This window comes from Streptomyces sp. NPDC048353 (assembly GCF_055587165.1).
This window is the reverse complement of record NZ_JBVJGU010000002.1, coordinates 159969-215371: the sequence shown is the minus strand read 5'-3', so window position 1 is coordinate 215371 and position 55403 is coordinate 159969. Positions and strand designations below refer to the sequence as shown.

Genomic DNA, 55403 nt, shown 5'->3' with positions numbered 1-55403 from the left:
CGCCCAGGACCGGCTCACCAGGCCGGAACGGCTCCCCTAGACCGGCACTTGGTCCACCGTCGCGAACGGCGCCCCGTGGCCCGGCACGATCACGTCCGACGCCGCCATGACCCGCAGGCGCGAGGTGCGCAGCACGTCGCGGTCCGGGGCCACCGGGTCGTCCGCCGGGCCGTCCGGGCGCCACCACAGGTCTCCGACGAAGGCCACCACCCCGTCCGCCGTGCCCGCGAGGAGGGTGATGTCCTCGGCGCTGTGGCCGGGGGTGCGGATCAGGCGCAGGGAGCCGGTGAGTTCGTGGCCCTCCGCGTCCCGGTCGGTCCACTGGTCGTCGAGGTACTCCGCCTTGTGGTCGTGGACGCGGGCCCGGCCGAAGAGGCCGACGTTCATGGTGTTGTCGGGGTGGTGGTGGCTGAGCACGACGTCGGTGATGTCGTCCGGTCCCAGCCCCAGTCCGGCGAGCGGACCGAGGATGCGGTCCCGGTGCGCCACCATGCCCGGATCGACGATCACGTGCCGGTCGCCGTCCCGGACGTACGACACGGTGGCGGCGACGCCGGGGCCGGTGGAGGTGGTGTAACCGGTGGTCAGAACGGTGTAGCGGGCGCTGGTGCCGAGCGGGTTCTCTGTCATGCCCCCTACTCTCGTCGGCCCCCCGGACCGCCACGAGTGGCCGTACTGCCACCGATCGCGGGATTCCTGCCACGAGGGGCGCCCCGCGTGCCACACTCGCCGCATGAAGGTCACCGCGTGAAGGTCGCCGCCTACGCCCCGCCGCGCGTCGGCATGCTCGCCGCCGGTCTCGTCGCCGAGGTGTTCGCCGCCCGGGCCCCGGGCCTGCCTCTCTTCGACTTCGCGCTCTGCGCCGAACGGCCCGGGCAGGTCCCCACCGACGTCGGGGTGCCGCTCGCCGTGACGCACGGCCTCGACCGGATCGCCTCCGCCGATCTCGTACTCGCCCTGCCCTGGGCCGACTTCCGCACCCCGCCGCCCGATGCCGTGCTCGACGCGCTGCGGGCCGCCCACGCGCGCGGCGCGCTGGTCGGGGCGCACTGCGTGGGGACGTTCGCGCTGGCCGCCGCGGGGCTGCTCGACGGCCTGCGGGCCACCACGCACTGGCGGTTCGCCGAACTCCTCGCCCGCCGCCACCCGTCGCTCACCGTCGAGCCGGATGCCCTCTACGTCGACGAGGGCCGGATCCTCACCGGCGCGGGGGCCGCCGCCGGATTCGACCTCTGCCTGCACCTGCTGCGCCGCGAGTACGGCGCCGCCGCCGCCAACGCCGTCGCCCGCGACCTCGTCCTGCCGCCGCACCGCGACGGCGGTCAGGCGCAGTACCTGGCCGCGCCCGTCCCCGAGGACGGCGAGGACGAGCGGCTCGCCGACGTGCTGGCCTGGGCCCGCGCGCACCTCCACGAGCCGCTGCCGGTGGCGGAGTTGGCCCGGCGCGCGCTGATGAGCCGTCGCTCCTTCGCCCGCCGCTTCACGGCCGCGACGGGCACCACCCCGCACGCGTGGGTGCTGGGCCTGCGGCTGGCGCGGGCCGAGGAGCTGCTGGAGACCACGGAGCTGCCGGTCGAGGAGATCGCCCGGCGCGTCGGCTACGGCAGCGCGGCGGTCCTGCGCGAACAGTTCGTCCGCCGCCGCGGCGTCCCGCCCCGCAGCTACCGCCGTACGTTCAGCAGGATGGAGGCGGCCGGGCTCCCCGGCGGCGGCGCCTGAGCCGGCCGGCACGGCGGCGCGCGAGGCCCCGGAGCGGGCGGGCGAACGGGGTGTCGAGCAGGCGCGGGGCGGGGCACCCGGGGGGACGGGCAGGCGCCGCGAGGCGGCGACGGGCGCCCTGAGGGCGTGATTCGGCGGTCCCGGCCTGGTCAGGCCTCCCCCGCCCTGGGCTGGGTCCGAGCCCAACCGGCCGGCTCAGGCCTCCCCCGCCCTGGGCTGGGTCCGAGCCCAACCGGCCGGCTCAAGCATCCCCCGCCCTGGGCTGGGTCCGAGCCCAACCGGCCGGTTCAAGCCTCCCGGCCCTGGGCTGGGTCCGAGCCCAACCGGCCGGCTCAAGCATCCCGGCCCCGGGCCGAGTCCGTAAGGCCCCGGCCGGCCGACAAGGTCCGACCCCGGCCGGCTCAGGCCTCCCGGCCGTGGATCGCCTCCGCGAGGACCTCCGCCAGGTGCCGCCCCCGGCGCTCCGTCAGGTGCTCGATCTGCGTGCGGCAGGAGAAGCCGTCGGCGAGGACGACCGCCTCCTCGCCCGCCGCGCCGAGCGCGGGCAGGAGCTGGTCCTGCGCACAGGCCACCGACACGTCGTAGTGCCCGGGTTCAAAACCGAAGTTGCCCGCCAGGCCGCAGCAGCCGCCGCTCAGCGGGCCGCGCAGACCCGCGCGTTCCCGCAGCCGGCGCTCGGCCGCGTCGCCGAGGACGGCGTGCTGGTGGCAGTGCGTCTGCCCCACCGTCTCGCGGTCCAGGCGCGGCGGTCGCCATCCGGGCGCCAGCTCCTCCAGGCCCTGGGCGAAGGTCCGTACGGAGGAGGCCAGGCGGCGGGCCCGGGGGTCGTCGGGCAGGAGCTCCGGCAGATCGGTCGTCAGGGTGGCCGCGCAGGACGGTTCGAGGACCACGACCGGGCCCGTCGCGGCCTCCATGACGTCGAGCGTCCGGCGCATGACCGTGCGCGCCCGGTCGAGCTGGCCCGTGGAGACGTAGGTGAGCCCGCAGCACACCCGGCCCGGGGGCAGCCCGACGCGGACGCCCGCCGCCTCCAGGACCCGTACCGCCGCGCGTCCCACCTGGGGGGCGAGGTGGTTGGTGAAGGTGTCCGGCCACAACAGGGCGTCGGAGGGGGTCTCCAGGCGCGTGCCGAACCAGGAGACGAACGTCCGGGACGCGACGCGCGGGAAGGCGCGCTCCGGGGTGGTGCCGGCGAGACGGGCGGCGAAGGGCAGCGCGGCGCCGAGGTTCAGGGCCGGACCGAACCAGCGCAGCCACTGCGGAAGCCGGCCCATCGTGACGTGCGACCACGGCCGCCGCCTGCCCTCGTAGTGACGGTGGAGGAACTCCGCCTTGTACGCCGCCATGTCGATGCCCACCGGGCAGTCGCTCCGGCACCCCTTGCACGACAGGCACAGGTCGAGGGCCTCCAGGACCTCCTCCGAACGCCAGCCGTCCGTGACCACCTCGCCGAGGGCCATCTCGTGCAGCAGCCTCGCCCGGCCCCGGGTCGAGTGCCGCTCCTCCCCCGTCGCGCGGTACGACGGACACATCACGCCCGGCCCGGCGCTCGGCCCCGCCACCCGGCACTTGGCGACGCCGACGCACCGGACCGCCTCCGGGACGACCACCGGCAGCCCGGTGAAGCGCAGGTTCTCGTCCAGCCGGGCCGGCCGCACCAGCGTGCCCGGGTTCAGGCCGCCGTCCGGATCCCACAGGTCCTTGACCTCGCCGAAGAGGCGGACCAGACCGGGGCCGTACATCCTCGGCAGCAGTTCGGCCCGCGCCTGCCCGTCCCCGTGCTCCCCCGACAGCGAGCCGCCGTGCCCGACCACGAGGTCCGCCACCGCCTCCGAGAACTCCCGGAACCGCCCCACACCCCGCTCCGTCCACAGGTCGAAGTCGATGCGGACGTGGACGCAGCCGTCGCCGAAGTGCCCGTACGGCGTCCCGCGCAGCCCGTACTCCGCGAGCAGCGCCCGGAACGCGCGCAGATACGAGCCGAGGCGCGCGGGCGGCACCGCGCAGTCCTCCCACCCCGGCCAGGCCTCCGTCCCGTCGGGCATCCGGGTCGCCGTCCCGGCCGCGTCCTCGCGGATCCGCCACAGCGCCCGCCGGCCGGCCGGATCGGTCACCACCGCCGCGTCCAGGGCGTCCGCCGCCCGGACCAGCGCCCGCGCCGCCGGCTCCCCGTCCATCTCGACGAACAGCCACGCACCGCCGCGCGGCAGCCCCACCGCGCCCCGCACCAGATCGGCGGCCATCCCCTCCACCGTCAGCGGCCTGTGCGCGAGAAGCTCCACCGCCGCGTCGGCGGCCGCGCCCTCGTCCGGGTACCCGAGGACGGCGAGGACGGGCGAGGCCGGCGCCGCCACGAGCCGTACGGTCGCCTCCGTCAGCACCCCCAGCGTGCCCTCGCTCCCGCAGAACGACCGGGCCACGTCCGCGCCCCGCTCCGGCAGCAGGGCGTCGAGCGCGTAGCCGGAGATCCGGCGGGGCAGGCCGTCGGGGTACCCGGTCCGCAGCTCCGCCAGATGCCCGTCGACCAGCCTCCGCAGCCCGTCCGGCGCGCCCTGCCAGTCCCGGCCGGGGCGTAGCCGCGTCCCGCCGTAGGTGAGGACGTCGAGCCCCAGGACGTTGTCGGCGGTGGTCCCCCAGGCGACCGAGTGCGCCCCGCACGCGTTGTTGCCGATCATGCCGCCGAGCGTGCAGCGGCTGTGCGTGGACGGGTCGGGTCCGAAGGTCAGCCCGTGCGGGCGGGCAGCCTCCCGCAGCCGGTCCAGGACGAGCCCGGGCTGGACGACGGCCGTCCGCGCCTCGGGGTCCAGGGAGAGCAGCGCCCGCATGTGGCGGGTGAAGTCGAGGACGACGCCGGTGCCGGTCGCCTGCCCGGCGATCGAGGTCCCGCCGCCGCGCGCCACCACCGGCACCGCGAACTCCCGGCACACCGACAGGGCCGCCGCCACGTCCGCCGCGTCACGCGGGGCGACCACGCCGAGCGGCACCCGGCGGTAGTTGGACGCGTCCATGGTCATCAGGGCCCGTGCGGTGGTCCCGAAGTCGACGTCCCCGGCCACGGCGGCGCGGAGCGCCTCTTCCAGTCCCTCGTGTCGCTCGTCTTCTCCCACCCGGCCAGGATGGCCCACCGGGCGTCCCCTCCGCCGTCCCGGCGACCGTCCCCGCGAGCCGCCGCGACCGTCCCCACCGGCGCCTTGGCGACGTCTCACCGGCGTCCCGGCGGCCGTCTCATCCGGCGGACATCGTCTGACGCGGCCCTTCCGACCGGATACGCTCCGTCTCGTGGCTGAGATCCGGATTCCCGCTGACATCAAGCCCGCCGACGGCCGTTTCGGCGCGGGCCCCTCCAAGGTGCGTACGGAGGCGCTGGACGCCCTGGCCGCCACCGGCACCTCCCTCCTCGGCACGTCCCACCGCCAGGCCCCGGTCAAGAACCTGGTCGGCGAGGTACGTGCCGGAGTGCGTGACCTCTTCTCGCTGCCCGAGGGCTACGAGGTGATCCTGGGCAACGGCGGCTCGACCGCCTTCTGGGACATCGCGACCCACGGGCTGATCGAGTCGAAGTCGCAGCACCTCACCTTCGGCGAGTTCTCCTCCAAGTTCGCGAAGGCCGCCAAGCTGGCCCCCTGGCTGGCCGAGCCGACCGTGATCTCCTCCGACCCGGGCACCCACCCGGAGCCGCGGGCCGAGGCGGGCGTCGACGTCTACGCGTACACCCACAACGAGACCTCCACCGGTGTCGCGGCCCCGGTCAAGCGGGTCGCGGGCGCCGACGAGGGCGCGCTCGTCCTGGTCGACGCGACCTCCGGCGCGGGCGGCCTGCCGGTCGACATCACCGAGTCGGACGTCTACTACTTCGCCCCGCAGAAGTCCTTCGCCGCCGACGGCGGCCTGTGGCTGGCGGCGTTCTCCCCGGCCGCCCTGGAGCGCGCGAAGAAGATCCACGAGTCCGGCCGCCACATCCCGGAGTTCTTCTCCCTCCCGACGGCGATCGACAACTCGCTGAAGAACCAGACGTACAACACCCCGGCCCTCTCGACCCTCTTCCTGCTGAACGAGCAGCTGAAGTGGATCAACGGCCAGGGTGGCCTCGACTGGGCCGTGGCCCGTACGAAGCAGTCGTCGCAGGCGCTGTACGGCTGGGCCGAGGAGTCCAAGTACGCGACGCCGTTCGTCACGGACCCGGCCAAGCGCTCGCAGGTCATCGGCACGATCGACTTCGCCGACGACATCGACGCGGCGGCGGTCGCCAAGGCGCTGCGCGCCAACGGCATCGTGGACACCGAGCCGTACCGCAAGCTGGGCCGCAACCAGCTGCGCGTGGCGATGTTCCCGGCGGTCGACCCGGCGGACGTGCAGGCCCTGACGGCGTGCGTCGACTACGTGATCGAGAAGCTGTAGTCGTACCGAAGCAACCGAAGACGACGACGAGGGCCCGGCGGTGTGTCACCGCCGGGCCCTCGCCGTGCCCCGTCCCCCGTCGTCCCTCACCCGGTCCGCTCAGCCCGACTGGGCCTTCACGTGGTCGATCACCTCGTTGAACTCGACGGTCGGCGAGAACTCCACGACGTCGACGTCCTCCAGCGCTTCGGGCGCGTGCCCGGGACCCCAGTAGTAGGCCTGTCCCGCCTCGTAGGTCTCCTCGCCCGAGGCGGTCCGCATCCTGATCCGGCCCTTGAGCAGATAGCCCCAGTGGGGGCACTGGCAGAGGTCGTCTTCCAGCCCCTTGAGCGCCGGTCCCATGTCGGTGCCCTGGGGAAGGTGGATGAAGGCGACGGTCATGTCGCCTCCGGCCTCACGCATACGGAAGTCCAGTCCCCCGCCCTCCATGGCGACGGGGGTGTCCTCGCGAGTGAATCCGGTCATGGTTCCTCCACGCCTCTCACGACCGGCCCGGTCCCGGCGTCGGGTCCTCCGGTCTCCGACGACCGGTCTCCTTCCAGTCTCGACCCGGGGGCGCGCCGGGTCGACGCGGGCGCCTCGGCGGCTCTTCGCCGCCGGTCCTTCGGCGGTCGGCCCCGCCGTGGGCCGGGGGCGGTCAGCCCCGCCGCAGGAGGCGCTTTCCGCCGAGGACCAGGGCGGTGGCGAGACCGAGGACGATCACGCCCGTCGTGAAGTCGCCTTCCCCGCCCTCCTTGTCGTTCCCGGCGTTCCCGTCACCCCCGCCGCCCTTGCCGCCGTCCGACGGGGTCGACGGGCCCCCGGACGCCGAGGGGCTCCGGCCGCCGCCCGGCGCCTCCACCCGGACGACCCGGCTCTCCTTCCCCTCCGAGCCGAACATCAGCGCCGACCCGTCCTTCGTGTACGTGACCGACTCCGCCTGCCCCTGGAACGGCGCGCCCGCGGAGACGCCCTCCCCGGAGAGCCTGCCGTCCTTCCAGGCGTAGGCGCGGGCGGAGAAGTAGCCGCGCAGGACGAGCGTTCCGCCGTCCGGCGAGAAGGCGCCGTCCGTCACCCACGGCACCTCGCCGATCCGCCGGAAGACGTTCGTGCCGGACGACGAGAGCCGCTCGGGGCCGGCGTAGAGCCCGCCGCCGTCCTCATGCTTGCTGGCGATGTAGACCCGGCCGGTCTTCGGATGGACCATCAGCGCCTCGGCGTTGCGGGCGCCGTCGGCGTACGTCACGTCGTACTGCCTCGCCCGCACGGTCTGGTCCTCGAGGACCTTCGGCTCCGGGAAGCGGTAGATCCACACGTGGTCCCAGGAGCCGTCCAGGTTGTCGCCGATGTCGCCGACGTAGATGTCCCCGTCGGGGCCGACGGAGACGGCCTCCATGTCGCGGGGGGTGCCGACGCCCTTCATGGTGAGCGTGGCGACGGTCTCGCCGGTACGCGAGTCGATGCCGTAGATCAGCGGCGCGTCCTGGTCGTTGTGCGTCCAGTAGATCCCCGGGTGGGCCCGGCTGGCGGCCAGGCCGCTGGACTCGGCGATCCGGGCGTCCTTGATGGTGAAGTCCCGGTCGGCCTCGGCGGCCCCGGCCGGGCCGGCCGCGGCGAGCAGGAGGAGGGCCGCGGCACCGGAGGCGTACAGGAGCGAGCGCATGGACCCAAGCGTGCCACGTGCGGCCGCGGAGCCGGCCCGGTGCCGTGTCCGGGATCACGTCGCAGGCCGTCGCCACCGTCGGTGATGATGGTGACCATGCGTTTCATGTTCGTCGGTGACAGTTGCACGATCGGCAGTGCCGGCGACTGCACATGGCGCTACCGGATGTGGCAGCACCTGGAGTCCGGCCCGGGCGGTCCGTACGAGATCGTCGGACCGCGCACCGAGCTGTACGACAAGGACGCCGGCGGGCCCCTCTCGCACGCCTACGCCGACCCGGCCTTCCCCGCCGCCGCCCGGCGCCATCTGGCGGGCTGGGGCGAGGGCTGGCTGCACATGGCGCCGCTGATCGGCGAGGCGGTGACCGCCACGCGGGCGGACGTCCTGCTGGTCTTCCTCGGCCTGATAGACCTCGGCTTCTACACGAACAGCGACCAGACGGCCGACAACGTCCGCGCCTTCGTCGCCGCCGCCCGCGCGGCGAACCCGCACGTCCGGGCCGTCCTGATGCCCGTCATCCCCAACGTCCGCGCCACGTACGACGCGCCCTTCGCCGCCGAGTGCGCCCGTTTCAACGAGCTGCTCGCCAAGGCCGTCGCCGACCTGGACACGGCGGCCTCGCCGCTGCTGCTCGCCACCACCCCGGAGTCGTACGACCTCGGCACGGACACCTACGACGGCACCCACCCCGGCCCGACCGGCGAGCACAAGCTGGCGGGGGCCTTCGCGGACGCGATGCACCAGGCATGGGGGCTCGGCTCGCCGTACCGCCACGTCCACGGCCCCCGCGAGGCGACGGCCGCCGCGCTCTGAGCGGAGCCGTCCGACGGGCCGTGCGCCGGGCGTGCCGGGTTGTCAGTGGGCGGTCCAGCCACCGTCCACCGGCAGGACCGCACCGGTGAGATAGGACGCCGCCGGGCTCGCCAACAGCAGCGCGGCGCCGACGAGTTCGTCCGGTTCGGCCCAGCGCCCCATCGGGACCTGGTGGTCGAGGAAGTCCCGGACGCGCGGGTCGTCGTCGACGCCCTCGTTCAACGGTGTGCGGAAGGGGCCCGGGGCCAGCGCGTTGACGCAGACGCCGGTGCCCGCGAGTTCGACCCCGAGGCTGCGGGTGAGCTGGACCACCGCGCCCTTGGCGGCGGCGTAGCCCGCGCGGCCCGCGCCGCCGACGAGCCCCAGAGCGCTGGCGAGGGTGACGATGCGGCCGTACCCGGCCCGGCGCATCGTGGGCACGACGGCCTGGCAGGCGAGGAACGTTCCGACGACGTTGACGTCCAGACAGCGCCGCAGCGTGGCGGCGTCGAGCGTGTCGAGGGTGCCCCGGGCCTGGATCCCGGCGCTGGTGACGAGCACGTCCAGGCGGCCGTACCGGCCGACGACGTGCCGGGCGAGGTCGTGGACCGATCCGTCCTCGGTCACGTCGCAGGAGACCCCCTCGGCCGTACCGCCGGTCCGCGCGGCGATGCCGGCCGCGGCCCGCGCGCACGCCTCCGGGCGCCGGCCGGCCACCACCACCGCGGCTCCGGCGGACGCCAGACCGAGCGCGATGGCCCGGCCGAGCCCGCTCGACCCCCCGGTGACCAGCGCCACCTGCCCGGTCAGATCCGTCCCCGGGCCGGCCGGGCCCCCGGTCACGGTCCGACGGGGAGCAGGAGCCCGCCCGTGAGCCGGAGGAGTTCACCGGCGGTGGTGGGGAAGACCGTACGGGGAGTCCCGGCGGCGGCCCAGATCCGGGGGTGTTCGGTCAGGGCCGTGTCGACCACGGTGGGAAGCGTCCGGGGATGGCCGACCGGCGCCACGCCCCCGATCGCCTGCCCGGTGGCCTCGCGCACCTGTTCCGGGGTGGCGCGCCGGAGCCCGCCACGCCCCCACCGGGCGGCGAGGGCCGTGGTGTCCACCTGGTGCCGGCCGCTGGTCAGCACCAGGACGGGCTCGTCGTCGGAGAGGAAGACGAGGCTGTTGGCGATGGCGCCCACCTCGCACCCGAGAGCCGCGGCGGCCTCAGCGGCCGTGCGGGCGGACTCCGTCAGCTCGCGCACGCGGCCTTCGACGCCGGCCTCGGCGAGGGCGCGTGCCACCTCCCTGCTGCGCGCGGGGAGGGACGTGTGTTCCCGGGACTCCATGCCACTCCTTCGTACTGTGCCGACCGGCGCTACCGGCGCCCACCTGCGTTCCGTATACGGAACGTTCTGTTTGTGGAACGATAGACCTCTCGGAGGCGGGGATCAACCGGCCCCGGACGAGAAGGGGCACCATGGACCTGGCCGCCGAAGCGGGCCTGCGCGTACGGGAGTTGCGCGAGGCGCGGGGCATGTCGCTGTCCGAGCTGGCGCGCCGGTCCGGGGTCGGCAAGGGGACGCTGTCCGAGCTGGAGAGCGGGCGGCGCAATCCGACCCTGGAGACGCTCTACGCCCTGACGACGGCGCTCAAGGTGCCCCTGAGCACCGCCCTGCAGGGCCTCCCGTCCCCCGCCGAGATCTCCGGCGAGGCCGTGGACGCCGTCCTCGTCGAGCGGTTCGAGGCCGATGACTCGGTGACGGAGACCTACCGCATCCGCATCCGCTCCGGGGCGACGCAGGAGTCCGCCGCCCACTCCCCCGGCACCACGGAGCACCTCGTCGTCCTCGCCGGCATCGCGCGCGTCGGCGGGCTCGGGGACCCCGTCCTGATCGGCCCTGGGCAGCACGGCAGTTGGGCCGCCGACGTCCCTCACGTGTACCAGGCACCGGAGGGGGCCGTGGAGGCCCTGCTGATCGTGCGCCACCCGCGGTGACCGCCCGCCCGGAGGAGGTTTTCCGGTGTCGAAAACGGGGGATTGTCCCGCGGGGTTCACTCTGTCCATCGATGGGGAGTTCGCGCGTGCCCGAAGGGTCCGCGCGCGGGGGGAGGCACCATGGAGACTGTCGCGGCCTTGACCGTGCCGGCCGACGGCGACGGGCGCGGGCGATGAGCGATCCGGTGCTCGTGGGGGAGGTCCTGGCGGGGCTTGCCCCGATGGCCGGGGGCATCCCGGACCAGCGGAAGCCCGGCACCGCCGCGTGCTCCGGGTGCGGCGCGCGCGCCGCCTGGCACCGAACGACGCACGGCCGGTGGATCCTCATGGAGCCCGGCGAGTGGCCGATCGGTTCCGTCCCGGCCGGAAGGCGCTGGCGCGTCGCCGGCGACGGCACGGCCGTCGACCTGGGTCACGCCCAGCCCTCCGACACCTGCCGGATCAGCCACTTCGACGTCTGTCCGGACCGGCCGGCCCCCACCGACTCCCTCGCCCTGCTGGCCCGTCGGCGCGACCACGCCCGCCGCGCCGCCCGCTGACCGGCCGCCGCCGTCCCGTCGGCGCGGGGTGGCTCACGTCGCGCCCGTGAGGCGGTTCGCCAGCGTCGACAGGGTGTAGGCACCGATGCCGAGGACGACCTCCAGGGCGTTCTGCCGGTCGTAGCCGTGCCGGAGGAACAGGTCCAGCTCGTCGTAGCTCACCGCGCCCGACGAGGCGAGCACCGCATGGGTGAACTGCCGTATGGCCTCCAGCCGTTCGGGCTCCTCGGCCGGGCCGAGGGCGGCCAGCTTCTTCTCGTGCAGCGCGATGCAGAGGTGGCACTGGTTGCGGGTGGCGACCGTGAGGATGACCGTCTCGCGCGCGTGCGGGTCCAGGGTCGTGGACTCGAAGAGCGCGCTCAGCTTGAGGAAGCCGTCGAGAGCGTGCGGGGACTCGGCCATCCGGGCGACCGCCTGCGGAAGGTGACCCCATGCGGCGATCACGGACTCCATGGCGGGGCGGGCTGCGGCGGGGGCGGTCTCCAGGGTGTGGTCGGTGAACAAGGCGACTCCTGAGGCAGAGAGGGCGGGAGTAGAATCGACAACATGGTTGACCATGACGAGGAGAGAAACGTAAACCAGGTTGTCGAAGAGGGCAAGGGAGTTCCGGGGTTCGAGCTGCCCCTCCTCCTCTTCGCCGGCTTCCGCACGCTCATCGACCGCCTCCACGCCGAGCTGGCCCGCCAGGGCCACCCCGGCCTCCGCCCGGCGTACGGCTTCGCCCTGCAGGCCGTCGGCGCCCACGGAGCGACCGCCAGCGAGATCGGGCGGCGGCTCGGCGTCTCCAAACAGGCGGCGGGCAAGACCGTCGACCGGCTCGTCGACCTCGGCTACGCCCAGCGCACCGACGACCCCGCCGACGCCCGCCGCAAGCTCGTCCGGCTCACCCCGCGCGGCTTCGACGCCCTCGCCCGCTCGGCCGCGGTCTTCGACCGGCTGCGCACGGAATGGACCGACACCCTCGGCCCCGAGCGCGTACGGGACATGGAGACCGCCCTGCGGACCGTCGTACCGACGGAGACGGCGTACCGCCTCGATGCCACGAGCTGGCTCGGCGGCTCCTGACCGGGGACGCGCCACAGGGCACCCCGCAGGAGGTGCCCTGACGACCCCGGCAAGACACCCCCTACGCCGGACCCCTCCCGTACATCGCCGCGATCGACTGCGCCACGGCGTCACCGTTCCCGTCGCGGCCCGTCTCGTTCGCCCACAGGAACCAGGGGAACGTCTGGTGATGCAGGGTCACCTGGGACGGCTCCAGCAGGCCGCCCGTCCCCCGGTCCGTCCCGTCGCACGCCGTCGACGCGCCCGTCGCCGCGTACAGGTCGACGAAGCGGGCCTTGTGCTGCTTCGCCTTCGCCGCCATCAGCGTGTTCAGACGGGCCTGGACCGAGCCGTCGAGCAGCGGCCAGGCCGCCTCCGGGATGTCCGCCAACGGCCCGCCCGCCGCGCCCGTCAGTACTTTTTGGGGCTCGGTCCGCCTCCGGGCGCTCTGTGCGACTGTCGACGGTCGATCGTGCTCGCCCGCTCGTACCTCGCGGCCTGCGCGCGTTCTCCCTTTCGACAGCCGCGCGCCCTTCGGCTCACGGCACCGCCCGCGGTCCTCCGGGACCAGCCGCGGATAGCCCACCAGCACGACGTCGGCCGCCGGGGACTCGCTGGAGATCTCCGAGAACAGCTTGTCCAGGTCCTTGCCGGTCTCCGTGAAGCGCGCCTCCAGCCAGGCGGCGCCCGCGCCCCGCGCGAAGTACGCGGCGCAGTCGCCCGCCGGGGACGAGGCGTCCACGGGCGCGCCCGGGTGCAGCGCGCCCTCCGTGCCGCGCAGCCGCGCCGAGCACTGCTCGAGCACCTGCCCGACCCCCGCCGTCGCGGCGCCGAGCCCGACCACGACCAGCCGCGTCTCCTTCGTCAGGGCCCGCTTCTGGGGAACGGCCGCCAACCCGCCACCGAGGTCCTGCTCCTCCCAGACATGGTTCAGCCGCGCGCCCGCGCAGGACACGTCCGCCGTGATGTCGAGCAGGATCGACTGGTCGGCGAGCTGGTCCTCGATCACATCGGGCAGGTTCTCCCGGGCCCGTACGCACAGCAGCGCGCCGTCCTCGACGGGCGCGATGCCGTAGCTCCCGATCGACTCGTCCCCCAGGAAGACCGTCGGCACCCGCTCGGCGAGTCCCGGCGCCACCGCCCCCGACCCTCCGGGCCCCGGCACCCCCGGCCCGGGAGCCGCCGCACCTCCCCCCGCCGCCGCCACCAGCAACGCCACCGCCGCGCCCACCGCGCTCCTCAGCCCCATGCCCGCATTGAAGCGCCCCGGCCGGACCGACTCACCGCGCCGGGCCCCCGCCTCACCCGGAGGAGCGATACGACCGGAATCAAACCCTTGCTTCGAGCGCACTCCAACGCCTTGGCTGTACGTCCATGAAGTACACGCAGCTCGGACGCACCGGACTCAAGGTCAGCCGACTCGTCCTCGGCACGATGAACTTCGGCCCGCAGACCGACGAGGCCGACAGCCACGCGATCATGGACGCCGCGCTCGACGCGGGCATCAACTACGTCGACACCGCCAACGTCTACGGCTGGGGTGAGAACAAGGGCCGCACCGAGGAGATCATCGGGAGCTGGTTCGACCAGGGCGGCGGCCGCCGCGACCGGACCGTCCTCGCCACCAAGGTGTACGGCAACATGGCCGCCGACGGAGAGGTGTGGCCCAACCACGACCGGCTCTCCGCCGTGAACATCCGCCGCGCCGTCGAGGCCAGCCTCAGGCGGCTGCGGACCGACCACATCGACGTCTACCAGTTCCACCACATCGACCGCCGGACCCCCTTCGAGGAGATCTGGCAGGCCGTCGACGTGCTCGTCCAGCAGGGCAAGATCCTCTACGCCGGCTCCTCCAACTTCCCCGGCTACAAGATCGCCCAGGCCAACGAGGCCGCGGCCCGGCGCGGCACGCTCGGACTCGTCAGCGAGCAGTGCCTGTACAACCTCGCCGAGCGGCGCGCCGAGATGGAGGTCATCCCGGCCGCGCAGGAGTACGGCCTCGGGGTCATCCCCTGGTCGCCGCTGCACGGCGGTCTGCTCGGCGGCGTCCTCAAGAAGGAGAGCGAGGGCAGGCGGCGCGCCTCCGGGCGGTCTGCGGACGCGCTGGCCAGCACCTCCGTACGCGCGCAGGTGCAGGCGTACGAGGATCTGCTCGACAAGCACGGGATCGAGCCCGGCGAGGCGGCCCTGGCCTGGCTGCTCACCCGCCCCGGGGTGACCGGGCCGATCGTCGGCCCGCGCACGGCCGAGCAGCTCGGCAGCGCGCTGCGGGCCGTGGAGCTGGAGCTGTCGGAGGAGGTACTGGCCGGTCTCGACGAGATCTTCCCGGGGCCGGGGCCGTCCCCCGAGGCCTTCGCCTGGTGATCGGGCGCACGGGCCCCGCGCGGTGAGTCGCGGGCGTCCGTCGGGGGCGGCCGTGGCGGGCGTCCTCACGTGCGGCCGTGGCGTGCGGCCGGGTGCCTCACACGACGGACGCCACCGCGATGATCGCGAACATCAGGACAAGTACGCCGGCCATGATCCGGTTACGGGTTTTGGGGTCCACCCTTCGAGGTTAACCCGCGCCGCCCAGCGGCCAGGCGCCGACCGTCTCGTACGGCGGCCGTTCTCCCGGGACTCCGCCGCCCGGGAGGCGGCTGCGGACGAGGGCCAGCTCGGTGACCTGCCAGCGGCTGCCCTCGAAGGGGGCGAGCGCCGCGACGAACGGGCGCAGGTCCGTGTCCACGCGGGCGCGGGCGATCGTCAGATGGGCCTGGTAGCGGCGGTGCTCGTCCATCGCCACGCCCGCCCGGCGGGCGGCGGCGTCGGCGCGCTCGGCGAGCAGCCGGAGCTGGTCGAGGCCTCCCGCGGCCCCGACCCACAGGGCGCGCCGGCCGAAGCGGCCGCCGCCGTGGAGGCGGAGGGGGAAGGGCGCGGTGCGGTGGGCGGCGCGGGCGAGGCGGTCGTGGAGGTCGGGGAGCAGCTCCTCGTCGACCTCGCCCATGAAGGCGAGCGTGAAGTGCCAGCCGGGCCGGAAGGTCCAGCGCAGGTCGTCGGCGCCGGGCAGCCGGGTCAGGCGGTCGACCTCCCCGGCGAGTTCGTCGGCCTCTCTCCCGGGCGGCAGTACGGCAGCGAAGAGCCTCATGGGAGAAGTCTGGCAGTGGCGGGGGCGGGACGTCGCGACCCCGGCGGGGCCGGCCGGGCGCCCCTGTAACCTCGGCCCGATGGAGATCATCATCAGGAAGGGCGGGGCGGACGACATCCCCGCGATACTCGGGATGCTCGACAGCGCGGTCGCCTGGCTGAACGGCAAGGGGATCACCGACCAGTGGGGCACCGAGCCGTGGTCGGCGCGGCCGAAGGCGGTGCGCCAGGTCGAGGAGACCGTGATCGAGGGCAGCCCGTGGATCGCCGAGATCGACGGGGTCCCGGCGGGCACGCTCACGCTGACCCCGCATCCCGGCCCGCACGTCCCGCGGGTGGAGGAGCCGGAGCTGTACGTCCGGCTGCTGACGATCGACGGCCGCTTCCACGGCCGCGGCGTGGGCGCGGCGCTCCTGGCGCACGCGGCGGAGGAGACGCGCCGCCAGGGCCTGTCGCTGCTGCGGGTCGACTGCTTCGCGGGCAGCGGGGGCCGGCTGGTGGCGTACTACGAGGGCCAGGGCTTCACCCCGACGGACACGTTCACGGTCGGTGACTGGCGGGGGCAGATCCTGGAACGCCGGTTCTAAGGGGGTCCCCAGGCGGTGGGCCCGGGGCGCGGAGGGGGTTCCTCCGTGCCGCCGGGTCGCAGGATCCGCCCTAGGCCGCCGTGGCGAGCCGCTCGCGGCTCTCGCGGGCCACGAAGCGGACCTGCGGGTGGCCGTGGTGCCAGGCGAACGCCATCCGCAGGCCCCCGACCTTCGCGAGGACCAGGCCGATGACTCCGGCCGCCGTCAGGCTGACCAGGCCGCCGGTGGCGAAGCCGACGCGGGCGCCGTAGGTGTCGGTGATCCAGCCGAGCAGCGGGGCCCCGATGGGGGTGCCGCCGACGAAGACCATCAGGTAGAGGCTCATCACCCGGCCCCGCATGACGGGGTCGGTGGCCATCTGGACGGCCGAGTTCGCGGTGACGTTGATGGTCAGGCCGACCATGCCGATCGGGACGAGCAGCAGCGCGAAGAGCCAGAAGGAGGGCGAGAGGGCGGCCGCGATCTCCAGGAGCCCGAAGGCCACCGCCGCGACGACCACCATCCTGAGCCGTGAGCTGCCGCGCCGGGCGGCGAGCAGGGCGCCCGCGAGGGAGCCGGCCGCCATCAGCGTGTTGAGGAAGCCGTACGTCCCCGCGCCCACGTGGTAGACGTCGTCGGCGAAGGCGGTCAGCCAGATCGGGAAGTTGAAGCCGAAGGTGCCGACGAAGCCCACGAGGACGATCGGCCACATCAGGTCCGGCCGCCCGGCGACGTATCGCAGCCCTTCGCGCAGCTGTCCCTTGCCGCGGGGGACGCGCTCGACCTTGTGGAACTCGCTCGGGCGCATCAGCAGCAGGCCGGTGAGCGGGCCGAGGAAGAAGAGTCCGTTGAGCAGGAACGACCAGCCGCTGCCGACGGTGGCGATGAGCACACCGGCGACGGCGGGGCCGATCAGCCGGGCGGACTGGAAGTTGGCGGAGTTCAGCGAGACGGCGTTGCGCAGCTGGTCCGGGCCGACCATCTCGGAGACGAAGGACTGCCGGGTCGGGTTGTCGACGACGGTGACCATGCCGAGCAGGAAGGCGACGAGGTAGACGTGCCAGACCTGCACGTGGCCGGAGAGGGTCAGGGCGGCGAGCGCGAGTCCGCAGAGGCCGAGGGCGGCCTGGCTGAAGAGGAGGATGAGCCGCTTCGAGTACCGGTCGGCGATGACGCCGCCGTACAGGCCGAAGAGCAGCATCGGCAGGAACTGCAGCGCCGTGGTGATGCCGACGGCGGCGGCGGAGCCGGTGAGGCTGAGCACCAGCCAGTCCTGGGTGATCCGGGCCATCCACGTGCCGGTGTTGGAGACGATGGCGCCGGTGAAGAAGAGCCGGTAGTTCCGGATCCTGAGGGAGGAGAACGTCCCGCGGCCTCCGCGCGCGACGCGGTCGCCGTCGCGGTCGACGCTCTTGACGCCGTCGCGGGCGATGCTGTCGCGGTCACGGTCGACGCTCTCGACGCCGTCACGGTCGCGGTCGTCGCCGGCAGTGGGGCCGGCGGGGTTCCGGGGCCCCCGGGGGGTATCGGTGTGGGTGGGGTGGACGGGTGCGGAGTCTGCTCCGGGTCCCGTACTCAAAGCGCGTCGCCTCCTCGGCGTCGGTGGTGGGCGGTCGGGCGACTACCCCCGGGGAAGGGGCGTCATGTGGGCGAGCTTCTCCAGCACGGGGGCGGCGGCGCGCAGCCGGGCCCACTCGTCCTCGTCCAGGCCCTCGGCGAGGGTGGCCAGCCAGGCGTTCCGCTTGCGGCGGGACTCCTCGAGCATGGCCTCGGCCCGCTCGGTCTGGCTGACGACCTTCTGCCGACGGTCGTCGGGGTGCGGCTCGAGCCTGACCAGACCCTTGGCTTCGAGCAGCGCGACGATCCTGGTCATCGACGGCGGCTGGACGTGTTCCTTGCGGGCCAGCTCGCCGGGGGTGGCGGAGCCGCAGAGCGAGAGCGTGCCGAGCACCGACATCTCGGTCGGGCTCAGCGACTCGTCGACGCGCTGGTGCTTGAGGCGTCGGCTCAGCCGCATGACGGAGGAGCGGAGCGCGTTCACGGCCGCGACGTCGTCTGCGGTGCCGTGGGACAGGTCAGGCATGTTCTTTAGACTAACTCATTACCCTGGCTAAGTACCAATGGGAATGCCGAGTCTCACATTGCTCACCCGAACGAGTGAGATGCATCCGGAAAGTGACGCAGTGGGCCCGTCCGTGCCGCGACCCTGGCGGGCATGGGATCGACAGTGCTCAGCCTGCGCATCGACGGTGAGCTGCTCGACCGGCTCAAGGGGCATGCGGCCAAACGCGGAATGAGCGTCCAGGACTATGTGGTCCGGACGCTCATTCGCGACGACTTCGACGAGCGGTTCCAGACCGCCGTCGACGAGACGGAGAAGTTCTACGGGGTCACGCGGCCCACCTGAGGCCGCCACCGCCTGCGACCCGCGTCCCCGCGAGCCGCAGGGCGCCGGGGCCGCCGACGGTCACGTGAGGCCGAGCGCCGGCATCGCGTAGTAGAAGACGAAGACCGCCGACACGACGTACATCGCCACCGGGACCTCGCGGCCCCGACCGGCCGCGAGACGCAGCACGCTGAAGGCGATGAAGCCGATGCCGATGCCGTTCGTGATGGAGTACGTGAACGGCATCATCACCATGGCCAGGAACGCCGGGACGGCGATCGTGAAGTCGCTCCAGTCGATCTCCTTGACCGACCCGGCGAGGATCAGGAAGCCGACCGCGAGCAGCGCCGGCGTGGCCGCCTGGGACGGGACCATCGTCGCCAGCGGCGTGAGGAACAGCGCCACCGAGAACAGTCCGCCGGTGACCACCGACGCGAGACCCGTCCGGGCGCCCTCGCCGACACCGGCCGTGGACTCCACGAAGCAGGTGGTGGCGGAGGACGAGGTGGCGCCGCCGGAGGCGACCGCCAGGCCGTCCACGAGCAGCACCTTGTTGATGCCGGGGAAGTTGCCGTCCTCGTCCATCAGCTTGGCCTCGTCGCCGACGCCGAGGATGGTGCCCATGGCGTCGAAGAAGCAGGAGAGCAGGACGGTGAAGACGAAGAGGACGCCGGTCAGCATGCCGACCTTGTCGAAACCGCCGAAGAGGCTCACCTGGCCGACCAGACCGAAGTCGGGCGAGGCGACCGGGTTCCCGGGCCACGTCGGGGTGGTGAGGCCCCAGGACGGGACGGTGGCCACGGCGTTGATCACCATCGCGACGAGCGTCATGACGACGATGGAGATCAGGATGGCGCCGGGGACCTTGCGGATGATCAGCGCGAGGGTCAGCAGCGTGCCGAGGACGAAGACCAGCACCGGCCAGCCCGTGAGGTGACCGTCGCCGCCGAGCTGGAGCGGGACGGTGGTGTGGGCGGCGTCGGGGATGCGGGAGACGAAGCCCGCGTCGACGAGGCCGATCAGCATGATGAAGAGGCCGATGCCGATCGCGATGCCCTTGCGCAGACCCACCGGGACCGCGTTCATCACGCGCTCGCGCAGACCGGTCGCCACCAGCAGCATCACGACGATGCCGGCGAGGACGACCATGCCCATGGCGTCGGGCCAGGACATCCGGGGCGCGAGCTGGAGGGCGACGACCGTGTTGACGCCGAGACCGGCGGCGAGGGCGATCGGGACGTTGCCGATGACGCCCATGAGCAGGGTCGACAGGGCGGCCGTGAGGACGGTCGCGGTGACGAGCTGGCCGCCGTCGAGCTGGTGCCCGTACATGTCCTTGGCGCTGCCGAGGATGATCGGGTTCAGCACGATGATGTAGGCCATCGCGAAGAAGGTGGCCAAGCCGCCACGGATCTCGCGGGCGACGGTCGAGCCGCGCTCGGAGATCTTGAAGTAGCGGTCGAGGCCGGAGCGGGGACCCCGAGGGGTGCCGGGCTCGGGGGCGCCGGCCTGGGCGGCGGCCGTGGTGCTCATGGGGTTCCTCTACGGGGGCGATTTGGCGGTTCATACGAGAGAAACCCGCCAGAGGCAAACCGTTTCAGTATGAACACATGAGCGAGACACCGTCCATCTCCGCGCGTAGAACCTTGGGGCGGAACGGCGGAGCGGCCGAGGCACCGGCCCCGACGGGCCTCACACGGCCGCCGCCTAGACTGGCGGCATGGCGAAGTGGATCCCCAAGCACGAGGCACCCGACCCCCTGGAGGGGCCGGTCGTCGCCACCATCACCGGCGGCACGATCCTGTGGTTCGTCCTCTTCCTGGTGCAGGTCCCCTTCTACGGCTGGTTCGACGACCGGGACGCCGCCTGGTGGGTGTGGACCTGCCTGGCCGGCGCGGGGCTCGGCCTGATCGGCATCTGGTACGTCCGCAAGCGCGACGCGGCGATCAAGCGCTCGGAGGCGGCGGAGGCGGCGGCCGCCACAGGCGACCGACCGGACGAGCCGTAACCCGCAGCGGCCGACGCGTAGTACCCGTAACCCGCAGAGGCCGGCCCCGTAGTACCCCGGGACCATTCCCCTCCTCCCCCGGTCTGATCTTCGGTCGCCTCGACGGGTGAACGACCCCTTCCGGTCGTAACGTCGAAAACATGACTCAGCGGGCGAAGATCGATACGGACGGCGTCGAGAACACGGCGACCGAGCCACCCGTCGTCCACCGCATCGCCGGACTGACCTCCGCCGAGGTCGCCGAACGCGTCGCCCGCGGCGAGGTCAACGACGTACCCGTCCGCTCCAGCCGCTCCACCGCCGACATCGTCCGCGGCAACGTCTTCACCCGCTTCAACGCGATCATCGGCGTGCTGTGGGTGATCATGCTCTTCGTCGCGCCGATCCAGGACAGCCTCTTCGGCTTCGTGATCATCGCCAACACGGGCATCGGCATCATCCAGGAGCTGCGCGCCAAGAAGACCCTCGACGGGCTCGCCGTCATCGGCGAGGCGAAACCCACCGTCCGGCGCGACGGTGTCACCGGCGCCGTCTCCACCTCCGCGATCGTCCTGGGCGACCTGATCGAACTCGGGCCCGGCGACAAGGTCGTCGTCGACGGGGAGGTCGCGGAGGCCGACAGCCTGGAGATCGACGAGTCCCTGCTGACCGGCGAGGCCGACCCGGTCGTGAAGAAGCCGGGCGACCCGGTGATGTCCGGCTCGTTCGTCGTCGCGGGCGGCGGCGCGTTCACCGCCACCAAGGTGGGGCGCGAGGCGTACGCCGCCCAGCTCGCCGAGGAGGCGTCCCGCTTCACCCTCGTCCACTCCGAGCTGCGCTCCGGGATCTCCACCATCCTCAAGTACGTGACCTGGATGATGGTCCCGACCGCGATCGGGCTCGTCATCAGCCAGCTCGTCGTCAAGGACACCAACGTCAAGGACTCCGTCGCCCGGACCGTCGGCGGCATCGTCCCGATGATCCCCGAGGGGCTCGTCCTGCTCACCTCCGTCGCCTTCGCGATCGGGGTGATCCGGCTCGGCCGCAAGCAGTGCCTCGTGCAGGAACTGCCCGCCATCGAGGGCCTCGCCCGCGTCGACGTCGTCTGCCTCGACAAGACCGGCACCCTCACCGAGGGCGGCATGGACGTCACCGAGCTGCGCCCGCTGGGCGGCGCCGACGAGACGTACGTACGGAAGGTCCTCGGCGCCTTCGGCGAGTCCGACCCGCGCCCGAACGCCTCCCTCCAGGCCGTCATCGACGCCTATCCGGACACCGAGGAGTGGCGCTGCACCCAGGCGCTGCCCTTCTCCTCCGCCCGCAAGTACAGCGGAGCCGCCTTCAGCGAGGGCGACGGCGAGCACTCCGCCTGGCTGCTCGGGGCGCCCGACGTGCTCCTGCCGGCCGAGGACCCGGTGCTCGCCGACATCGACCGGCTCAACGAAGAGGGGCTGCGCGTCCTGCTCCTGGCGCGCACGGCCCGGGAGCTCGACGGACCCGACGTCGCCCGCGAGGCCCGGCCCACCGCCCTGGTCGTCCTCGAACAGCGGCTGCGGCCCGACGCGGCCGAGACCCTCGCCTACTTCGCCGACCAGGACGTCGCCGCCAAGGTCATCTCCGGCGACAACGCGGTCTCCGTCGGCGCCGTCGCCGGAAAACTCGGCCTGCCCGGCGCCGCGCACACCGTCGACGCCCGCCGGCTGCCCGCCGAGCGCGAGGAGATGGCGAAGGCCCTCGACGAGGGCGCCGTCTTCGGCCGGGTCACGCCGCAGCAGAAACGGGACATGGTCGGCGCCCTCCAGTCACACGGACACACGGTCGCCATGACCGGCGACGGCGTCAACGACGTCCTCGCGCTCAAGGACGCCGACATCGGCGTCTCCATGGGCGCGGGCTCGGAGGCGACCCGGGCCGTCGCCCAGATCGTGCTCCTGAACAACTCCTTCGCCACCCTGCCGTCGGTGGTGGCCGAGGGCCGCCGCGTCATCGGCAACATCACGCGCGTGGCGACCCTCTTCCTGACGAAGACCGTCTACTCCGTCCTCCTCGCCATCCTGGTCGTCTGCTCCCAGGTCGAGTACCCCTTCCTGCCGCGGCACCTGACCCTCCTGTCCACCCTCACCATCGGCGTCCCGGCCTTCTTCCTCGCCCTCGCCCCCAACAAGGAGCGCGCCAAGCCACACTTCGTGAAACGGGTGATGCGGTACGCGATCCCGGCCGGCATCATCGCGGCGGCGGCCACCTTCACGACGTACCTCCTCGCCCGCTCCCACTACTCCGGCCCGAACGCCCTGGACGCCGAGACGAGCGCCGCGACCCTGACCCTCTTCCTGGTCTCCATGTGGGTTCTCGCGATCATCGCCCGCCCCTACACCTGGTGGCGCCTCTGCCTGGTCGCCACGATGGGCGGCGGCTTCCTCCTGGTCCTCGTCATCCCCTGGCTCCAGGACTTCTTCGCCCTGAAACTCGTGGGCGTGACGATGCCGTGGACAGCGGTCGCGGTGGCGGCGACCGGCGCGGCGGTCCTGGAGTTCGCATGGCGCTGGGTGGACCGCAAGTTCCCGGCCTAGCCGGCTGGACCGCACGTTCCCGGCCTGGCGCCGGGGCTGTCGACGAACGAACACAAGGTCACCGACTCGCCCCGCCGGACGCGGGGCGCACAAAAGGAAAACGGGGGGTGCACGAGGTGCGCAGAGCGGGACGTTTCGGGCCGGTGGGCGGGGGGCTGGTCGCGGTGGGGGCGGTGGTCCTCGCGGCGGCGGGCTTCTGGTTCTTCGTCGCCCACTCCATGTCCGAGCAGATCGCGCCCAGCCGGGTGGGGATGCGGATCGACGGCGGCGAGGTCACCGTCAGGGCCGCCCAGTGCCCCCACGAGCGGGTGCTGCGGGTCGAGGTCCGGGACGACGCGTCCGAACGGCTCGTCTGGAACGCCGAGGGCCCGCGGACCGCACAGGGCCGCGGCGGACTGCTGGCCCTGTGGAAGGCGGACGACTACGAGAAGCCCGCCGCCGGACCGCGGCCCGCTGAGCTGCCCCGGCGACTCGACGTGCTCGTCGACTACTCCGACGGCGGCATCGGCGCCGTCTTCGACACCGCGGCCGTCCAGGCCGCCCGGATGCCCGCCGGGTCCTACTGGACCCCCGACGGCGTCCGCACGGCCCAGGAACTCGACCGCCTCGTCCCGTGCGACGGCGCGACGGCCGCCTCGCCGTAACGGCGACGAGGGGACGGGGGTGCACAAGGGGGGCGGGGGCCCCACGAGGGGGCGGGGGTCCACCACGCGGCGTTCCGGCCGCGCGCCGGGCAGAGGGGAAGCCCCCGGCGCGGCGCGCGGCCCGGAAGGCTCAGTCGAACCAGCGGTCCCGCGCCAGCTCCGCCGTGCGCGAGGGGTCCTCCAGGAGGGCCGCCACCTCGAAGCGGCGGGGCCACTGGCCCGCCGCCCAGGCGAGACCCGCGGCGACGCCCTCCAGGGTCGCGGCGTGGATGACGCCGTCCGGGGTGCGGCGCCAGTCCAGCTCCACGCCTCCGGCCAGCAGCTCCTCGTGCTCGACGTACGACTCCGGGGTCGCCGGACCGAGAAGGGCGTGCACCGACGGCGGGACGTCGTGCTCCTCGCCGACCGAGGTGACCTCCGCCTCCACCGTCTCACTCAGCCGCCGGACCTGGAACAGCTCCGCCAGGTCCGCCGCCCGCGACGGCGAGACCGGCAGCAGCGGCAGCTCCCCGACCAGCGGCAGCAGGTCGGGCGCGTCGGCGACCAGGGCCTCCGCCGCGTCCACCACCACCAGTTCGCCGTCCACCACCGCACGCAGCTCGTCCGGAAGCGTCACCTGGTCGGGGTCCAGGTCGGCGAGCGCCGTGTACAGCGCGTGCAGCTGCTCGCCCGTCACCTCCCGCTCCGGATCCGCCAGCCGCGCCAGCAGCTCCGCCGCACCGCCCGGCTCGTCCAGGAGCGCGGCGACCGACGTCCGGACCCCCAGCGCCCGCAGGACCTGCTCGTCGTCGAAGCCCGTCGCGTCGGCGGAGTCGTACAGGCCGGCGAGCAGCGGATCGGTGCCCGCCGCCCGCAGCCCGGCCGGCCGTCGGCCGTCCAGGACGGGGTGGTCGCGCAGCCACCACGCCGTGTACGACCGGACCGTCTCCGTCGTCCCGTCCGGCAGCAGCACCCGTACGGGCTGGGTGAGCGCGTCCCGCAGCGGCGGGCGCGCGAGCAGCGTCAGCGCCCGGGGCCACGCGTCGTCGTCGACCAGGTCGAGATCCCGTACGGCGACGATCTCGGTCGCCACCGGCGGCACCGGGGACTCCGGAAGCCGGTCCAGGACGTCCTCGCACCACACGTCGACCGCGTCCAGCAGCCCGGCGTCGTCCGGCTCCGCGAAATCGCCCTCGCGCGGCTCCAGTTCGTCCGGGTCCAGCACCAGGTCGGTGGCGCGGACCAGCGTGAAGTTCGCCAGCACCCCGCAGGCGGCCAGCGGCTGTTCGCCCCAGCGTTCCGCCAGCTCCGGGTCGCACAGGGCCAGTTCGTCCTCCCGCATCACCGCGGCGAACGGACTGCCCGGCAGCACCAGTTCACCGGCGGGCGACGGCTCCCCGTCCTCGTCCGGCAGCACCAGCGCGCCCAGCCACGGCTCGTCACCGGGCTCCAGCTCCGCGTCCCTGACCAGCGCGAGGACGGTCTCCGCCAACTCCTCCGCGTCCAGGGCGTCCTCGTCCCAGATCTCCCCGGCGTCCAGGGACGCGGCGACCGCCGCCCTGACCTGCGGGGTCGTCAGAATCGCCCGCGGCGTCGCGGGCAGGGCCCCCAGCTTCTCCAGAAGCGGGTGCGCCGCCTCCGGATGGGCCACCTTCAGGCCGAGCCGGGTGAGGTCGGCGGGCGTGCCGTCCTGCGGCAGCAGGACGTGCCGGGGCCCGATCGTCGTACGCGTCCGGCCCGCCGCCGCCCCCTCCGACTCGTCCTCCGGGTCACCGCCGAACGGCCCTCGACCGCCGAACGGCTCCCCGCCGCCCGATGCTCCCGCCAGCGGGACCGGGAGGCCGGTCAGCCGGTCCGGGTCCACGCCCGCGAGGGAGTCGTACAGCCGCCACCACCACGACGGCGCCCTGTCCACCCCCGCCAGCCGGTCGATCGCCTCGGTCAGCGGCACCCGGCCGACCCCGAGGGTCCGCAGCTCGGGCCGCCGCTCCAGACCGGCCGGCAGCAGCGCCGGGAAGACCTCCGCGAGCACGGCGACCGTCTCCGCCCCCGCGCCCTCCACGACCTCGGCCTCCAGCGGCCGCAGCGCGGGCAGCTCCTCCGTGGGCGCCGCGGGCGCCAGGAACGCCACGCGCGGCAGCCGCCGCAGGATCGCCGCCCGCAGCTCCCCGTCGAGGGCGCCCTTGCCGAGCGGCCCCGGCACGAGGTCGATCGCGGCGACCGTCACCGGCCGCCATGCGGCGAGGAGTTCGGCGTACGCGTCCGCCGCCCGCTCGACCAGGAAGTCGGTGAGCGGCCCGGGCGCCGGGTGGCGGCGGGCGGTGTCCAGCGGCAGCGACGCGATCAGCAGGGCGGGCAGGCCGAGCGGTTCGTCGGTGGGCGTCGGCGCGTGGACCACGGGCGCGGTACGGGGGAACCTCGGCGCCCCTTCCGCGTCCACCGGGACCGCCCAGGTCACCGACCAGTGCGGACGCAGCCGTTCCTCGACCGGCCGGCCCTTGAGGAGGGCGGGCTCCAGCGGCCCGCCGTGGCCGACGGTCCGCCAGCGACGGGTCTCCCCGGCGGCGCTGTCCTCGATGTGGACGTACCCCTCGTGCTCGGAACGCGTGAGCACCCGTACCCCCTCGGGGGTCTCCACGACGATCTCGGCGAGGCCGGGCAGGGTGAGGAGCAGGGCGTCGTCGATGGAGCCGAGGAGCCGCTCGGCGAGGTCGACGGCGGCGGAGTCGCGCAGCGGGAGCACGACGACGGTGTCGTAGCCGTCGGGCGCGGTGCCCTCGGCGGGCAGCGGGAGGCGCAACAGCGGCACATGGCCGTCGCGGCGGCGCAGTTCGTCCCCGAGGCCCGGGCTGTGCCGGGCGGCGTCGGCGGCCAGCTCGCGGGCCTCGGCGAGGGACCAGCGGACTCCGCCGTGACGGCCCAGGACGGCGGGTTCGTCGCTGACGGCGAGGACGGCAGCGAAGCCGACGCCGAAACGGCCGACGGCGGCGGTGTCGTTCTCCCGCTTGGCGGAGGCGCGCAGCGTCGACAGGGACTCGACACCGGTCGCGTCGAGCGGGGCGCCGGTGTTGGCGGCGGCCAGGAGCGCGGGGGCGTCGGGGCCGGCGGGGTGCAGGGTGAGCCGGAGGCGGCCGGTGACTCCGGCACGGCCGGCGGCGTCGGCGGCGTTCTGGGCGAGTTCGACGACGAGCCGGTCGCGGTAGCCGCCGAGGGCGAGGTCCTCCTCGGCGTTGGCGTCCTCCCGGAACCGGGCGGGCCCGGCCCCCCAGGCATCGAGCACGCCCCGCCGCAGCCGGGCGGTGCCGAAGGGGTCGGCTCCGTCGGTCGTCGTCCTGACGCTGACGCTCACGTCTGACTCCACTCTGCGGGGCGGGATGAAAGGGATGGGGCAGGGGCCCGAAGGTACCGCGCCCCACCCCCCTTCCACGCCCACGGGTCACCCCGTCGCGCCACACCCGGTACTCCCCCCACCGCCCGCCCGCGCAGGCCACGGGCCGCCGCCGCGCCCGTATGCGGCCGGCCGGCGCGTGCCCGGACGGCTCCACGGCCCGGAACGCCCGAGCCGTGCCCGTATGCGGCCGGCTGCGTACGGGACGACGTGGACCGCGCCCGCCTTCACCTCCGGCCCGGCACCCTCGGCCCCACGGTCCGCACGGGGGCGGGGTGCGGGGCCCAGAGCGTGGACGTACGGTGCCGTGGCCCGGGGCCGGAGCGTGGACGTACGGTGCCGTGGCCCCGGGGGTCGGAGCGTGGACGTGCGGTGCCGTGGCCCGGGGGCGCGGGGCGGTGCTCGGAGCGGACGCGCCCGCAGGGGCGCCGTCCCGTGTGCCCACACCCGTCCCGCCCAGCGGGACGATCGCCCACACGGGGACGGGCTGCGGGCGGGAAGCCCCTAGGAGTGGCTAGGAGTGGCCCAGGTCCTCCGACGTGCCGTCCGGCTCCGTCACCGACCCCGAGTCCTTCGCGGGCCGGAGCGGGAACTCGTCCATCGCCATCGAGTCGTGGACCGGCTCCGCCGGTCGCGGCGGCTTCGGCATGATCGCGGCCTCGGAGTGGCCACCACAGCCGTACGCGAACGAGACGACCCGGCCGTCCGCCGGGGAGAACTCGTTGGCGCACACCCCGAACGCCTGCTTCAGCGACCCCGCCAGCGGGACCAGGAACGCGCAGGACTCGCAGGACGCCGGCGCGGCCTGCGCCATCGGCGTCTTCGCGCCGAACGCCTCGTCCCAGCGGTCCGCCGCCACGTGCAGCCCGTACCGCGACAGGACCCGCGCCCTGCGCACGCCCAGCTCGTCGGCGACGGAGGCGATCGCACCGCGCGACGGCGTACGGGAGACGATCTCCGCGTCCTCGGCGTCGAGGTGGTCCGCCATCTCCTCCGAGAGCGGGGAGTTCGGCGGCGGGGCGTCCTCGCCGGTGTACCCGGGCTCCAGGCGCAGGTCGTCCTGCTCCGTCGGCAGCAGGTCGCCGGGGCCCATGTCGCCCGGGCGGAGCCGCTCGCTCCACGGCACCCACTCGGGCGCGAGGAGGGCGTCGCCGCCCGGCAGCAGGACGGTCTCGTCCAGGGTGACGTTCTTGGCCCGGGAGGCCCGGGCGACCGTCACCGCCCAGCGCCAGCCGCGGTAGCCGGGTTCCTTGCACTCGAAGAAGTGCGTGACGACCCGGTCGCCCTCGGCGACGACCTCCACATGCTCCCCGACGATTCCGGGGGCGGCGGCCTCCTCGGCGGCCTCCCTCGCGAGGCCTACCGCATCGGCGCACAGGCGGTCGGGGATACGCGGGGTACGCGGGGTACGGCTTCGCGTCGTCGCAGCACTCACAGGTCTCGCTTCTCTCCTACGCCGTCTCACGGGTGCGCCGGCCGAGGAGCGGGAGCGATATCACCGGGCGGCGGGCGGAGCGGACCAGAGGGCCGCATCGACGTCCGCACCCGACATGTCTCGCGTGTCTCGGGCACACCTATCGTCATCCATTCTGCGGGATGCCGAAGAGGCGCGCGGCCGAGAACTTCCGCCGGTGGCGCGCTACGCACGCTACCCCCTCCGCCGCCCGCCGCCCACCTGCCCGTCCCAAGTGGCCCGTATCGCGGACGCCACGAAGCGTCCGACGAGGGGCCGGGAGGCACGCGGACGGCCCCGGAAGATCGCCGAAGTACGGCCGTAGGGCCGCGCTTCGGTTCGTACGGCAGGGGCGTGGGGCACTATGACGGGGTGGCAGCCGCACGGTCGTCCGCACGATCCCACGATCATGCCGGGCCGCTCCGCAGAGCGGGCCGGTCGGTCGGGCGCGCCCTCCACCTGCCGTTCACCGGCACGGCGCGAGGGATCAGAAAGGCGACCCACGCGCACGGGGCCGGCGAATCCGGCCTCGGCAAGCTGATCGAGCTGCACGCCGTGAACGGCGCCGGCGACGTGATGATCACCGTGGCGCTCGCGTCCACGGTCTTCTTCTCCGTGCCGACTGACGAGGCGCGCGGCCGGGTCGCGCTCTACCTGGCGATCACGATGGCCCCGTTCACCCTGCTGGCCCCCGTCATCGGCCCGCTCCTCGACCGCATTCCGCACGGGCGGCGCGCCGCGATGGCCGGGGCGATGCTCACCCGCGCGGTCCTGGCCGTCACCATGTCCGCGGCGGTGGCCACCGGCGGCATCGAGCTGTACCCGGCGGCGCTGGGCGTCCTCGTGGCCTCCAAGGCGTACGGAGTGGTCCGCAGCGCGGTCGTGCCGCGCCTGCTCCCACCGGACTTCTCCCTGGTCAGAGCCAACTCCCGGGTCACCCTCGCGGGCCTCCTCGCCACCGGCGTCGCCGCGCCGATCGGGGCGGGGCTCCAGCAGATCGGCCCGCCCTGGCCGCTGTACGGCGCGTGCGCGCTGTTCCTGCTGGGGGCGTACTGGGCCTTCCGGATGCCGCACAAGGTCGACTCGGCGAAGGGCGAGCGCCGGGCGCACCTGCTGACGCACGGCGAGGAGAAGCCGAGCCTCCGGACCGTCGGCCCTGCGGTACTGCACGGCCTCCAGGCGAACGCGGCCCAGCGCGTGCTCTCCGGGTTCCTCATCTTCTTCCTGGCCTTCCTGCTGCGCGAGCACCCGCTGGGGGACCAGAGCGCGGCGGTCTCCCTGGCGATCGTGGGCGTGGCGGCGGGCGTGGGGAACGCCTGCGGCACGGCCGTCGGCTCGCTGCTGCGCGAACGCGGGCACGGACCGGAGGTGATCATCGCCACGATGATCACGATCGTGCTGACGGCGGCGATCTGCACGGCGGTTTTCTTCGGCGGGGTGATGGTGGCGGTCCTGGGGGCGGTGGCGGGGCTGACGCAGGCACTGTCGAAGCTGTCGCTCGACGCCCTGATCCAGCGGGACGTGCCGGAGGTGGTGCGGACGTCGGCGTTCGCCCGGTCGGAGACGCTGCTGCAGATGGCGTGGGTGGTGGGCGGCGCGATCGGCATCGCGCTGCCGCTCAACGGCACGCTGGGCATGTCGGTCGCGGCGGCCATCCTGGCCCTGGGCGCCCTCCTCGCGGTCCGCGGCCTCCTCCGGGCGGCCCGCCGCCCCCTGCCCCGCCAACGGCCCGCCTGAGGGCCACCAGCCGCCGCGAGGGGGCCAGGGCCGGTCCCTCACGGGAACGGCTCCGGGCCGCCGGAACGAGCACCGCGCGGGTACGGCTCCGGGCCGCCGGAACGGCTGCCCCGCGGGAGGGCTCCCGAGCCATGGGAACGAGCAGCGCGCGGATACGGGCCGGGTCGCGGGAACGAGCAGCGCGCGGATACGGGCCGGGGCCGGGCGGGGCCGAAAACGCGGCGCGCCGCACCCCCGCGTGGCGCAGCTCGACACGCCCGATAGCCTTCGGGCCATGACCGTTGCGTTCTTCACCGCCTCGCGCCGCCGGGCCGCCGTCGCCCTCGGGGCCGTCTCCGCCGGGCTCCTCTCCCTCTCCGCCTGCGACAAGCCGACTCCGCTCGCGACCCTGACGGTCGGAACCGACTCCGTCCACTCCGAGGCCGCCTGCTACAACAACGGCGACGCCATCAAGGAGTCGCAAGTCCAGCAGTGCCTCAACAAGAAGCCCGAGAAGACCCTCACGGTCGCCATGGACGACAAGATCCGGTTCGGCGTCGACCCCGAGGTCGCGGAAAAGGGCTGGACGATCTTCCTGGGCGGCCAGCAGGCCGAGCCGGAGCCGTACAAGAAGACGTACCGGACCATTCCGGCCAGCGCCTTCTTCTCCAGCCAGACCGGCGAGACCACGAACAAGTCGCAGGTCACGATCGTCGAGACCGACGGCAAGAAGCTGACCGGCATCTGGCACTTCGAGCTGAAGAAGGACGCCTGATCCGCCGGTGGTCCCGCGGATCCTGATCGTGACGGCCGTGGCGGCGGAGGCGGACTCCGTCGCCGACGGCCTCGCCTTCGGTGGTCCGGGCCCGGGTGAGCACCCGCTCCCGGGCGGCTTCGTGCTGCGCCGCCACACGGGAACGGCGCCGCGCCCCGACGCCCCCGCCGGGCCGCCCCGGGCCGACGGCCTCACCGCCCCCCGGCCCCAGACCCTGACCGAACCCAAGGCCGACGGCCTCGACGACCCTCGCGCCCAGGCCCTGACCGCCCTCCGGCCCCAGGCACTGGCCACCTCCCCGGCCGACGGCCTTCCCGGCCCCTCCGCCCCCGGCCCCTCCGCCCCGGTCCTCTTCGACGTCCTCGTCGGCGGCGTGGGGCCGGCGGCGGCCGCCGCCGCCACCGCGACCGCCCTCGCCTGGGCCTCGCTGGAGAACGCCGAGCGGCCCGCAGCCGCCTCCTCCCTCCCGTACGACCTCGTCGTCTCGGCCGGCATCGGGGGCGGCTTCCAGCCGGGCGCCCCGCTCGGTTCCGTCGTCGTCGCCGACGCGATCGTGGCGGCCGATCTCGGGGCCGGGACGCCGGACGGGTTCCTGCCGGTCGACGCGCTCGGCTTCGGCCGGTCCGCGCACCGCGTGCCGGAGGCGACCGCCCGGCGGATCTCCGCCGCGCTCGCCCGGGGCGGGCAGCACCACACCGTCGGGCCCGTCCTCACCGTCTCCACCGTCACCGGCACCGCCGCACGCGCCGCCGAGCTGGCGGAGCGTCACCCGGGCGCCGCCGCCGAGGCGATGGAGGGTTTCGGGGTGGCCGAGGCCGCCGCCGCGTACGGCGTGCCCGTGGCCGAGATCCGGGCGGTCTCCAACGCCGTCGGCCCCCGCGACCGGGCCGCCTGGCGGATCGGCGAGGCCCTGGACGCGCTGCGGACCACCTTCCAGCTGCTCAGCCACTCCGTCCTCGTGGAGCCCGCCCCATGACCCCCAAGCTCAAGATCGCGTACTCGCCGTGCCCGAACGACACGTTCGTCTTCGACGCCTGGGCCCACGGCCGCGTCCCTGACGCGCCGCGGCTCGACGTGACCTTCGCCGACATCGACCTCACCAACGGGTGGGCGGAGAGCGGCTCGTCCCCGTACGACGTCCTGAAGGTCTCGTACGCGGTGCTGCCGTGGGTCCTCGAGGAGTACGCGCTGCTGCCCTGCGGCGGCGCCCTGGGCCGCGGCTGCGGGCCGCTGGTCCTCACCCGGGAGCCGGGCGCGGGCGCCGACCTGGCGGGGAAGACGGTGGCGGTGCCGAGCGAGCGCTCGACGGCGTACCTGCTCTTCCGGCTGTGGGCGGCCGACGTCGTCCCGGGCGGCGTCGGGAACGTCGTCGTGATGCCGTTCCACGAGATCATGCCGGCCGTACGGGACGGGAAGGTCGACGCGGGGCTCGTCATCCACGAGGCGCGGTTCACCTACCGGAACTACGGCCTGCACGCCCTCGCCGACATGGGCGCGCACTGGGAGGACACCACCGGACTGCCCATCCCGCTCGGCGCGATCATCGCCAAGCGGGCCCTGGGCGCGGAGACGCTGCGACGGCTGGCGGACGCGGCCCGCGCGTCGGTGCGCATGGCCTGGGACGACCCGGTCGCCTCCCGCGCGTACGTCCTGGAGCACGCGCAGGAGATGGACCCGGCGGTGGCCGACCAGCACATCGGCCTGTACGTCAACGAGTTCACCGCGGACCTCGGCGAGCCGGGCTACGCCGCGGTCCGCGGCCTCCTCACCCGCGCGGCGGCCGAGGGCCTGGTCCCGCCGCTGGGCCCGGACGCGCTGGCGTTCCCCTAGGGGGCGTCGTGCCGACCCTGCGGGGTCGACAGGACATCCCCTGGCCGCCCGACCCCGCGGGTCCGCCTCCGCGCCTCACACGTCGAGCTGGTCCGCCACCGCCCGCAGCAGGCCGGCGATCTTCTTGCCCTGAACCTTGTCGGGGTAGCGGCCCCGCTCCAGCATCGGGGTGATGTTCTCCAGGAGCGTCGTCAGGTCCTGGACGATGGACGCCAGTTCGTCGGGCTTACGGCGCTGCGCCGCGGCGACGGACGGAGTCGGGTCGAGAACGGTCACGGAGAGCGCCTGATCGCCGCGCTGCCCGGCCACGACACCGAACTCCACGCGCTGCCCGGGCTTCAGGGCGTCGACTCCGGCAGGGAGCACCGACGAGTGGACGAAGACGTCGCCGCCGTCGTCGCGGGAGAGAAAGCCGAAGCCCTTCTCGCTGTTGAACCACTTGACCTTGCCGGTAGGCACGTCTGTCCTCGTCCTCGTACTCGATGGGTGCGCCGGGAAATCCGGCTCGGGATAGCAAGACAGCGGGTCACCCGACCCGCCGACTCCAAGGCTAATAGGCATCCGGCCGGTGACAAGACGTCGCCGGTCTGTTCCTCCGGCCGGGGAACTACCCTGGCCGAATGCGTAGTGAAACCCCTGCGGCCCCCTCGGGCGACAGTGCTCCCGGTGACGGACTCGTCCGGGCCGGGGCGATCGTGTTCATCGTCGGTGCGGTGGCCACGCTCGTCACGGTCGCGCCGCTGTTCCTGGGCACCGAACCGTTCCCGCCCGTCGCGTACGCCGTGTGCATGCTGATGGGCGTCGGGTTCCTGATCGCCGGAGCCGGGGTGCTGCGGTCGATCGCGGCGCAGCGGCGGCAGGCGCGGGGGGCGGCGGCCGCGGGCCGGTAGCGCGCGGTTCGGCGGCCGGCGTCAGGGGCGGTAGGTGCTCAGCCAGGCGCGGAAGTCCGTCAGGGCGGGCAGGACGACGTCCGCGCCCGCCGCGCGGAGTTCCGTCTCGTCGCACGGGCCCGTCGCCACGGCCACCGACAGGGCGCCCGCGGTCGCGGCGCCCCGGACGTCGCCGATGTGGTCGCCGACGTACACGCTCGCGCCGTGCTCGCGCAGCGCCTCCGCCTTGCCCTCGGCCCACAGGCCGCCGATGACGGCGTCCGGGTCGATGCCGAGGTGGGTGAGGTGGAGTTTGGCGTGGGCCTCGTTCTTGGCGGTGACGACGATCGCCCGGCCGCCCGCGTCGTGAACGGCTTGAATCGCATCCCTCGCGCCGGGGAGCGGGAGCGTCGGCTCGATGGCGTACGTGGGGTAGAGCGCGCGGTACTGCTCGACCCGCTGTTCGATCTCCTCCTCGGGGAACCAGTGCGCCAGCTCGTGCTGGAGCGGTGGTCCGAGCCGGGAGACCGCGAGGTCGGCGTCGATGGCGACACCGGATTCGGCGGAGAAGGCCTCGTACGCGGCCTTGATGCCGGGGCGGGAGTCGATGAGCGTCATGTCGAGGTCGAAGCCGACGGTGAGCGGGAGTCGTGACTGCGTCATGCGGCCCATTGTGCCCAGACGTTCGAATAGGTCGGCGGGGGCGGGCGGAGGCGGTGCGCAGGCCGGCCTCGGCGGCGGCCGGGGCCCACTAGGGCGTGTTTCGGAAGTAGCGTCGTCCGCCCGCAGGGCGGGGCTGGGGGCGTCTGGTGCGTGCGATCGCAAGGCGGAGGGTGGGGGCACCTCCCGCGCCGCCAGGCGCAGGGGGAGAGAGCGCAGCGGGCTGCGCCGACGACCGACAACGCAGCGTGGGGGCACCTTCCGTGCCCGAAGGGCTACGGGGGAGTGCGTGCCAGGCGTTCCCAGCCAGGCGGGACTTTCGAAACACGCCCTAGGGCCGGCCTCAGTGGCGGCGGGCGCGCCAGAGGAGGAAGAGGCACGAGGCGATCGCCGCCCCGCGCAGGACCCAGGGCCAGGTCTCCGAGAGCGCCGCGCCCATCGCCTCGCCGCCCTGGGCGATCGGGACGCCCCAGCGGCCCTCGACCCGGCCCCAGATCCACACCGCGCCCGCGGTGAGCGCGAGGGCCGGGAGGACGACGACGGCCCACTGGGTCTCGGCACGGGAGAGGCGGCGGGAGGCGTAGGCGAGGAGCCAGCCGCCCGCGAGGGCGACCAGGGAGCCGAAGACGGCGCCGCCGAGGAGCAGCAGTGCGGCCAGGACGAGCACCGGGCTGCCCAGGCGGAGGCGGCCGCCCGCGAGCGCCGGACCGGTGGCCTCGGCGGCCGGGTCGGCGGCTTCCACGACGGGTGCCACGGGAGCCCGGCGCCAGGGCCGGGCCAGGAGGAGGAGACGGCGGCGGCCGGACGGGGCCGCGGCCGGCGCCTCGGTGCCGTCCGTTCCCGCGTCCTCGTCCGCCTCGTCGTCGACCGGCGGTTTCAGGAGTTCCGGGATCTCCACCCCGCCCCGGAACCCCGGCACCAGCTCGTCGCCGGGCAGGGCCGTCGGACCCTTGGTGCTCCACCAGTCCGGTTCGGTGTCGGAGCTCCCGACCTCGTCCGTGCCGGCCAGATGGGGCGGGGTCGGCCATCGCTCCTCGCCGCGCGGCTTCGGCACCGCCCGCGCCTTGCCGGAAGGCGCGGCCTTCCGCGCCCCCGGCGTATCCCGGGTCGTTCCGGACGGCTCGGTCCCCTGGCGCCCCGGCGCGCTTCCGGTCGCCCGGTCCACGATCTCGTCCGGTGTGCCCAGCGCGGCGAGGATTCCACGGACCGCCCCCGGGTCGCCCTCGCCGCCCGTGGCGCGCCGACGGTCGATCTCGTTCCGGAGGGACGACACGAGCCGCATCCGTGACGCGGACGGAAGCTGCCGTTGCTGTGCCAGATCGCCGACCCGGCTCAGATAGTCGAAGACCAGCTGGTCGCTCTCGATCCCCACAATGCCCCTCCGCAGCCCGTAGGCCCCGACGTTAGCGCCTGCGCAGGGGCTAACGTGGGGCGGATGGGGATCGGTGAGCTCGATCGGGAGGCGCACGTGCCCGCAGAATCCAGTGCCGCCGCTGCGCCGCGCACGCTCGCGGAGGCGCTGCGCGCCCGGGGGGACGAAGGGCTCGCGGCGCTGTTGCGCGCGCGCCCTGACCTGCTCTCCCCGGTGCCCAACGATCTGACGCAGCTCGCCACCCGGGCCGGGACCCGCGCCTCCGTCGTCCGGGCGCTGGAGCGGCTGGACCGGTTCGCGCTGCAGACCGCCGAGGCGCTGGCGGTGGCGCCGGATCCGGCGCCCTGTTCCGTACTGCTCGCCCTGCTCAGCGGGGACGACGGGGACGCGGAGATCGAGGCGGCGCTGCCGCGCGCGGTCGGGGTGCTGCGCGAGCAGGCGCTGGTCTGGGGTGAGGACGAGCGGCTGCGGCTGGTGCGGACCGCCCGCGAGTTGCTGGCCCCGTCGCCGCAGCACCCGTCGCCGACGGGGCTGGGGCCGACGGTCGCCGAGGCCACGTCCGGGATGTCGCCGGGCCGGGTCCAGGAGATCATCGCGGCGGCCGGGCTGCCGGCGACGCACGACGCGGTGTCGGCGGTGGCCGCGCTGACGGAGCTGTTCACCGACCGGGACCGGATGGGCGCGCTGCTCGACACGGCGCCGTCGGACGCGCTGGCGGTCCTGGACCGGCTGGTGTGGGGCCCGCCGTACGGCGAGGTGTCGGCGAACCCGGCGCCGCCGGTGCGCTGGCTGCGGGACCGGGGCCTGCTGCTGCCGGTGTCGACGCGGACGGTCGTGCTGCCCCGGGAGGCGGCGCTGCACCTGCGGGGCGGTCGGGCGCACCGGGTGCCGGAGCCGCACCCTCCGGTGGTGTCGGTGGCGCGCGAGTACCGTCCCCAGGTGGTGGACAGCGCCGCGGCCGGCCAGGCGTACACCGCGCTGGCGACGGTCGAGGAGCTGCTGAAGAGCTGGGACCAGGGCGGTCCGGCCGTGCTGCGGGCGGGCGGTCTTTCGGTGCGCGACCTGAAGCGGACCGCCGCCGCGCTGGAGGTCACGGAGCAGGCCGCGGCCTTCTGGCTGGAGCTCTGCTACGGCGCGGGGCTGCTGGCCTCGGACGGCGAGGCGGACGAGCGGTACGCGCCCACGCCCGCCTACGACGACTGGCTGGACCTGCCGGCGGCCGAGCGCTGGGCCCGGCTCGTGTCGGTGTGGCTGACCGCGACCCGTACGTCCGGGCTGGTCGGCGGCCAGGACGCGAAGGGCCGCGCCCTCTCCGCGCTCGGTCCCGACCTGGACCGCGGGGCGGCGCCGGACGTGCGCCGACGGGTCCTCGCCCTCCAGGCCACCGTGGAGCCCGGGTCGGCCGCCGACCCGGAGACGCTGCTGGCCAGGCTGCGGTGGGAGCGTCCGCTGCGGTCGGCGGGCGCGGGGCCGGGGTCCGGCGCGGGTTCCGGGTCCGGGTCCGGGTCCCTTACGGGTCAGGGCTCGGGGTCCCCCGCGGGCCCCGGTAGGGCCGCCCACACCCCCGACCTCCGGTCCCGGATCGCGCTGTGGACCCTCGAAGAGGCCGAGATGCTCGGGATCACCGGCCGGGGGGCGCTCTCCTCGCCCGCCCGGGCGCTGCTCAACCTCCCCCTCGCGGAGGCGGCGCACGAGCCGGCGAGCGGCGGCGGGGTCGAACTGTCCGTGGCCGCCTCCCGCGCGGCGACCCTGCTCGCGCCGCTGCTCCCCGAGGCCGTCGACCACGTCCTGCTCCAGGCCGACCTCACCGCCGTCGCCCCCGGCCCCCTCCGCCGTCCGCTCGCCGACATGCTCTCGGTCCTCGCGGACGTCGAGTCGAAGGGTGGTGCGACGGTCTTCCGGTTCACCCCCGCCTCGGTCCGGCGCGCACTCGACGCCGGCCGCAGCGCGTCCGACCTGCACGACTTCCTGACCGCCCACTCCCGTACGCCGGTCCCGCAGCCCCTGGCGTACCTGATCGACGACGTGGCGCGCCGGCACGGCCATCTCCGCGTCGGGTCCGCGTCGGCGTACGTACGCTGCGACGACGACGCGCTCCTGGGCGAGATCATGGCCGACAAGCGGTCGGCGTCCCTGCGGCTGCGGCGGCTCGCGCCGACCGTCCTGGCCGCCCAGACGGACCCGGCGGCGCTGCTCGACGGGCTGCGGTCGATGGGGTACGCCCCCGCCGCGGAGTCCGCGGAGGGCGATGTCCTGATCACCCGCGCCGACGCCCACCGCACCCCCGCCAGGACCGCGCCCGTCCCGGTGCCGGACGGCCCGCCGGTGCCCGACGCGACCCTGCTGGGCGCGGCGGTCCGGGCGATCAGGGCCGGGGATCTCGCCTCCACGGCGGTGCGCAGGGAACGGCCCGAGGGCGCCCCCGGCCGCCCGGCGCCCACCGGCGGCGAACTGCCCCGCACCTCCCCCGCCGAGACCCTGGCCACCGTGCAGGCCGCGGCCATGACCGGCTCGGCGGTCTGGATCGGCTACGTCAACGCGGAGGGCGCCGCCAGCCAGCGGGTCATCGCCCCGGTCCGGGTGGAGGGCGGCTTCGTGACGGGGTACGACCACACGGCGGACGAAGTCCGCACGTACCCGCTGCACCGGATCACGGGGGTCGCGGAACTGGCGGAGGACCAGGTGTAGGCCGTGTGCCGGGGCCGGGGCAGCGGCCCGCGCCACCTGTCGCACCCCTCGACCGACCCGCCCGCGCCACCCGTCGCGCCCCCCGACCGGGCGGACATACCGCCGCATTTCCCCCAACACTCGGTAAAGTGGGTGCCTCACTGTCCCTGCGAGGGAAAGCGGTCGAGCATTGGTGTCGGCGCCGGCGGTCACAACGGAGAACGCTGCGGAACCCCTCGTTTCGCCGGTCAACTCGCACAACGAGTGGGACCCGCTGGAAGAGGTCGTGGTCGGCCGCCTGGAGGGCGCGGTCATCCCCCAGAGCCACCCGGTGGTGACCTGCAACATCCCGCCCTGGGCGGCGCGGTTGCAGCGCCTGGCGTCCGGCCGGCGGTATCCGCGCGCGCTGATCGAGGCGGCGCAGCAGGAGCTCGACGGGTTCATCGCCCTGCTGGAGTCGCTCGGTGTCACGGTCACCCGCCCGGACGCGGTCGACTACAAGCGGCGCTTCGGCACCCCGCACTGGTCCTCGCGCGGCTTCTGCAACACCTGCCCCCGCGACAGCATGCTCGTCATCGGCGACGAGGTCATCGAGACCCCGATGGCCTGGCCGTGCCGCTACTTCGAGACCCACTCCTACCGGGGGATCCTCAAGGACTACTTCCGGCGCGGCGCGCGCTGGACGTCCGCGCCGAGACCGCAGCTCACCGCCGAGCTGTTCGACGGGGACTTCCGCATCCCGGCGGCCGGCGAACCCATGCGGTACATCCTCACCGAATACGAGCCGGTCTTCGACGCGGCCGACTTCATGCGCGCCGGACGCGACCTGTTCGTCACCCGGAGCAACGTCACCAACCGCATGGGCATCGAGTGGCTGCGCCGGCACCTGGGGCCGGGGTACCGCATCCACGAGATCGAGAGCCGCTGCCGTACGCCCATGCACATCGACACGACGTTCGTGCTCCTGGCTCCGGGCAAGGTCATGGTCAACCCCGAGTACATCGACGTCGACCGCCTGCCGGACGTCCTGCGCTCCTGGGACGTGCTGCCCGCCCCCGACCCCGACCCGATCGACGAGCGCATGCTCAAGCTGACCTCGATGTGCGGGAAGTGGCTCAGCATGAACGTCCTCATGCTCGACGAGAAGCGGGTGATCGCGGAGCGGCACCACACCGGGATGCTGCGCGCCCTGGAGAAGTGGGGGTTCGAGCCGATCCCCTGCGACCTGCTCCACTACGCGCCCTTCGGCGGCTCCTTCCACTGCGCGACGCTCGACGTCCGGCGCCGCGGCGGACTCGACTCCTATCTCTCCTGAGCCGGTCGGGGCCCCGGGGCCCCGCCGCTCCCGGCTACGCGGTCCAGTTCCCCGTCAGCAGCAGGACGACCAGCACGGCCCAGCCCACGACGGTGAGCAGGACAGGAAAGGCGAGCGCGAGCGCGGCCCCCGAGACGCTGAGACCGATCCGGGACCGGCGCCGGCCGCGGGTACGGGCGAGGAACCAGGCCGGGAGGATCAGCGCCAGGGCCGCGACCAGGCTTCCGCCGAACGGGAAGGGGCCGGGGGCGAAGAGGTTGTCCTCCGCCGCCGCCAGGGCCGCGAGGGGCGGCGCCGCCACCGTCGCGCACAGCGGCGCCACCCACCACCGCGGGTCCGCCACGTCACCGCCGACGGCCGGGCCGGTCGGGAGACCACCCCAGCGGCCGCCCCACGAGCCGCTCCGGGCGCCCCCCGGGAAGGGCGCCGAGGAGCGGGGGGCGGCGGGCGGCGTCGGGCGCGTCCACGTGTCGTTCGTCATACCGCCCAGTCCACCGCCCGGGCCCCGCGGCGGGCACCGCGCACGTACTCATCCGGCGCGACCCCCGTACTCATCCGCGATGCGGGACACTGGGTGTTTGGCCGTCACCGGAACGGCACGGGAAGGACCTGATCAAGCGTGAACGGACCTCTGATCGTCCAGAGCGACAAGACGCTCCTCCTGGAGGTCGACCACGAGCAGGCGGACGCCTGCCGCCGTGCCATCGCGCCCTTCGCCGAGCTGGAGCGGGCGCCCGAGCACATCCACACCTACCGGGTGACCCCGCTCGGGCTGTGGAACGCCCGCGCCGCCGGTCACGACGCCGAGCAGGTCGTCGACGCGCTGGTGGAGTTCTCCCGCTATCCCGTCCCGCACGCCCTGCTCGTGGACATCGCCGAGACGATGGCCCGCTACGGCCGGCTCACCCTCTCCAAGCACCCCACGCACGGGCTCGTGCTGACCACCACCGACCGGCCCGTCCTGGAGGAGATCCTCCGCTCGAAGAAGGTGCAGCCGCTGGTCGGGACACGGATCGACCCCGACACAGTCGCCGTGCACCCCTCCGAGCGCGGGCAGATCAAGCAGACGCTGCTGAGGCTGGGCTGGCCCGCCGAGGACCTCGCCGGGTACGTGGACGGCGAGGCGCACCGGATCGATCTGGCCGAGGACGGCTGGGCCCTGCGCCCGTACCAGAAGCAGGCCGTCGAGGGTTTCTGGCACGGCGGCTCCGGTGTCGTCGTGCTGCCCTGCGGCGCGGGTAAGACGCTGGTCGGAGCCGGTGCGATGGCGCAGGCGAAGGCGACGACGCTGATCCTGGTCACCAACACCGTCTCCGCCCGGCAGTGGAAGCACGAGCTGGTGAAGCGGACCTCGCTGACCGAGGACGAGATCGGCGAGTACAGCGGGACGCGCAAGGAGATCCGGCCGGTCACCATCGCCACGTACCAGGTCCTCACGACCAAGCGGAAGGGCGTCTATCCGCACCTGGAGCTCTTCGACTCCCGGGACTGGGGCCTGATCGTCTACGACGAGGTGCACCTGCTGCCCGCGCCCGTCTTCAAGTTCACCGCCGACCTCCAGGCCCGGCGGCGGCTCGGACTCACGGCCACGCTGGTGCGCGAGGACGGGCGCGAGTCCGACGTCTTCTCGCTCATCGGGCCGAAGCGGTTCGACGCGCCGTGGAAGGAGATCGAGGCGCAGGGGTACATCGCGCCCGCCGACTGCGTCGAGGTCCGGGTCAACCTCACGGACGCGGAGCGGCTCGCGTACGCGACCGCCGAGACGGAGGAGAAGTACCGGTTCTGCGCCACGACGGCGACGAAGCGGAAGGTGACGGAGGCGCTGGTCAGGAAGTTCGCGGGCCAGCAGATCCTGGTCATCGGCCAGTACATCGACCAGCTGGACGAGCTGGGCGAGCATCTGGACGCGCCCGTCATCAAGGGCGAGACGTCCAACGCGCAGCGCGAGAAGCTGTTCGAGGCGTTCCGGCAGGGCGAGATCAGCGTGCTGGTGGTGTCGAAGGTGGCGAACTTCTCCATCGACCTGCCCGAGGCGACCGTCGCGATCCAGGTGTCGGGCACCTTCGGCTCCCGGCAGGAGGAGGCGCAGCGCCTGGGCCGGGTGCTGCGGCCGAAGGCCGACGGGCACCAGGCGCACTTCTACTCGGTGGTCGCGCGGGACACGATCGACCAGGACTTCGCGGCGCACCGGCAGCGGTTCCTGGCGGAGCAGGGGTACGCCTACCGGATCGTGGACGCGGACGAGCTGCTCGCGGGCGGCTGACACGCGTGGCGGGGGGCTGCGCCCCCGTCTCCGACTCGTGGCGGAGACGGGGGCGCGCCCCTGCCGAAGGCGCGCATCGCCCGGAGCGTGATGGACAGCGGGCGGGCGCGCGGGCGGGTGCGCGGGCGGGTGAAAAACCGTTCGCCGTCGCCTCGCGCGCGGGGCTACAATCGCCGACTTCCCCGCCTCCCTGAGTGGAGTGCCGCCGTCCGGCCGGAAACCGGCGGCCGCCCCGTCATGCCCGCATCTCCTGGAGGCACCGCCATGTCCGTTGCGGACGATCCGCTCGCGCGGGAGCGCGCCCATCTGACCGCGTCCCGCGCCGCGCTCCGCGCGATGCGCGAGGACGCCGAGTCCCTGGACATCAAGGACGTCACCGCGAACTGGGTGAATGCCGTCGTCCTGCAGGCGCAGATCGAGGATCGGATCAAGGCGCTCGCCGACCTCGCCCACACCCCGCTCTTCTTCGGCCGGCTCGACTACCTGCACACCACGCAGGAGGGCCAGCGCTTCTACATCGGCCGCCGGCACGTCCACGACGCCGGCGGCGACCCGATGGTGATCGACTGGCGCGCCCCCGTCTCCCAGCCGTTCTACCGCGCCTCGAAGAAGGACCCGCAGGACGTCGGGCTGCGGCGCCGGTTCGGCTACACCGGCGGCGACCTCACCGCGTACGAGGACGAACACCTCTCCGACCCCGACGAGCTGGAGCGCACCAGCAGGCTGCTCCAGGCGGAGATCGAGCGGCCCCGCGTGGGGCCGATGCGGGACATCGTCGCCACCATCCAGCCCGAGCAGGACGAGATCGTACGGTCCGGCCTGGCCGGCACCGTCTGCGTGCAGGGCGGCCCGGGCACCGGCAAGACCGCCGTGGGCCTGCACCGCGTCGCGTACCTCCTCTACGCGCACCGCGAGCGGCTGGCCCGTACCGGCACGCTGGTCATCGGGCCCAACCGGTCCTTCCTCCACTACATCGAGCAGGTGCTGCCCGCCCTCGGCGAGCTGGAGGTGCGGCAGGCGACGGTGGACGACCTCGTCGGGCACGTCGAGGTCCGGGGGACGGACGAGGCGGCGACGGCGGTCGTCAAGGGCGACGCCCGGATGGCGGAGGTCCTCGGGCGGGCGCTGAGGGCGCACGTCACGCTGCCGACGGAGCCGCTGATGGTGGTGCGCGGTTCGCGCCGGTGGCGGGTACCGGCATACGAACTGGAGGAGATCGTCCAGGAGTTGCGCGAGCGGGACATCCGTTACGGCGCGGCCCGTGACGCGCTGCCGCAGCGCATCGCCCACGCGGTGCTGGTCCGCATGGAGCAGGCGGGCGAGGCCCCGGACGACCGGGTGCAGGACGCGGTGGCGCGCGACGCGGCGGTGAAGGCGGTCGTGAAGGCGGTCTGGCCTGCGGTCGATCCGGCGAAGCTGGTCCTGCGGCTGCTGAGCGACGCCGACTTCCTCGCCGAGCACGCGGAGGGCCTGCTGACCGCCGACGAGCAGAAGCTGCTGCTCTGGGCGAAGCCCGCCCGGTCGGTGAAGTCGGCGAAGTGGTCGCCGGCGGACGCGGTCCTGATCGACGAGGCGAGGGACCTGGTGGAGCGGACCCATTCGCTCGGTCACGTGGTCCTCGACGAGGCCCAGGACCTGTCGCCGATGCAGTACCGGGCGGTGGGACGGCGGTGTTCGACCGGGTCGGCGACGATCCTGGGCGACCTCGCGCAGGGGACGACGCCGTGGGCGACGGCGAGCTGGGCGCAGGCGCTGGGGCACCTGGGCAAGCCGGAGGCCGTGGTGGAGGAGCTGACGGCGGGCTTCCGGGTGCCGCGCGAGGTCATCGCGTACGCCTCCCGGCTGCTGCCCCACATGTCGCCGGGGCTGGCGGCCGTGGAGTCGGTCCGGGAGAACCCCGGCTCGCTGACGATCCGGCGCGTCGACACCGGGGCGCTGGACGCGGAGGTGGTCGCGGCGTGCGTCGCGTCCCTCGGGCACGAGGGTTCGACCGGCCTGATCGCCGCCGACGCGCGGATCGCCCCGCTGGCGCGGGCGCTGACCGCCGCCGGTCTGGCGTACCTCTCCCCGGGCGAGGAGACGACGGCCGAGTCCCGGCTGACGCTGGTCCCGGCCTCGCTGGCGAAGGGCCTGGAGTACGACTACGTGGTCCTGGACGACCCGGCGGCGGTGGTGGACGGCGAACCGGACGAGCGGACGGGGCTGCGGCGGCTGTACGTGGCGCTGACGCGTGCGGTCTCGGGGCTCGCGGTGGTCCACGCGTCGCCGCTGCCGGAGCAGTTGAACCCGTAGCGTCCCGGGGGGCGCGTCAGGACCGGAGGAAGGCGCGTACCCCCTGGGAGACGCCGTCGTCGCCGAGCAGGGCGTTGTGGTCGAGGCAGCCGGCGGCGTGGTTGGCGGCTCCGGTGAGCGGGACGCTGTTGTCGGGGTTGACGACCTCGTCGCAGTTCGACCACCAGGTGGCGTAGCGGACGGCGCCGGGGGTCTCGTCGCCCTCGGCGAGCTTCTTCTGGACGTAGGAGCCCGGGGTCATGTCGCGGCAGGCCTGGTCCCACAGGGCGCAGGCCCAGGCGGTGGCGGTGCCGTGGTTGGGGCCGGCGAGCGAGACCCAGTGGGCGACGGAGGAGGCGCCGGCGGGGTCGAACTTCACGTACCAGCGGGTGACGAGGCTGCCGAAGGAGTGGGAGACGAGGTCGACGCGGGCGGCGCCGGTCCGCCGTCTGACGTCCTCGACGTAGGCGGCGAGTTCTCCGGCGACAGCCTCGTTCACGGAGCGGTGGGTGTCGTAGCCGAAGGAGAACAGCTCGGCATCGGTGTACGCAGGCCACCCCAGACGCCGGGGTCGGCGTTGTAGCCGTGGACGAGGACGACGGGGGTACGGGTGACGGCGGCGGCCTCCGCCCCGTCGGCGCGCGCGGTCGTGGCGGGGAGCAGGAGCGACGCGAGGACCGCCACGACCGCGAGGAGCGGGATGAGCAGGGCGCGGGGGACGGGCGGGATGAGCGGGACGCGCCTGCCGGGGAGCCTCAACACGCTTCCTCCTACGAGGTGTTACGCACGAGTAGTCAGGGGCATGGTGGGGCCTGCGGGCCATGATGACCAGCCTCGTGCACGAACCTCCCGTGGACCCGCGTGCAGGGCCGTCACGGGCCGGGACCTCACGGGCCCCGGGAGCTCACGGGCCGGGGCCTCAGGCGGGGGAGGTGAACTCGGGGAGCGCCTCGGTCCACGCGCGGTGGGCGACGGTGGCGAGGACGGGGTTGGTGTGCCGGTAGTGGTGCTCCGTCACCAGGCCCCAGGCGAGGGCCCAGCCCCGTCCCCGGGCCCAGGTCGCGTCGTCGACTTGGGCGGCCTCGCGGAGGAGCGGGCGGGTCTCGGCGGTGAGGAGCGTCCAGGCGGCCATCATGTCGACGGCCGGGTCGCCGGTGCCGACGCCGCCGAAGTCGATGACAGCGCCGAGCCGTCCGCCCCGGGTCAGCAGGTTGCCGGGCAGCAGGTCGCCGTGGACCCAGACGGGCGGCCCGTCCCACTGGGGCAGCCGCAGCACCGATTCCCAGGCCGCGGCCGCGGCGGGGCCGTCGACGGTTCCGTCGGCGCCGAGGTCGCGCAGGGCGGTGGCGAGGTGGCCGCCCGTCCACTCGGTGATGTGCCCGCCGCGGAAGGACCGGGGGCCGCCGGTGGCGTCCACACCGAACCGGCCCAACTCGACGGCCGCGTGGGCGAGGTCGACGACCGGCTCGTCGAAGCCGTCGGCGCCGTCGAGCCATGCGTACACCGACCAGGGTAGCCCGAAGCCCTCTCCGGGCGCCCCCTTGCCGACCGGCACGGGCACGGGCAGCGGAAGACGCGGGGCGAGGTAGGGCAGCCACCGCTGCTCGGTGACGACGGCCGCGGCGGTCTCGGCGCTCCTGGGCAGCCGCACCACCTTGTCGTCCCCGAGCCGGAACATCACGTTGTCGGTCCCGGCGGACGGCACCGCCCTGACCTCCAGCCCGCCCCACTGGGGAAACCGCGTCCCGACCAGGCGGGCGACGGCCTCGGCGTCGAGGACGGCTGCCGCGTCGGGGCGGGGGTCGGAAGGCGTACGGGGAGCGGGTGCCGGCATGTGCGGCAGGCTAGCGAGCAAACCCGTACGTAGGACACGGGATTTCGTCGGCGGCGGCACGAAGGCACGTGGTCGCGCCGCGCGTGCGCGCACGCGACCGGCGGCTCCAGTCGGCGGGGCGCGAGCGCCGGGCCGACCGGGCCCGCGTCTGCCTACCCGTCGATCGCCTCCCGCCACACCCGGACCGCGTCCGAGGAGACCGGGTGGGTCCAGCCGTGGGGGCGGGCCGCGCCGCCGATGTGGAAGGCGTCGAGGCCGGCGGCGCGGAGGGTGGGGAGGTGGTCGAGGCGGAGGCCGCCGCCGACGAGGATGCGGGGCTCGTAGCCCGGGCGGCCCGCGTGGGACGCCTCGGCGGTGAGGACCCGGAGGCCGTCGTCGACGCCCGTCGACGCGCCCGCGGTGAGGTAGGTGTCGAGGCCGGGCAGGTCCGCCAACTGCTTGCGCAGACCGTCGCGGTCGGCCGCCCGGTCGATGGCGCGGTGGAAGGTCCAGCGGCAGCCGTCCAGGACGGTGATCAGCCGCTCGACGGCCACCAGGTCCACCTCGCCGTCCGGCGTCAGGAAGCCCAGGACGAACTCCTCCGCCCCGGCCTCCCGCAGCTCCGACGCCCGGGCGACCAGCGCGTCCACGTCGCCCGCCGCGAAGCCGTCCGCCGCGCGGAGCATCACCCGCAGCGGGATGTCGACCGCGGCGCGGATCGCGGTGAAGCCGGCCAGGGTCGGGGTCAGCCCGTCCGCCGCCATGTCGGTGACCAGTTCGAGGCGGTCCGCCCCGCCGGCCTGGGCCGCTACCGCGTCCCCTTCGTCGAGGGCGATCACCTCAAGGACTGCTCGGTTGCTCATAGAGCCCCATCCTCCATGCGTGACGGCTATAGGTCTAGTCCAATGATCAGCCTAGCCGTGCGGGTGCTCTCCCGCATCGTGCGCCGCGCCGCCCGTCGGCGCCGACGCCTTCTCCGGCTGCCCGTGCCCGGCGCCCGCATGCACCGTGAAGGCCGCCGTGCGCACCTTCCCGCCGTGCTGGAAGTCGAGGAAGAGCCGGTACGCCCCGGGGCTCGGGGCGGTCGCCGTGAAGGAGACGTCCGGGCCGGGGCCGCCTTCGTTGGGGTGGACGTGCAGGTAGGCGAGGTCGCCGTCGCGGAGGGCGACGAGGTGGCCGTAGGCGCCGAGGTAGGGCTCGAGGTCGGTGACGGGCTTTCCGCCCCGGGTGACGGTGAGCTTCAGCTCGCCGGCCTTTCCGGGGGTGAGCGTTCCGCCCAGGGCGACCTGATAGCCGTCGACGGTCGCCGTCGGGGCGGCGGCCGGCAGCGGTCGGGGTGCGTACGCGCCGGGGACGGACAGGTCGACGCCCAGCGTCACGTTCTTCGCGCCCGCGGTGGCCGGCTTGAAGTCGGCGAAGGCCTTGTAGCCGCCCGCCGCGGGCAGGTCGACCGGGGTCGACCAGGTCCCGTCGGCCGCCCGCACCGGGTGCAGGTGGCGATAGACCGTCAGATCGCGCGAGGCGACGATGAAGTGCAGCTCCTTGCCGTGCTCGGTCTTGTACGCGGTGACCTTCCGGCCGTTCCCGTCCTTGACCGAGAACCGCAGCACGCTCTTGCCGGCGGCCGGCCTCGGCGTCTCCAGGGCGAGGGTGTAGCCGCCCTCCGAGACCTGGAGCCCGCCGGCCGCGGAAACGGCCGCCGGGGTGTCGGCGGAGCCCTCGCCGTGTCCGGCGTGCCCGTCCCCCGGCGTCCCCTCCCCCTCCCCGGGCGTGGCGGACGCGTGCTCGCCGTGGGCGGCCTTCGGCGGCTCGTCCACGGGGCCGACGCCCACGCCGACGCCGTAGGCGGTCCCGAAGGTCGCGGCGAGCGCGGCGGCATAGGCGGTGATCTTCACTCCGGTGTTCATGGCAGCTCTCCCGTACGTGGGTGACCGTCGCCGGTCCGCTTCTCTCCTGGCGCTACGCACTTCACGATACCCCTAGGGGGTATCAAGTCAAGCCGGGGAGACCGCTTGCGCCGAATACCACCGGGGGGTATACATGGAGCGAGAGTCCGATACCCCCAGAGGGTATCCGAGGTATCCGAAGTCCGCTTCACCGAACGAGGAGGAACCGATGTCTTCCTGCTGTACTCCGGACGGCAGCTGCTCGACGAACGCCGGCGAGGCGACCACCGCCGTCGCCGACGCCACGACCACGGTCTACGCCGTGACCGGCATGACCTGCGGTCACTGCAGGACCGCCATCACGACCTCCGTCGGCGCGCTGGACGGCGTCCTGTCCGTGGACGTCGACGTCGCCGGCGGCCGGGTGACCGTCACCACGGGCGGCGCGCCGGACGACGCCGCGATCGCCGCCGCGGTCGACGACGCCGGCTACGAGCTCACCGGCCGCGCCTGACCGGCAGCACCCAGCGCCACCACGGCCGCCGGGGCCCGTCCGTCCATGGGCCCCGGCCCCCGAGGCCCTGCCCGGAAGGTCCCGCCCGGCTGGGGGCGGACACCCGCCCCGGCGCCGCCGCCGGTGAACCGAGCCCCAAGAAAGAGGAGCCATGACCACGACCACTCCGGGCGCCGCCCAGGTCGAGCTCGCCATCGGCGGCATGACCTGCGCCTCGTGCGCGGCCCGCATCGAGAAGAAGCTCAACCGCATGGACGGGGTCGAGGCCACCGTCAACTACGCCACCGAGAAGGCGAAGGTCACCTTCGACGCGGACGCCGCCATCTCGGTCGCCGATCTGATCGCGACGGTCGAGGCCACCGGCTACACCGCCGAGGAGCCCGCCCCGCCCCGGTCCGCGTCGGCCGCGGACGGCGGCCCCTCCGACGAGGAGCGGGCCGACGAGGAGCTGCGGCCCCTGCGGCAGCGGCTGATCACCTCCGTCGCGCTCGCCGTCCCCGTCGTCGCGATGGCGATGATCCCGGCACTGCAGATCGAGTACTGGCAGTGGCTGAGCCTGACGCTCGCCGCCCCGGTCGTGGTCTACGCCGCCTGGCCGTTCCACCGGGCCGCCTGGACCAACGCCCGGCACGGCGCGGCCACGATGGACACGCTGATCTCGGTCGGCACGATCGCCGCGTTCCTCTGGTCGCTGTGGGCGCTGTTCTTCGGGACGGCCGGTACGCCCGGCATGACCCATCCCTTCGCGTTCACGATCGCCCGCACCGACGGCGCCGGGAACATCTATCTGGAGGCCGCGGCCGGCGTCACCGCCTTCATCCTGGCCGGCCGGTACTTCGAGGCCCGCTCCAAGCGCAAGGCGGGCGCCGCGCTCAAGGCGCTGATGCAGCTGGGCGCCAAGGAGGTCACGGTGCTGCGCGGCGGCGCGGAGGTCACCGTGCCCACCGCGGAGCTGCGGGCCGGGGACCGCTTCCTGGTCCGCCCCGGCGAGAAGATCGCCACCGACGGCACCGTCGTCGAGGGCTCCTCCGCCGTGGACGCCTCCATGCTCACCGGCGAGTCCGTACCGGTCGAGGTCGGGGTCGGCGACGCCGTCACCGGCGCCACCCTGAACGCCGGCGGCCGACTGGTCGTGGAGGCCACCCGGGTCGGCGCCGACACCCAGCTCGCCCGGATGGCGAAGCTGGTGGAGGACGCGCAGAACGGCAAGGCCGCCGCCCAGCGCCTGGCCGACCGGATCTCCGCCGTCTTCGTGCCGGTCGTCATCGCCCTGGCCCTCGGCACGCTCGGCTTCTGGCTCGGCTCCGGCTCCGGACTGACCGCCGCCTTCACCGCCGCCGTCGCCGTCCTGATCATCGCCTGCCCCTGCGCCCTCGGCCTGGCCACCCCGACCGCCCTCATGGTCGGCACCGGCCGCGGCGCCCAGCTCGGCATCCTCATCAAGGGCCCGGAAGTCCTGGAGACCACCCGCCGCGTCGACACCATCGTCCTCGACAAGACCGGCACCGTCACCACCGGCCGGATGACCCTCCTCGCCGTACACACCGCGGACGGCACCGACGAGACCGACGTCCTGCGCCTGGCCGGGGCTCTGGAGCACTCCTCGGAGCACCCGATCGCCCAGGCCGTCGCCGCCGGCGCCGCCGCCCGCGTCGGCACGCTCCCCACGCCCGAGGACTTCGCCAACGTCCCCGGTCTCGGCGTCCAGGGCGTCGTCGAGGGCCACGCCGTGCTCGTCGGACGCGAGAAGCTGCTCACCGAGTGGGCCATGGAGCTGCCGCAGGCGCTGAAGGCCGCCAAGGAGGACGCGGAGGACGCCGGGAGGACCGCCATCGCGGTGGCCTGGGACGGCGAGGCCCGGGCGGTCCTGGAGGTCGCCGACGCCGTCAAGGAGACCAGCGCCGAGGCCATCCGGCGGCTGCGCGCCCTCGGGCTCACCCCGATCCTGCTGACCGGTGACAACAAGGCCGTCGCCCGGTCCGTCGCCGCCGAGGTCGGCATCGACGAGGTCATCGCGGAGGTCATGCCGCAGGACAAGGTCGACGTGGTCAAGCGCCTGCAGGGCGAGGGGCGTTCGGTCGCCATGGTCGGCGACGGTGTCAACGACGCCGCCGCCCTCGCCCAGGCCGACCTCGGTCTGGCGATGGGCACCGGCACGGACGCCGCCATCGAGGCCGGCGACCTGACCCTCGTCCGCGGGGACCTGCGGGCCGCCGCCGACGCCATCCGGCTCTCCCGCAGGACCCTGGGCACCATCCGCTCCAACCTCTTCTGGGCCTTCGCCTACAACGTCGCCGCCCTGCCGCTCGCCGCGGCCGGACTGCTCAACCCGATGATCGCGGGCGCGGCCATGGCCTTCTCCTCGGTCTTCGTGGTCGGCAACAGCCTGCGCCTGCGCGGCTTCCGGGCCGCCGACCAGTGACCCGCGCCACCGCCCGCAACCGTCCGACGAGGAGGCCGCCGTGGCCGGTTACGTACAGCACAAGGAAGACGTCATCAGGCGTCTGAGGCGTATCGAGGGGCAGGTCAGGGGGGTGCAGCGGATGGTCGACGAGGACGTCTACTGCATCGACGTGCTGACCCAGGTCTCCGCGATCAACGCGGCGCTCCAGTCCTGTGCCGTGGCCCTGCTGGACGAACACCTCAGCTGCTGTGTCACCGAGGCGATCGCCCAGGGCGGCGACCAGGCGAAGGTGAAGGTGGGCGAGGCGTCGAAGGCGATCGCCCGGCTGATCAGGACGTAGCGGTCGGGAGGCTCAGGGGAGCCTCCCGACCGAGGCCCGGCCGCTCGCGCGTGGCGCTCAACCTCCCCTGCGCGAGGGGCAGTCGGCGGACAGCCGAAGGCTCAGACGGAGGCAGACTCCGAGCACTCGGCGGAGCAGCACCAGCTCCGCCGAACCGGGCAGTCCACGGCCGCAGACCGTCGCGCAGGGGTGGTTCCTCATGAGGGTCGACATCCCGCCATCCTACCCCCCGGGGGTATATCGACGCGGGGTGAGCGGCCCGTACGATGAGCCGCCCGACGGGGAGGGGATGCGCGTGCGCCGGCTGGGAGAGCTGGAGGCCGAGATCATGGACCGGCTGTGGGCCTGGCAACGGCCCGCCACGGTCCGCGAGATCGTGGACGACATAAATCTGGGGCGCCGGGTCGCCTACACGACGGTGATGACGGTGGCGGACATCCTCCACCGCAAGGGCTGGCTCCGCCGCGAGAAGGCCGGCCGGGCCTGGCTGTACGAACCGGTGCGCAGCCGCGAGGAGTACACCGCGGCCCTGATGCAGGACGCCCTCGGCGGCAGCGCGGACCGGCCGGCCGCGCTGCTGCGTTTCGTGGAGACCATCTCCGACGAGGACATGGCGGCTCTGGACGCGGCTCTGCGGGCCGCCCGGGGCGCGGGCCCCGGCGACGGGACGCCACCCTTGGGTCCGGGCGCGGCCGGACCGCACACCGCCGGTACGGACACCGCCGGTACGGACACCGTCGGACCGGGGACTCGCGGACCTGGCACCGCCCGCCCGCACCTCACCGGACCGGAGACCACTGGGCCCGGGACCAGCGGGCCTGACACCGTCGGGCCGGGGGCCGCCGCCGGAGCGGAGGGCGGGACGCCCGGGCCCTCGGCCCTTACGCCCGGGCCCTCCGGTCCTGCCCCGCAGAGCCCGGGCAGCCCGGGCGGCGCGCCCGGCCCCGCCTCCGGAGCGTCGGCGGCGGCCTTCCCGGCACCGGCCTCCCCGGCGCGGGGCGGTACGGCCGGACCGACGGCCCCCACCCCGCCTCCCCCGCCTGCCGCGCCCCCCGCGGCAGCCGGTCCCGCCGCACGCCGACGCGGCCGGGTCACCGGCCCCTGTCCGGACGGGGACGCCGCATGAACCACCACCTCCTGCCGCCGCTCGGGCTCGCCCTCTCCTCCGGGCTGCTGGTCCCCTGGCTGCTCGTGCGCGCCCGCTGGGTCCAGCAGGTGCCCCGCCTCGCCCTGGCGGTGTGGGCCGCGTGCGGCGCGGTGTTCGCCGCCTCAGCCGCCCTGCTCCCCGCCCACCTCGTCCTGCCGGCCGCGAGCAGCCACCGGCTGGGCGACCTCTACCTCTCCCTCCGCCTCCCGTCCCCCGGCTCCCTCCTCACCCTCTCCGGGCGGGAGTACCTCGCCCTCCTCCTGGGCCTGGCCGCGCTCGCCCTGCCCGCCGCCGGGTTCGTCCGGCAGCTGCTGCGGGCCCGGCGGGCACGGCGGCGGCACGCGGACGTGCTGCGGCTGGTCGGGCGGTACGACCCCGCACTGGGGGCGACCGTCCTGGACCACGCACGGCCGGCCGTCTACTGCCTGCCGGGGCGCTCGCGCCGGGTCGTCGTCTCCTCGGGGGCCGTGGCCAGGCTCACCACGCCCCAACTGGCGGCGGCGCTCGCCCACGAGCGGGCGCACATCGCCGGGCGCCACCACCTGCTCGTGGCGGCGGCCGAGGCGTTCGCGGCGGTGTTCCCGCGCCTCCCGCTCACCCGGTACGGCGGCACCGCCGTCCCCCTGCTGCTCGAAATGACCGCCGACGACCGGGCGTTGCGCCGCTGCACCCCCGACGCGCTGGCCACGGCCCTCTACGCGCTCGCCTCCGGCCAGGCACCCCGCGAGGCGTTCGCGGCGGGCGGGCCGTCGGCGGCGCTGCGGATGCGGCGCATCCTCACCCCGTACCGCGCCGGACATCCGGTGCTGCGCGGGCTGCTGACGATCGCCGCGGGCGGTCTCGCGGTGGCTCCGCTGATCGTCGCGTGCTGTTCCTTCCCCGCTTAATTGACTCGGTTCACTACGTAATTACTAAGTGAATTCGTAGATTTAACATCGGTCACACCGCTCGGAATTCCCGGCTATCGTGGGTACGTTGGCGTTCAGGCCGGGCACGTCGAAGGGTACGGACCAATGCAGCTGGCTGACGTGCGGATGGCTGCGGCCGCCGACGCGACGACGATATCCAGGCTGCTGGCGGACGTCATTCGGAGCAGCTACGACGGAATACTCGGCGAAATCCCCGCGCGCCGCCTGGTCTCCACGCAATGCGCACTTCCCCGTATCCGCGCGGAAATTGAAATTCCGGGTGGCGCGCCGGGCTGGCTCGGCTGGCTGGTCGCCGCCGGCCCGGACGGAACGGTCGTCGGCGCGGTCGCCGGCGGGGTCCCGGTGCCGGGCGAGGGCGAGCTGTACGCGCTGTGCGTCGCGCAGGACGCGCGACGGCGGGGAGCGGGCACCGCCCTCCTCGCCGCGGCGGCCGACCGGATGCGCGGCTTCGGCGCCCGCGAGATGCGCGTGACGCTGCCCGCGGCCGAGGACCCGGCCCTGCCGTTCTACGAGCACCAGGGCTTCGGCGCCCTCTCCCCCACCCGCTGGGTCCGCGACCTCTGAGCCCCCGCTCCCCCAAAGGTCCCAAGCGACCTCTGAGCCCCCCGCTCCCCCAAGGTCCCCAGCGACCTCTGCCCCCCGCTCCCCCAAGGGCCCCACGCGCCTTCGGCCGTTGGCCGTTGGCCGAAGTACGCCATCGCGTGTTCACGCCGCCCGATCCGCTGGATCCGGTACCCCCCGCCCCCGCAGGATTGATCCAGCGGCGCGGGCCCGGCGGCACGGGCGCCCCGCCCGGACGGCACGGACCCAGCGAGCCCCTGGAGGAGCGATGCACACACCGAGCGGCACTTCCCTGCCCGTCGTGCCCGCGGCGCTCGCCTCGGTCCTGCCGTCCCGATACGACCCGGCCACGGACGTCCCCGCCCCCGGCGCCGGCCTCCGCGTCACCGCCGACACCCTGCCCGGCCTGGAATCCGTGGCCCCCGCCGACGAGGACGCGGTCTGGCTCCACGACGCCCTGCTCGGCCCGCACAGCGCCGACATCGTCCGCTACCTCGCCCTCGCCCGGTCCACCGGCGGCCCCGTCCTCGACCTCGGATCCGGCGCCGGCCGGCTCGCCGTCCCCTTCGCCCGGCACGGCTTCGCCGTCGAGGCCGTCGACCGGGACGCCTCCGCGCTCGCCCGCCTCGGGACCTGGGCACGGCGCATCGGCCCCCAGGTCGCCGGGCTGATCGTCACCACCCGCGCCGACCTCACCACACTCCGCCTGCACGGGAGTTACCGGCTCGCCCTGCTCGCCGGCGCCATGGTGTCCGCCGTCCCCCCGAGAGCCCGCCCCGGTCTGCTGCGCGAGATCGCCTCGCACCTGGACACCGGCGGCGCCCTCGCCCTGGACTACACCTCCCACCTGCTGCCCGGACTGATCGCCGAACCCCGGCGCACCTGGGCCTTCCAGGTCCCCCGGTTCGACGGGATCGACGAATGGGTGGTGGCCCGGCAGGTCTTCGACACGGCCGCCATGAGCGAGCGGATCACCTACTACGCCTCCCGCACCGGCAAGCTCTCCACCGAACGGGCCGTCCTCACCACCGACAAGTGGATCGTCGACCCCGAGCGCCTCGCCGCCGAACTCCACTCCGCGGGCCTGCACATCGAAGGCCGGCGGCGCCACCGCATCGACGACCGCACCGAGAGCGTCCTCCTGGTCTGTCGCCCGGACGACTGACGGCGTGAGAAGGCAAGAGGTACGATGCCTACAAAAGTTTGAGCCGACCAGGCAGCGGGCGGGCGGAGAAAATGGCAGTCGCGGAAGAGCTGACGGGACGCGAGGCGGTGATCCAGCGCCTGCGCGACGTCGGCCTGCGGGTCACGGGCCCCCGCCTGGAGGTGCTCACGGTGCTCGCCGCGGGCGGCCATCTGGACGTGGAGGCGATCACCGCCACCGCCCGCGAGCGGCTCGGCACGCTCACCAGCCAGGCCGTGTACGAAATGCTGCGCCACTTCCAGGAGACCGGCCTCGTCGCGAAATTCGACCGGCCCGGCATGCCGGCCGTGTTCGAGATCGCGGGCGCCCCGCACCAGCACGCCCTCTGCGTGCACTGCGGCCGCGTCGAAAACGTCGACACCCCCGCCCCGCGACCGCCCCGGGGAGCCCTCCCCCAATGGCGCACGGACGACGCCGAGATCGTCTTCAAGGGCCTCTGCCCCGACTGCGCGGGAAGCGACGCCTTTTCTTCTTAGGGCTCGGTTCGCCTCCGGGGCCTGAGAGTCGGACTCACACGGCCTACGTGCTCGCTCCCTCGTTCCTCGGGAGCTGCGCGCGCTCGGCCGTGTTCCCCCGACGGCCCCTTCGGCTCACTCGCCAGAGGCACCCCAGGAGGAGGCGACGGCGCTCGGGCGGGGTCACCGGCTCACTCGCCA

General features: G+C 74.1%; 51 protein-coding genes and 1 pseudogene. 29 read left to right on the top strand and 23 right to left on the bottom strand.

Going from position 1 to position 55403, the window contains the following annotated elements; translation table 11 throughout:
* Positions 1 to 36: 36 nt before the first annotated feature.
* Positions 37 to 630 carry an MBL fold metallo-hydrolase gene (locus tag ACZ6RC_RS06350; protein ID WP_391143816.1) on the bottom strand — a complete coding sequence of 198 codons (594 nt, stop codon included), beginning with the start codon at positions 628 to 630 and terminating at the stop codon, positions 37 to 39.
* Positions 631 to 783: 153 nt separating this feature from the next.
* Between ACZ6RC_RS06350 and ACZ6RC_RS06345 the strand changes: the two genes are divergently transcribed.
* On the top strand, positions 784 to 1719 hold the full coding sequence (locus ACZ6RC_RS06345; RefSeq protein ID WP_469580755.1) for a GlxA family transcriptional regulator: 936 nt from the start codon (positions 784 to 786) through the stop codon (positions 1717 to 1719).
* Positions 1720 to 2120: 401 nt separating this feature from the next.
* Here ACZ6RC_RS06345 and ACZ6RC_RS06340 read toward each other — a convergent pair whose 3' ends face one another.
* Entirely contained in the window at positions 2121 to 4826 is a 2706-nt protein-coding gene (locus ACZ6RC_RS06340; protein ID WP_469579673.1) for an FAD-binding and (Fe-S)-binding domain-containing protein, read from the bottom strand.
* A gap of 172 nt (positions 4827 to 4998) precedes the next feature.
* Here ACZ6RC_RS06340 and serC point away from each other — a divergent pair, with 172 nt between their 5' ends.
* Complete coding sequence (gene serC, locus ACZ6RC_RS06335) at positions 4999 to 6117, top strand: phosphoserine transaminase (protein WP_391143810.1); 1119 nt, start codon at positions 4999 to 5001, stop codon at positions 6115 to 6117.
* A gap of 99 nt (positions 6118 to 6216) precedes the next feature.
* Here serC and ACZ6RC_RS06330 read toward each other — a convergent pair whose 3' ends face one another.
* Positions 6217 to 6582, bottom strand: coding sequence for a cupin domain-containing protein (locus ACZ6RC_RS06330; RefSeq protein ID WP_391143808.1), 366 nt, complete (start codon positions 6580 to 6582; stop codon positions 6217 to 6219).
* Positions 6583 to 6754: 172 nt separating this feature from the next.
* Positions 6755 to 7759, bottom strand: coding sequence for a WD40 repeat domain-containing protein (locus tag ACZ6RC_RS06325; RefSeq protein WP_469579671.1), 1005 nt, complete (start codon positions 7757 to 7759; stop codon positions 6755 to 6757).
* 96 nt (positions 7760 to 7855) lie between these two features.
* Here ACZ6RC_RS06325 and ACZ6RC_RS06320 point away from each other — a divergent pair, with 96 nt between their 5' ends.
* Complete coding sequence (locus ACZ6RC_RS06320) at positions 7856 to 8572, top strand: GDSL-type esterase/lipase family protein (protein ID WP_391143803.1); 717 nt, start codon at positions 7856 to 7858, stop codon at positions 8570 to 8572.
* 42 nt (positions 8573 to 8614) lie between these two features.
* Here ACZ6RC_RS06320 and ACZ6RC_RS06315 read toward each other — a convergent pair whose 3' ends face one another.
* Together ACZ6RC_RS06315 and ACZ6RC_RS06310 are read right to left on the bottom strand one after the other, a co-directional pair.
* Entirely contained in the window at positions 8615 to 9394 is a 780-nt protein-coding gene (locus ACZ6RC_RS06315) for an SDR family NAD(P)-dependent oxidoreductase (RefSeq protein WP_469579668.1), read from the bottom strand.
* A complete protein-coding gene (locus ACZ6RC_RS06310; protein WP_469579666.1) occupies positions 9391 to 9882 on the bottom strand; it encodes a YbaK/EbsC family protein in 492 nt (163 codons plus the stop codon). Before ACZ6RC_RS06310 ends, ACZ6RC_RS06315 begins: the two co-directional genes overlap by 4 nt.
* Before the next feature lie 131 nt (positions 9883 to 10013).
* Here ACZ6RC_RS06310 and ACZ6RC_RS06305 point away from each other — a divergent pair, with 131 nt between their 5' ends.
* Positions 10014 to 10532, top strand: a complete 519-nt coding sequence (locus ACZ6RC_RS06305; RefSeq protein WP_469579665.1) for a helix-turn-helix domain-containing protein — start codon at positions 10014 to 10016, stop codon at positions 10530 to 10532.
* A gap of 173 nt (positions 10533 to 10705) precedes the next feature.
* On the top strand, positions 10706 to 11071 hold the full coding sequence (locus ACZ6RC_RS06300) for a DUF6083 domain-containing protein (protein ID WP_391143794.1): 366 nt from the start codon (positions 10706 to 10708) through the stop codon (positions 11069 to 11071).
* A 33-nt stretch (positions 11072 to 11104) separates the two neighbouring features.
* Here ACZ6RC_RS06300 and ACZ6RC_RS06295 read toward each other — a convergent pair whose 3' ends face one another.
* Complete coding sequence (locus tag ACZ6RC_RS06295; RefSeq protein WP_391143791.1) at positions 11105 to 11629, bottom strand: carboxymuconolactone decarboxylase family protein; 525 nt, start codon at positions 11627 to 11629, stop codon at positions 11105 to 11107.
* Between ACZ6RC_RS06295 and ACZ6RC_RS06290 the strand changes: the two genes are divergently transcribed.
* Complete coding sequence (locus ACZ6RC_RS06290) at positions 11618 to 12136, top strand: MarR family winged helix-turn-helix transcriptional regulator (protein ID WP_469579662.1); 519 nt, start codon at positions 11618 to 11620, stop codon at positions 12134 to 12136. The genes ACZ6RC_RS06295 and ACZ6RC_RS06290 overlap by 12 nt on opposite strands.
* 61 nt (positions 12137 to 12197) lie before the next feature.
* Here ACZ6RC_RS06290 and ACZ6RC_RS06285 read toward each other — a convergent pair whose 3' ends face one another.
* On the bottom strand, positions 12198 to 13364 hold the full coding sequence (locus ACZ6RC_RS06285) for an SGNH/GDSL hydrolase family protein (protein WP_469579660.1): 1167 nt from the start codon (positions 13362 to 13364) through the stop codon (positions 12198 to 12200).
* A gap of 125 nt (positions 13365 to 13489) precedes the next feature.
* On the opposite strand from ACZ6RC_RS06285, the gene ACZ6RC_RS06280 reads away from it, so the two are divergent.
* Positions 13490 to 14479 carry an aldo/keto reductase gene (locus tag ACZ6RC_RS06280; protein WP_469579659.1) on the top strand — a complete coding sequence of 330 codons (990 nt, stop codon included), beginning with the start codon at positions 13490 to 13492 and terminating at the stop codon, positions 14477 to 14479.
* A 190-nt stretch (positions 14480 to 14669) separates the two neighbouring features.
* Here the strand turns inward: ACZ6RC_RS06280 and thpR are convergent, their stop codons facing one another.
* A complete protein-coding gene (gene thpR / locus ACZ6RC_RS06275; protein WP_469579657.1) occupies positions 14670 to 15239 on the bottom strand; it encodes an RNA 2',3'-cyclic phosphodiesterase in 570 nt (189 codons plus the stop codon).
* Between the two features lie 79 nt (positions 15240 to 15318).
* On the opposite strand from thpR, the gene ACZ6RC_RS06270 reads away from it, so the two are divergent.
* Entirely contained in the window at positions 15319 to 15825 is a 507-nt protein-coding gene (locus tag ACZ6RC_RS06270; RefSeq protein WP_469579655.1) for a GNAT family N-acetyltransferase, read from the top strand.
* Between the two features lie 70 nt (positions 15826 to 15895).
* Here the strand turns inward: ACZ6RC_RS06270 and ACZ6RC_RS06265 are convergent, their stop codons facing one another.
* Together ACZ6RC_RS06265 and ACZ6RC_RS06260 are read right to left on the bottom strand one after the other, a co-directional pair.
* Entirely contained in the window at positions 15896 to 17152 is a 1257-nt protein-coding gene (locus ACZ6RC_RS06265) for an MFS transporter (RefSeq protein ID WP_469580752.1), read from the bottom strand.
* A gap of 273 nt (positions 17153 to 17425) precedes the next feature.
* Positions 17426 to 17887: a MarR family winged helix-turn-helix transcriptional regulator gene (locus ACZ6RC_RS06260; RefSeq protein ID WP_391143774.1), complete on the bottom strand. Its 462-nt coding sequence runs from the start codon at positions 17885 to 17887 to the stop codon at positions 17426 to 17428.
* A 132-nt stretch (positions 17888 to 18019) separates the two neighbouring features.
* Here ACZ6RC_RS06260 and ACZ6RC_RS06255 point away from each other — a divergent pair, with 132 nt between their 5' ends.
* Entirely contained in the window at positions 18020 to 18211 is a 192-nt protein-coding gene (locus ACZ6RC_RS06255) for a ribbon-helix-helix protein, CopG family (protein ID WP_356891598.1), read from the top strand.
* 60 nt (positions 18212 to 18271) lie between these two features.
* Here ACZ6RC_RS06255 and ACZ6RC_RS06250 read toward each other — a convergent pair whose 3' ends face one another.
* On the bottom strand, positions 18272 to 19723 hold the full coding sequence (locus tag ACZ6RC_RS06250; RefSeq protein WP_469579652.1) for an NCS2 family permease: 1452 nt from the start codon (positions 19721 to 19723) through the stop codon (positions 18272 to 18274).
* A gap of 187 nt (positions 19724 to 19910) precedes the next feature.
* On the opposite strand from ACZ6RC_RS06250, the gene ACZ6RC_RS06245 reads away from it, so the two are divergent.
* The 3 genes from ACZ6RC_RS06245 to ACZ6RC_RS06235 all read left to right on the top strand — a co-directional run bounded on the left by ACZ6RC_RS06245 (position 19911) and on the right by ACZ6RC_RS06235 (position 23391).
* On the top strand, positions 19911 to 20198 hold the full coding sequence (locus tag ACZ6RC_RS06245) for a DUF2530 domain-containing protein (RefSeq protein WP_469579649.1): 288 nt from the start codon (positions 19911 to 19913) through the stop codon (positions 20196 to 20198).
* Between the two features lie 140 nt (positions 20199 to 20338).
* The gene (locus tag ACZ6RC_RS06240; protein ID WP_469579647.1) at positions 20339 to 22747 is read left to right on the top strand and encodes an HAD-IC family P-type ATPase; all 2409 of its coding nucleotides are present in this window, start codon (positions 20339 to 20341) and stop codon (positions 22745 to 22747) included.
* Positions 22748 to 22854: 107 nt separating this feature from the next.
* Positions 22855 to 23391: a hypothetical protein gene (locus ACZ6RC_RS06235; RefSeq protein ID WP_469579645.1), complete on the top strand. Its 537-nt coding sequence runs from the start codon at positions 22855 to 22857 to the stop codon at positions 23389 to 23391.
* 130 nt (positions 23392 to 23521) lie between these two features.
* On the opposite strand, the gene ACZ6RC_RS06230 is transcribed toward ACZ6RC_RS06235, so the two are convergent.
* Both ACZ6RC_RS06230 and ACZ6RC_RS06225 read right to left on the bottom strand, forming a co-directional pair.
* Positions 23522 to 26731 carry a sacsin N-terminal ATP-binding-like domain-containing protein gene (locus ACZ6RC_RS06230; protein ID WP_469579643.1) on the bottom strand — a complete coding sequence of 1070 codons (3210 nt, stop codon included), beginning with the start codon at positions 26729 to 26731 and terminating at the stop codon, positions 23522 to 23524.
* Positions 26732 to 27272: 541 nt separating this feature from the next.
* Positions 27273 to 28193 (bottom strand): DUF3027 domain-containing protein, encoded by a 921-nt coding sequence (locus ACZ6RC_RS06225; RefSeq protein ID WP_469579641.1) that lies wholly within the window; start codon positions 28191 to 28193, stop codon positions 27273 to 27275.
* Between the two features lie 390 nt (positions 28194 to 28583).
* On the opposite strand from ACZ6RC_RS06225, the gene ACZ6RC_RS06220 reads away from it, so the two are divergent.
* From ACZ6RC_RS06220 to ACZ6RC_RS06205, 4 genes are all read left to right on the top strand, one after another.
* The gene (locus tag ACZ6RC_RS06220; protein WP_391143754.1) at positions 28584 to 29948 is read left to right on the top strand and encodes an MFS transporter; all 1365 of its coding nucleotides are present in this window, start codon (positions 28584 to 28586) and stop codon (positions 29946 to 29948) included.
* 274 nt (positions 29949 to 30222) lie between these two features.
* On the top strand, positions 30223 to 30702 hold the full coding sequence (locus ACZ6RC_RS06215) for a DUF2771 domain-containing protein (protein WP_391143752.1): 480 nt from the start codon (positions 30223 to 30225) through the stop codon (positions 30700 to 30702).
* A gap of 7 nt (positions 30703 to 30709) precedes the next feature.
* The gene (locus ACZ6RC_RS06210; RefSeq protein ID WP_469579638.1) at positions 30710 to 31678 is read left to right on the top strand and encodes a futalosine hydrolase; all 969 of its coding nucleotides are present in this window, start codon (positions 30710 to 30712) and stop codon (positions 31676 to 31678) included.
* Positions 31675 to 32532, top strand: coding sequence for a 1,4-dihydroxy-6-naphthoate synthase (locus ACZ6RC_RS06205; RefSeq protein ID WP_391143749.1), 858 nt, complete (start codon positions 31675 to 31677; stop codon positions 32530 to 32532). Before ACZ6RC_RS06210 ends, ACZ6RC_RS06205 begins: the two co-directional genes overlap by 4 nt.
* Positions 32533 to 32607: 75 nt before the next feature.
* Here ACZ6RC_RS06205 and ACZ6RC_RS06200 read toward each other — a convergent pair whose 3' ends face one another.
* Positions 32608 to 32991, bottom strand: coding sequence for a cold-shock protein (locus ACZ6RC_RS06200; RefSeq protein WP_391143746.1), 384 nt, complete (start codon positions 32989 to 32991; stop codon positions 32608 to 32610).
* Between the two features lie 161 nt (positions 32992 to 33152).
* Between ACZ6RC_RS06200 and ACZ6RC_RS06195 the strand changes: the two genes are divergently transcribed.
* On the top strand, positions 33153 to 33422 hold the full coding sequence (locus ACZ6RC_RS06195; RefSeq protein WP_391143743.1) for a hypothetical protein: 270 nt from the start codon (positions 33153 to 33155) through the stop codon (positions 33420 to 33422).
* A 21-nt stretch (positions 33423 to 33443) separates the two neighbouring features.
* Here ACZ6RC_RS06195 and ACZ6RC_RS06190 read toward each other — a convergent pair whose 3' ends face one another.
* On the bottom strand, positions 33444 to 34073 hold the full coding sequence (locus tag ACZ6RC_RS06190) for an HAD family hydrolase (RefSeq protein WP_391143740.1): 630 nt from the start codon (positions 34071 to 34073) through the stop codon (positions 33444 to 33446).
* 331 nt (positions 34074 to 34404) lie between these two features.
* On the bottom strand, positions 34405 to 35433 hold the full coding sequence (locus ACZ6RC_RS06185; protein WP_469579635.1) for a hypothetical protein: 1029 nt from the start codon (positions 35431 to 35433) through the stop codon (positions 34405 to 34407).
* 63 nt (positions 35434 to 35496) lie between these two features.
* On the opposite strand from ACZ6RC_RS06185, the gene ACZ6RC_RS06180 reads away from it, so the two are divergent.
* Together ACZ6RC_RS06180 and ACZ6RC_RS06175 are read left to right on the top strand one after the other, a co-directional pair.
* On the top strand, positions 35497 to 38121 hold the full coding sequence (locus tag ACZ6RC_RS06180; protein ID WP_469579633.1) for a helicase-associated domain-containing protein: 2625 nt from the start codon (positions 35497 to 35499) through the stop codon (positions 38119 to 38121).
* A gap of 169 nt (positions 38122 to 38290) precedes the next feature.
* Complete coding sequence (locus tag ACZ6RC_RS06175) at positions 38291 to 39415, top strand: amidinotransferase (protein ID WP_469579631.1); 1125 nt, start codon at positions 38291 to 38293, stop codon at positions 39413 to 39415.
* Positions 39416 to 39449: 34 nt separating this feature from the next.
* On the opposite strand, the gene ACZ6RC_RS06170 is transcribed toward ACZ6RC_RS06175, so the two are convergent.
* Positions 39450 to 39896: a hypothetical protein gene (locus tag ACZ6RC_RS06170; RefSeq protein ID WP_469579629.1), complete on the bottom strand. Its 447-nt coding sequence runs from the start codon at positions 39894 to 39896 to the stop codon at positions 39450 to 39452.
* 138 nt (positions 39897 to 40034) lie between these two features.
* Between ACZ6RC_RS06170 and ACZ6RC_RS06165 the strand changes: the two genes are divergently transcribed.
* Both ACZ6RC_RS06165 and ACZ6RC_RS06160 read left to right on the top strand, forming a co-directional pair.
* On the top strand, positions 40035 to 41678 hold the full coding sequence (locus ACZ6RC_RS06165) for a DNA repair helicase XPB (RefSeq protein ID WP_453612599.1): 1644 nt from the start codon (positions 40035 to 40037) through the stop codon (positions 41676 to 41678).
* Positions 41679 to 41942: 264 nt separating this feature from the next.
* Positions 41943 to 43970, top strand: a complete 2028-nt coding sequence (locus tag ACZ6RC_RS06160) for a HelD family protein (protein ID WP_391143724.1) — start codon at positions 41943 to 41945, stop codon at positions 43968 to 43970.
* A 16-nt stretch (positions 43971 to 43986) separates the two neighbouring features.
* Here the strand turns inward: ACZ6RC_RS06160 and ACZ6RC_RS06155 are convergent, their stop codons facing one another.
* The 5 genes from ACZ6RC_RS06155 to ACZ6RC_RS06135 all read right to left on the bottom strand — a co-directional run bounded on the left by ACZ6RC_RS06155 (position 43987) and on the right by ACZ6RC_RS06135 (position 47669).
* Complete coding sequence (locus ACZ6RC_RS06155; RefSeq protein WP_469579626.1) at positions 43987 to 44448, bottom strand: esterase/lipase family protein; 462 nt, start codon at positions 44446 to 44448, stop codon at positions 43987 to 43989.
* On the bottom strand, positions 44445 to 44711 hold the full coding sequence (locus ACZ6RC_RS06150; protein WP_469579625.1) for a hypothetical protein: 267 nt from the start codon (positions 44709 to 44711) through the stop codon (positions 44445 to 44447). Before ACZ6RC_RS06150 ends, ACZ6RC_RS06155 begins: the two co-directional genes overlap by 4 nt.
* A 157-nt stretch (positions 44712 to 44868) precedes the next feature.
* The gene (locus ACZ6RC_RS06145) at positions 44869 to 45783 is read right to left on the bottom strand and encodes an aminoglycoside phosphotransferase family protein (protein WP_469579623.1); all 915 of its coding nucleotides are present in this window, start codon (positions 45781 to 45783) and stop codon (positions 44869 to 44871) included.
* Positions 45784 to 45935: 152 nt separating this feature from the next.
* Positions 45936 to 46625: a copper homeostasis protein CutC gene (locus ACZ6RC_RS06140; RefSeq protein ID WP_469579621.1), complete on the bottom strand. Its 690-nt coding sequence runs from the start codon at positions 46623 to 46625 to the stop codon at positions 45936 to 45938.
* A gap of 51 nt (positions 46626 to 46676) precedes the next feature.
* Positions 46677 to 47669, bottom strand: coding sequence for a hypothetical protein (locus ACZ6RC_RS06135; RefSeq protein WP_469579619.1), 993 nt, complete (start codon positions 47667 to 47669; stop codon positions 46677 to 46679).
* Between the two features lie 208 nt (positions 47670 to 47877).
* On the opposite strand from ACZ6RC_RS06135, the gene ACZ6RC_RS06130 reads away from it, so the two are divergent.
* The 8 genes and pseudogenes from ACZ6RC_RS06130 (at position 47878) to ACZ6RC_RS06095 (ending at position 55223) form a co-directional block, all read left to right on the top strand.
* Positions 47878 to 48162 carry a cation transporter gene (locus ACZ6RC_RS06130; protein ID WP_391143709.1) on the top strand — a complete coding sequence of 95 codons (285 nt, stop codon included), beginning with the start codon at positions 47878 to 47880 and terminating at the stop codon, positions 48160 to 48162.
* 151 nt (positions 48163 to 48313) lie between these two features.
* Positions 48314 to 50584, top strand: a complete 2271-nt coding sequence (locus ACZ6RC_RS06125; RefSeq protein ID WP_391143707.1) for a heavy metal translocating P-type ATPase — start codon at positions 48314 to 48316, stop codon at positions 50582 to 50584.
* 40 nt (positions 50585 to 50624) lie between these two features.
* Entirely contained in the window at positions 50625 to 50906 is a 282-nt protein-coding gene (locus tag ACZ6RC_RS06120) for a metal-sensitive transcriptional regulator (protein ID WP_356891538.1), read from the top strand.
* Between the two features lie 295 nt (positions 50907 to 51201).
* Positions 51202 to 51561 (top strand): annotated as a pseudogene (locus ACZ6RC_RS06115) (BlaI/MecI/CopY family transcriptional regulator); the annotation flags it as partial.
* Between the two features lie 467 nt (positions 51562 to 52028).
* Complete coding sequence (locus tag ACZ6RC_RS06110) at positions 52029 to 52940, top strand: M56 family metallopeptidase (RefSeq protein WP_469579615.1); 912 nt, start codon at positions 52029 to 52031, stop codon at positions 52938 to 52940.
* Positions 52941 to 53066: 126 nt separating this feature from the next.
* On the top strand, positions 53067 to 53546 hold the full coding sequence (locus ACZ6RC_RS06105; protein ID WP_469579613.1) for a GNAT family N-acetyltransferase: 480 nt from the start codon (positions 53067 to 53069) through the stop codon (positions 53544 to 53546).
* A 265-nt stretch (positions 53547 to 53811) separates the two neighbouring features.
* Positions 53812 to 54708, top strand: coding sequence for an SAM-dependent methyltransferase (locus tag ACZ6RC_RS06100; protein WP_469579611.1), 897 nt, complete (start codon positions 53812 to 53814; stop codon positions 54706 to 54708).
* Positions 54709 to 54779: 71 nt separating this feature from the next.
* Positions 54780 to 55223 (top strand): Fur family transcriptional regulator, encoded by a 444-nt coding sequence (locus ACZ6RC_RS06095; protein WP_469579609.1) that lies wholly within the window; start codon positions 54780 to 54782, stop codon positions 55221 to 55223.
* Positions 55224 to 55403 lie beyond the last annotated feature (180 nt).

Bases quoted from the DNA above. Each gene is read 5' to 3' on its own strand.
- ACZ6RC_RS06350 (WP_391143816.1), bottom strand. From the start codon at position 630: ATGACAGAGAACCCGCTCGGCACCAGCGCCCGCTACACCGTTCTGACC.
- ACZ6RC_RS06345 (WP_469580755.1), top strand. From the start codon at position 784: ATGCTCGCCGCCGGTCTCGTCGCCGAGGTGTTCGCCGCCCGGGCCCCG.
- ACZ6RC_RS06330 (WP_391143808.1), bottom strand. From the start codon at position 6,582: ATGACCGGATTCACTCGCGAGGACACCCCCGTCGCCATGGAGGGCGGG.
- ACZ6RC_RS06325 (WP_469579671.1), bottom strand. From the start codon at position 7,759: ATGCGCTCGCTCCTGTACGCCTCCGGTGCCGCGGCCCTCCTCCTGCTC.
- ACZ6RC_RS06320 (WP_391143803.1), top strand. From the start codon at position 7,856: ATGCGTTTCATGTTCGTCGGTGACAGTTGCACGATCGGCAGTGCCGGC.
- ACZ6RC_RS06310 (WP_469579666.1), bottom strand. From the start codon at position 9,882: ATGGAGTCCCGGGAACACACGTCCCTCCCCGCGCGCAGCAGGGAGGTG.
- ACZ6RC_RS06305 (WP_469579665.1), top strand. From the start codon at position 10,014: ATGGACCTGGCCGCCGAAGCGGGCCTGCGCGTACGGGAGTTGCGCGAG.
- ACZ6RC_RS06300 (WP_391143794.1), top strand. From the start codon at position 10,706: ATGAGCGATCCGGTGCTCGTGGGGGAGGTCCTGGCGGGGCTTGCCCCG.
- ACZ6RC_RS06290 (WP_469579662.1), top strand. From the start codon at position 11,618: ATGGTTGACCATGACGAGGAGAGAAACGTAAACCAGGTTGTCGAAGAG.
- ACZ6RC_RS06295 (WP_391143791.1), bottom strand. From the start codon at position 11,629: ATGGTCAACCATGTTGTCGATTCTACTCCCGCCCTCTCTGCCTCAGGA.
- ACZ6RC_RS06285 (WP_469579660.1), bottom strand. From the start codon at position 13,364: ATGGGGCTGAGGAGCGCGGTGGGCGCGGCGGTGGCGTTGCTGGTGGCG.
- ACZ6RC_RS06280 (WP_469579659.1), top strand. From the start codon at position 13,490: ATGAAGTACACGCAGCTCGGACGCACCGGACTCAAGGTCAGCCGACTC.
- thpR (WP_469579657.1), bottom strand. From the start codon at position 15,239: ATGAGGCTCTTCGCTGCCGTACTGCCGCCCGGGAGAGAGGCCGACGAA.
- ACZ6RC_RS06270 (WP_469579655.1), top strand. From the start codon at position 15,319: ATGGAGATCATCATCAGGAAGGGCGGGGCGGACGACATCCCCGCGATA.
- ACZ6RC_RS06260 (WP_391143774.1), bottom strand. From the start codon at position 17,887: ATGCCTGACCTGTCCCACGGCACCGCAGACGACGTCGCGGCCGTGAAC.
- ACZ6RC_RS06255 (WP_356891598.1), top strand. From the start codon at position 18,020: ATGGGATCGACAGTGCTCAGCCTGCGCATCGACGGTGAGCTGCTCGAC.
- ACZ6RC_RS06250 (WP_469579652.1), bottom strand. From the start codon at position 19,723: ATGAGCACCACGGCCGCCGCCCAGGCCGGCGCCCCCGAGCCCGGCACC.
- ACZ6RC_RS06245 (WP_469579649.1), top strand. From the start codon at position 19,911: ATGGCGAAGTGGATCCCCAAGCACGAGGCACCCGACCCCCTGGAGGGG.
- ACZ6RC_RS06240 (WP_469579647.1), top strand. From the start codon at position 20,339: ATGACTCAGCGGGCGAAGATCGATACGGACGGCGTCGAGAACACGGCG.
- ACZ6RC_RS06215 (WP_391143752.1), top strand. From the start codon at position 30,223: ATGACCGTTGCGTTCTTCACCGCCTCGCGCCGCCGGGCCGCCGTCGCC.
- ACZ6RC_RS06205 (WP_391143749.1), top strand. From the start codon at position 31,675: ATGACCCCCAAGCTCAAGATCGCGTACTCGCCGTGCCCGAACGACACG.
- ACZ6RC_RS06195 (WP_391143743.1), top strand. From the start codon at position 33,153: ATGCGTAGTGAAACCCCTGCGGCCCCCTCGGGCGACAGTGCTCCCGGT.
- ACZ6RC_RS06190 (WP_391143740.1), bottom strand. From the start codon at position 34,073: ATGGGCCGCATGACGCAGTCACGACTCCCGCTCACCGTCGGCTTCGAC.
- ACZ6RC_RS06180 (WP_469579633.1), top strand. From the start codon at position 35,497: ATGGGGATCGGTGAGCTCGATCGGGAGGCGCACGTGCCCGCAGAATCC.
- ACZ6RC_RS06170 (WP_469579629.1), bottom strand. From the start codon at position 39,896: ATGACGAACGACACGTGGACGCGCCCGACGCCGCCCGCCGCCCCCCGC.
- ACZ6RC_RS06160 (WP_391143724.1), top strand. From the start codon at position 41,943: ATGTCCGTTGCGGACGATCCGCTCGCGCGGGAGCGCGCCCATCTGACC.
- ACZ6RC_RS06145 (WP_469579623.1), bottom strand. From the start codon at position 45,783: ATGCCGGCACCCGCTCCCCGTACGCCTTCCGACCCCCGCCCCGACGCG.
- ACZ6RC_RS06140 (WP_469579621.1), bottom strand. From the start codon at position 46,625: ATGAGCAACCGAGCAGTCCTTGAGGTGATCGCCCTCGACGAAGGGGAC.
- ACZ6RC_RS06135 (WP_469579619.1), bottom strand. From the start codon at position 47,669: ATGAACACCGGAGTGAAGATCACCGCCTATGCCGCCGCGCTCGCCGCG.
- ACZ6RC_RS06130 (WP_391143709.1), top strand. From the start codon at position 47,878: ATGTCTTCCTGCTGTACTCCGGACGGCAGCTGCTCGACGAACGCCGGC.
- ACZ6RC_RS06125 (WP_391143707.1), top strand. From the start codon at position 48,314: ATGACCACGACCACTCCGGGCGCCGCCCAGGTCGAGCTCGCCATCGGC.
- ACZ6RC_RS06110 (WP_469579615.1), top strand. From the start codon at position 52,029: ATGAACCACCACCTCCTGCCGCCGCTCGGGCTCGCCCTCTCCTCCGGG.
- ACZ6RC_RS06105 (WP_469579613.1), top strand. From the start codon at position 53,067: ATGCAGCTGGCTGACGTGCGGATGGCTGCGGCCGCCGACGCGACGACG.
- ACZ6RC_RS06100 (WP_469579611.1), top strand. From the start codon at position 53,812: ATGCACACACCGAGCGGCACTTCCCTGCCCGTCGTGCCCGCGGCGCTC.
- ACZ6RC_RS06095 (WP_469579609.1), top strand. From the start codon at position 54,780: ATGGCAGTCGCGGAAGAGCTGACGGGACGCGAGGCGGTGATCCAGCGC.